This is a genomic window from Thermanaerothrix sp. (assembly GCA_026417795.1).
Lineage (GTDB): Bacteria > Synergistota > Synergistia > Synergistales > Synergistaceae > Thermanaerovibrio.
Genome location: JAOACP010000003.1, coordinates 1 through 57671 on the forward strand (window position 1 = coordinate 1; position 57671 = coordinate 57671).

Here is a 57671-nt window from a genome sequence, read left to right on the forward strand (position 1 = left end):
CAAAGGCAGACACCCCAATGGTTCCGTTGCCCACCCTCTCATGCCGGTCCTTCCTAGAACCCTTAGGGTCCTTGGAGTCGTTAAGATGCCAACACCCAACGATGGATGTCCCCTGGTCCCCAAGGGCCCCCAAAGTCCGTCGGTATCCCCCGGGGGTTCTTATGTCATACCCAGCGGCAAAAAGATGACAGGTGTCAAGACACAGTCCAAGCCTCTTCACCCCGATGCGCACACAGATATCCACGCAGTCCTTCAGCACATACCCAACGGCGGTGCCCTGCCCTGCTGAGGGCTCCATAAGAAGCCTCACGGAACTGGGGGCCCTCTCCAACACCGCCTCTATACCCCTCTCAAGGTTAGCCATCCCAGCCTCATATCCAGCGCCCCCGTGATGGCCGGGATGGAATACAAGGGACTCTATGCCAAGGGCATCGCAACGCTCCATCTCCATGGCAAGGGCTTCTACGCTCCTCTCCCACATGGTCAGATCGCTGGACGCCAGGTTAATTAAGTACGAACCATGGGCCACCACGGGGATAAAACCAAACTCCCTCCAAGCCCTGTGGAACCTTTGACACTGGTCAAGAGATACGGGGGAGGCAAACCACTGCAGCTGGCTTTTTGTGAAGATCTGAATGCACTCGCACCCCAAGGCCGCCCCCCTCTCAAAGGCCCTCCAAAGGCCGCCTTCAACCGACACGTGGGCCCCTAGAAAAGCCATCGGATCTCCTCCAAACTAAGGATAACGTTCAATAAAACCCTGGCGGTGAGGCCAAACACCCGACCCAATCGGGGCAATACAAGCTCCGGCCCTCCCATTGGGTCCAAGGAAAAATCTTCCACCCCCGGTAGAGGTATCACCCCTAGGTCGTCCACCTCGTGGGGAGAGGGTACGAAAACAGGCGCCCTCTCGGAGCCGGCAAACACCACCGGCACCACGTTGAACGAGCTGGTAAGAGCCCTCTGGGGAGCCATGAGCGCCACCGGGCGCCAACTCCCAGAGGGGGATACCTCCTCCACAGCCTCCCGGCTGGCAGTCTCAGCGGGCGTCCTGTCCTCAGGATCCCTGACTCCACCAGGGAAGGCCACCTGCCCCGGATGCCGCCTAAGGGTCAACGGACGTCTGGTCAGCAAAGTACATCTCCCTTCGGGTGAAAGCCACAAAGGGACCCAGATAGCACCCCACAAACCTTCCGAACCATAGGATTCCCATGAGGGGATCTCATCCTCATTTTTGATAGGTCGCAAGGGAACCCTATAAAGAAAGGGATCTAAATAAAAAAGGGGGGCCGAAGCCCCTTTATCGTTCAGCGAAGCTTAACCCTCCCCTGGTAGACCACCCCTCTGGTGCCATCTACGGTAACCAGCATCCCATCCTGAAGGAGTTTCATGGAATCCTTGGCGCTCACCACACAGGGGATACCCAGTTCCAACGCCACTATGGCGGCGTGGCTGGTTAGCCCCCCTTCCTCCGCTATTATCGCAGCGGCCTTCCTCATGGCAGGCACATAGTCCCTGTCGGTCTGCTCCACCACAAGCACATCCCCGGGACGCATCTTATCCAAGGCTTCCTTGGCATTCTTGCAGCGACACACAAACCCTGAGGCCTCCCTCTTTATCAGCGACAGTCCCTTAACCAATATCTGGCCTATGGTGTAAACCTGAACCATATTGGTGGTACCCGGTATCCCCACGGGGACCCCGGCGGTTATGACCACCAGATCTCCCTCGCAGACAAAACCCTCTTCCAACGCGGCGGACATGGCGGCCTCCACCGCCTCCTCCGCATTGCTGGCCTCCTCCCTAATGACCGGGTATACCCCCCAAAGAAGGGCCAACTCACGCCAGGTGTTCTTCGATGGCGTGGCCGCCACTATGGGGCATTGGGGACGGTACTTGCTCACCATCCTGGCGGTACTGCCGCTTCTGGTAAGGGATATTATGGCCGCAGCCTTCATGTCCTCAGCTATCGTCATGGCGGCGTGGCTCACCGCATCGGCCACGTGGTTGGCCACCTGAACCTGCTGGTACCGCTGCCAAAGACGCATCTCACCCTCGGCACGGTTCACAATGCGGCTCATGGTCTCCACCGCCTGGATCGGGTACTTACCCTTTGCTGTCTCCCCCGAAAGCATCACGGCATCGGCTCCATCCAACACTGCATTGGCCACGTCGTTCGCCTCCGCCCTGGTGGGACGGGGGTTCCTTATCATGGAGTCCAGCATCTGAGTGGCCACGATGACCGGCTTGCCCTGCATGCGGCAGATATCAACTATCCTCTTCTGCGCCAGCGGCACATCCTCGGTGGGCATCTCCACTCCCAGGTCGCCACGAGCCACCATCATGCCGTCTACCACCTGGGCAATGTCCTCCAGGTTCTGGAAGGCCTGCCTGGTCTCTATCTTGGCGATGATCTTCATGGTGCCCCCCAGCTCCTCGAGGACACGCCTCACCTGGATTATGTCATCCCGAGTCCTCACGAAGGAGACCGCTATGTAGTCCATCCCCTTCTCAACGCCCCACTTGATGTCCTCTATGTCCTTGGAAGTAAGGGTGGGAACCGAAAGCGCCGCCTCCGGGACGTTAACACCCTTTCGCTCCCCAAGCTCTCCCCCCACCAATACCTTGCAGGATATGCGGTCCTCGTAAACCCTCTCGACCCTTAGGTGTATGGTGCCATCATCGATGAATACGTCCATACCCGGAGAGACCTCTGAGGTGAGGTTGGGGTAGCTTATGGACACTCCCCTCTCGTCTCCCTCTATCTCAGGGATCACCAGGTCAAAGTTCTTCCCCTGCTGCAACATCACCGGAGAATGGCCCTTCAAAAGACCAGTCCTTATCTCCGGGCCCTTGGTATCCAAAAGGGTGGCTATGGGACGTCTTATCTCCTGCTCAACCTGCCTCACAAGCTTCAGGTTGAGCTCGTGGGTCTCATACTCCCCGTGGCTGAAATTAAAACGGGCAACGTTCATCCCCGCCTCCGCCATGGCCCTCAAAACGTCGTAATCGCTGCACGCGGGCCCCAATGTGCAAACTATCTTTACCCTTCTCAACTGGGTTCACCTCCCGCTGTCTATCTTACCGTGCTTGGTGTATATCTCGCTGGCGCCCCTCACCTTTATGGCGGAGGTATGTTCAGTAAACTGAGCTATCCAGACCTCACCCTTGTCAAGCTTCTCCGTGTGGGAGAATTTGGTCTCCTGCCCTCTGGTCAATCCTATGACCGTAACCCCGTCCTCCAACGCCTTGACCACCACGTAATCGCTCATAACAGACATACGCTGGACACCATCCACTTCTCTCATCCCCTCCGCTTCGCCCCTCTCCAGGAACCTAGAAGTCCAGGGCCACCTGCCCCCCGAACATCTCCTCAAGGCTCCTCCTCAAGGATTCATCCAACCTCACCTTTATGGAACGGGACCAGAGAGCCACAAGGTTGCCCCTATCCTCAACGTAAACCACAAGAGGACTGGTGCCGGAATGCCCCTTTAATTCTCTCGCAAGATCTCTAAAAAGGCCAGCCCTGGGCCCCAAAACCCTTATCTTAGCTATGGGAGACTTGGTCTTCAACCATTCTCCGGCTTCCATTATCTCATCCACCAAAACCGACAGTCTCCCGTCGTCCTTAACAGCCCCGGAGAAAACGTATATGCCACCGTTCCTAAGCATGGGCTTCACCTTCTGCCAAACCTTGGGGAAGCACACCACCTCAACCTTGTCCTCCCCATCCTCCATCTCAAGGATCCCCATGGGATCCCCACGCTTAGTATACCTTTCCCTCAATCCCACCAGCAAACCGGCGGTCACCGGCACCACGTTGGAGGATTTCCAAGACGAAAGGTCCCCTATGCGGCAGACAAGGTACGGGGCAAGATCCCGCTCCACCTGCTCAAAGGGATGCCCCGATATGTACAACCCCAACACCTCTCGCTCCCACTCCAGCCTCTGGTGGAGCTCCGCGTCTTCCACCGCCTCCATCGCAGGCTCCTCTTCCTCAACGTCATCCTCGCAGAAGAGGCTCACCTGCTTAGTGGGATCACACCTGCGCTGGGCCATCTCCAAGAGGTTGCCGAGGTTCTCCAACAGCATCCTGCGATTAGGGCAGAGGGCGTCAAAGGCCCCGGCCTTTATAAGGTTCTCCACCACCGCCCTGTTAACCGATCTTAGGTCAACCCGGCACAGAAAGTCCCAAAAGGATTTGAACGGACCGTCAGACCTGGCTTTTATTATGGCCTCCACCGCAGAATCACCCACCTTGGCCACCGCTGAAAGCCCAAGCCTTATGACGTCCTTTACCGCCACGAAGTCGCTCTGGGACTCGTTTATGTCCGGCGGAAGGACTTGATAACCCAGGTTCCTAACGTCCCGTATGTACTTACCCAACACGTCCATACGGGCCCCCACTATGCTGGACAGGTAAGCCGCCAGGAACTCCGGGCCGTAATGGGCCTTAAGGTAGGCGGTCTGGTAGCTTATAAGGGCATATGCGGCACTGTGGGACTTGTTGAACCCGTACTCGGCGAACTTCTCTATGCTGTTGAAGATGTCCTCCGCCATCTTGGGGTCCACGCCCCTTTGTCTCGCCCCCTCCACGAACTTGGACCTCTGCTTCTCCATCACGTCCGCCTTCTTCTTCCCCATGGCCCTTCTTAAGAGGTCCGCCTCGCCAAGGGTATAACCCGCTAACTCAGCGGCGCACTGCATGACCTGCTCCTGGTACAAAATAACCCCGTAGGTCTCCTTCAACGCCTTCTCAAGGCTCGGATGAGGGTAGGTAACCGGAGATCTGCCGTGCTTTCTCTCTATATAGTCATCCACCATCCCGCTCCCCAAGGGGCCGGGCCTGTAGAGGGCCAAAACCGCTATCAGGTCCTCAAAACAGTCAGGCCTAAGGCGGCGCAAGAGATCCTGCATTCCCGAGGATTCAAGCTGAAACACCCCAAGGGTATCAGCCCGCTGGAGCATCCTAAACGTGGCTTCGTCATCCATCGGTATGGCACCCAAGTCCAGCTTGATACCCCGGTTAGACTCTATATTCTTGAGGGCGCCCTCTATTACCGAAAGGGTTTTAAGACCCAAAAAGTCCATCTTAACCAGCCCCAGGTGTTCCAACGGCTCCATTGAATACTGGGTAACCACCTGGTTCTCCCCTATCTTCTTGACCGGAACCATCTCAACCAAAGGCACGGGAGTTATCACAACCCCAGCGGCATGCTGAGAACAGTGCCTTGCTATTCCCTCTATGTGCGAAGCGGTATCCACCAGGCGGCGCACCTTGGGATCCGAGCCGTGGACTTCCTTAAGCTCCGGCGACTTCTCCAGCGCCTCCTTCAGGGATTTGACCCCATCGGGGATCAGCTTGGCCACCCTGTCAACCTCCGGATACGACATGGCAAGGGCCCTTCCCACGTCCCTTACGGCAGCCTTGCTCTTCATCCTATCGAAGGTGATTATCTGGGAAACCCGGTCTACGCCGTACTTTTCAACTATGTAAGCAAGCACCTCATCCCTCCGCTTGTCCGACACATCGGTATCGATATCGGGCATGCTGATCCTCTCGGGATTGAGGAACCGCTCAAAAAGAAGGTTGTACTTCAGCGGATCAAGCTCCGTGATACCCAACGACCAAGCCACCAGAGAACCCGCCGCGGAACCCCTGCCGGGCCCTATGGGTATACCCCTAGCCTTGGCGGCGGTTATTATGTCCGCCACTATGCAGAAGTACCCGGGGAAACCCATCTGCTTTATTACACCAAGCTCATAGTGAAGGCGGTCCTCATACTCCTTGGGCACCGTACCACCCATCCTGCGCTTAAGGCCCTCCTCCGCAAGCCTCTCCAGATGGCTGTCCAAGGTCTCTCCGGGCGGTATCGGGAACTCCGGCAGCATGTACTGCCCAAGGGTCAGTTTGACATCACACCGCTCCGCTATCAAAAGGGTGTTGTTAAGCGCCTCCGGCACTTCGGTCCCCAAAAGGGACCACATCTCCTCGGGACTCCTCAGGTAGAAATCGTCGGATCCGAACCTGTATCTATCCTTCGTCTCCACCGTGCTGTTGGTCTGGACGCAAAGAAGCACGTCATGCCAAGAGGCGTCGTCACGCCTTAAATAGTGAGCATCGTTGGTTGCCACAAGGGGCAGGGAACAGCTCTTGGCCAACCTTATTAGCTCCCGGTTGGCAAGGGCCTGTTCAGGAAGCTGGTTGTACATGACCTCTATGAAGAAGTTGCCTTCCCCAAATATGTCCCGATAAAGCATCGCCCTTGCCACGGCCCCATCGAAGTCCCCATCCATCAAAAGCTGAGGGATCTCCCCCGCAAGGCACGCAGAGGAGGCGATGAGCCCCTTGGAGTGTTCCGCAAGAACCCTGTGGTCTACCCTGGGTTTATAGTAAAAACCATCGGTGTTAGCTATGGATACCAATTTCATGAGGTTCTTGTACCCCACCATATCTTGAGCCCAAAGCACCAGATGGTTGTTCCTTCCCTTGCCATCCCGGGAGTCCATGCCGTTGGGGTCTACGTATACCTCACAGCCCATTATGGGTTTGACTCCCTTGGCCTCGCACTTCTCGTAAAACTCCTCGCACCCATACATCACCCCGTGGTCCGTAAGGGCCACCGCCCCCATGCCCATGGAGAGCACCGACTCCACAAGGTCTACGCACCGTATGGCCCCGTCGAGGAGGCTGTACTCGCTGTGCACGTGAAGATGTACGAACTGGCCGCTCATTCAGCCTCTTCCTCCTGCTGATCGTCTTCCCCAGAAGCCTCTTTGGCCATCCTGACGTAGAGTACCTCTCCGTCAAGCCACGAAAGGGCATCCCTTATACCGTCCACTTGGGAACCAACATCGGCCTTCCGCGTCTCAGAGGTCTCATCGGCGTATGCCTTGACTGGTAGATCCCCCTGCTGGAAGGATATCGTTTGCTCCCATGACATCTCATCTTCTTGGTCATCCAGCGTCTTAGGGGAATGGCGCAGGGCCCCATCCTCCATGGACCCCTCGGGGTCAACCCCATCCAAAGGAACCCCTAGCACCTCCAAGAAGACCTTTGAAACCACCGTCTTTCCCCGAAAACCCTTTACGTAGCTGGACACCAGAGGGTCATCGGGGATATCCAGATATCCAGCGCTGCCATCCGCATATATGCCGCAATGCATAAGCGCACAGCCAAGGGCCGGATCTTCGCCAAGTAGGCGTCTAAAAATGGAAAGCCTAAGATCCTGGGAAACACGGGACCCCTTAAGGCGCACATCTCCTTCCTCACCGTGGGTTACCCCCACAGGACGCGTAACTTCGGAAGAGAGAGAAGAAGCCCCGGACTGCAACGACCTCGACGGCGGGCCCTCTTCGCTCAAGGGCTTGACTCCGAAACGGGTGACGCCCACACCTTCTCCTCCCACGGGCGACCGCCCCGTTGCATCATCAACACACAGTTTCAATTTAGCCGGTTCTCCTTGAGGGACACCCCCCAGGAGGGCTTCGTCCATGCCCCTCTGCAAAAGCCCCGCAAACACGTCGGCCCTCATTCCCTGCCTTGCCCTTGGCATCAAGTCCGCCAACATGGAGCAGGCGCTCCTCAAAACCCCCTGATCCCACAACGGGGCCTCCCTACACAGGAATTCACCCTCCTGGGGCGACACGCCAAGGGCCCCCACCACCTGCGACCCCCAACGGTTCACAAGCATCATATCCCTGAAGATCAAGAAAAGGCCTTCAACAAACCTCTCCAGGTTACTGCCACTGCGCATCATGTCCATGAGGGTCAAAAACGCATCCTTAGGGCTCGTACGGACCCTTTCAACCCATCCCTGAAGAGCCTCCCTGCCACAACCGCCAAGGATCCCGGATACCGCCTCTAAGGTTATTCTGCCGGCCCCCACTGACATGGCCTGTTCCATCATGGAGAGCGCGTCCCGCAGCGCCCCGTCGGCATTCCTGGCCAGTTCCCACAGGGCCTCCTCTTCCGCCTCTATCCCTTCCAGTGATGCCACCTCAGCCAATCTATTCTTTATGTCCTCCGTAGAAATACGCTGGAAGGGGAAGTGGACACACCTGGACCTTATGGTAACCGGCACCTTTTGGGGCTCCGTGGTGGCCAACACGAAGTAAACCCTGCCTGGGGGCTCCTCCAGGGTCTTCAGCAGGGCATTAAAAGCCGCCTCCGTAAGCATATGAACCTCGTCTATTATGTAGACCTTGTTAGGAGCCTGAAAGGGAGCCAAAGCGACCTGATCCTTAAGTGCCCTGATCTCCTCAATCCCACGATTGGAAGCCCCGTCTATTTCCACCACGTCAAGATGATCCCCCCGCTGGATGGCCTCGCAGCTGGGGCACTGGCCGCAGCTCTCCCCTCCATCGATGGGAGATGAACAGTTAAGCCGCTTGGCCAAAAGCCTAGCGGCGCTGGTCTTGCCACATCCCCTTGGGCCTGAGAAAAGGAATGCATGGGGAACCTTACTGCTCTCCAAAGCACCCACGAGGGCCTCCACCACCCGCCTCTGGCCGGATATTTCAGAGAACCGCCCGGGCCGGTACTTCCTATAAAGAGAAAGGTACATTACCTCGCCTCCAGCAAACGCCTTAAGAACCGCAAAAATCAATAACTCTTGCTGATAGGATGCATAGCCTTGGCATCCAGAAGAAATTTTACAAGAGCCGCCCGGAGTGAGTCGAGGTCCACCCCAGGCAGCTCATCCCTGGACAGTATCCTTTGTCCCCTAACAGACAAGACCCCATCCTTAGAGACCCCTATCTCTTGAGGCATGGTCTCGAAAAGCAACGCCCGGCCCAGCCTATTAGCCGCTTCCTTGAGTATTTGCGCTTTGGACTGGTTCGCCTCAATCCATGTCTTGTTGTCCACCGTAATGTTAAAACGGTCATCCTTCCTACCAAACCTCACGATGAGAAGTCCCAGCGGCTCCTTCCTGGACACCCTAAGACCCTTGGATGTCATCGCCTTCAGTATGTATGCTATGCGGTCCTCCAGTTCCGGATGATCCATGTATATACCAGGATCCACATAGGGCCTTCTGATCTGGTAGTCCCAAAGCTTTTCCAGGGCAGTAACCATCCCGGATGGATGGTAACCTCCCCCTGCTAAAAGATCCAACCCCTTAAGGTCCGCTTCCCTCTCCAGATCCTTGCTGTATGAATTCATTATGGCTATCTGCGCCAGGTTGGAAAACACCATGGCGGCAACCTGCCCCTTCGTGGCAAGCGCCACCCCAAGGGCAACCAAGGACAAACGCTGGTTCCTTGCCGCCTGTATCATCCCGTGACACCGGTCCACGTGGACCATTTCATGGGCCATCACCGCAGCAAGCTCAGAATCGGAACCAAGCAGCTTTACAAGCCCGGTGGTGACGTAACAGAAGCCGCCGGGCAACGCAAAGGCGTTCGGAGAAGGGTCCTCAATGACACTGAATCGGTACTGCAGATCCCTCTCAAGCCCCCCCTCAAGGCGGGACTTTATGGCCTCCAACCTTGATAGGACCACTGGATCCGCCACCAGCCTAAAACGGGACTCCACCTCTTTTGCCAGCTCTTCGCCCAGCTTTACCTCCCTTCGAACATCCCCAGGACAAGCGTGGTCCGCCCCAAATGCCCGAGGAGGGACAACACCGAGCATGGGAAGTGGGAGGACGAGGAGTAGGAGGGCTAAGACAAGCAAAAGCAGATAAAACACAACCCCCCTGCTGGAGGGGGGCCTCCTATAAATCCCTGACAAACACCGCAAAAGGGACCTAGCCTCCATATCCTCGCAACACCTGTCTATTCGTCCTCATCTGCATGAGCTTGGATCTTATTTCCTCCATGTGGGCCTCCAGCTCCCGCTGGACATCCCGCTCCCTGTCCAAGAGGGATCCCGCCATCCTCCTTATCTCGTTTACCTTAGAAACCAAGTCGTCGTACCCCTTGCGCCCCACCCTATCCGCTATGGCTGCCCAAAAGGCGGCACTTTCCCTGCCTCCATCCACCCCAAGGGAAGACGCAACATTCCTCCAGCAGTCCAAAAGGGCCTCCTGACGGGAGATGTAGGTCTGCTTCTCAGACAGAACCCCCATAAGGCCGTCCATGTCCCTCCTCGAAACACAGTCCGCCTCCTGGTCTACCAGTTTGCCCAAGGCCGCATAGATGGCCATCTCCTGATCTATGAGGCCTTCTATCTCCCCCTTCAATCGGTCCCCGAGATCAGCCCGCAATGTTGACACCCCCAGCGGCACCGGCATAGGATCCCACCTTATGATCAACCTTCTGGCGGGAGGCGGCGTCAGCGCCTTGGGCGGGCGGCGATTGTTCGGACCTCAGTTTATCGATGGCCTCAACCCAGGTTTTACGAAGCTCCTCCAACATGCCTAGAACCTCCCGAACCAGGGACGGGTCCTTCTTTACGTTAGCCTCCACCAAACGATTGTAGAAGAAGTCGTAAAGCCCCATCAGGGAACGGGCCACTTCCCCTCCCTGCTCCACGTTAAGGGTAACCATGAGCTCCCTCACAACCGCCTGGGCCCTCTTAAGGTTATCGTTGGCCCCTTCGATATCGGACCTCTCCATGGCGTCAATCGCCCCGTGACAGGCCCTTATGCCTATATCGTAGGTGAGCAGCAAAAGCTGCTCCCTGGTGGCGGTTTGTACCTGATTGGCCCTATACATATCCTGGGCCTTGCGGGCCAGGTTAGAATCCATGCGTCATCACCCCTCCACAGGGTTTATCGACCCAAAGCGACCAAATCCTTAAGTCCCAAGGGCCTCCCAAGGCCTGCTAAGACTCAACAAGGTACTCCAGTCCCATAAAATAGCCGCCACCTTCCTATACTCCTCCACACCAAACCCGAAGGGATCCGGCACTTCAACCCCCGGATGACCTACCAGATCTCCGAAGAGGCTTATCAAGCCGCACATATCCCCGCAGCCGGACCTTAGGAGCACCTCCACGTGGGACCTAGCCATGCAGACCACCACGGTATCCATGGTGAGAGCCTCCAGACGAAGGGGGGTTGACCGATGATCCGACAGGTCAACCCCAAACTCCCTTGCGGCATCCATCGCAAGCGGGCTGGCTCGAAGACCCCTAGTGGTGAAAAGGCCAGCGGACGAAACCTCAACAACGCCTCCCGCAACAACCCTCAAGAACGCCTCCGCCATGGGACTTCGACAGGTGTTACCGGTACATACGAAGAGAACCCTCCCCATGGTCAGGAAGACGCCTCCTCCATGAGCTTGCTTATCAGGTCCGCCCGGTTGATCGACCCCACCAGAACTTGTTTATCCACCACCGGGGCACGTTTTATGTTGTGCCTTATCATGGTCATGGCCACATAAAAATCGCTGTCATCCTCCTGAAAGGCTATCACCTTCCTGGCCATGTACTTGGAGACCTTCTCCTTCCCTATGCGCCTTAAGCGCACCTGAAACTGTCCAAAGTCAGGTATCACCAAGGAGTCCTGAAGGTAATCCACATAACCGGGCAATGCGGCTCTAACTATGTCCTTCTCGCTTATGAAGCCCACCAAGCGATACTCATCATCCACCACCGGCACCCCCGAAAGGCCGTGGCTTGAGAGGACCTCCACCGCTTCAAAAACCGTGGAATCCTCCCACAGGGCGGTAAGGTCCCTCTCCATAACGTCAGAAACCTTCATGGCAAGCCCCCCTAACCCACACGGTTCAGCTTTATCTGATCCAGATGGGATTCCACGGCACTCCTGGAGCTAACCCCCTTCTCCAGGTGCAGGGAGTCCTCCATGGCACAGGCCATGGCGAACCTTATGGAGTCCTCCTCGTCCATCCCTTCCTCAAAAGCCAAGATAAGCCCCGCCATCAACGCATCTCCGGCGCCAAAGAGGGACACTATGCCCCTTCGCGGAACCTCCGCCACAAAGACCCCCCTGGGGGTTGAGAACATGTCCCCGTACCCCCTGTAGGAGGTTATCACCCACGGGACCCCCTGGTCATGGAACCTGGAGGCCACGGTCCTCAGGTTGTCCAAGGAGGACAAAGGCACGTCCATCATCATGGAAACAAACCTATGGTCCACCTTGACAACCTTAGGTCCTCCATCCACCGCCGCAAGCAAAGCCCCTCCCGACGCATCCACGAAGACATCCAACCCCCTCGCGGAGGCCATGTGAACCAACTCCCGGTATACGTCCTGGGGTACCCCAGGGGGTAGGGATCCTCCCAACATGACGGAGCTGCAGCGGCCAAGCATCCTTTCATAGGCCCTTATAAAACGCCCGAGGGCCTCCTCGGATACGTAGGGGCCGTTCTCGGCTATGCCGGTCTCCAGCTTCCCAATCTCGTCGACCACGTAGGTGTTAGTCCGCGTCTCACCCCTCACGTGGACGAAACTAGTGGCTATCCTAAGCTTTGACAGGGTATCCCTTATATACTCCCCGTTGTAACCAGCCAGGAAACCCATGGCCACGGAATCAGAACCCATCTGCTTCAAAAGGATGGACACGTTTATACCCTTGCCGCCGGGAGATCTATTTACGTTGGAAGCCCTAAACCAGCCACCGGGGCGAAACTCAGGGACAACGTACTCTTCGTCCACCGCCGGGTTTAACGTAACGGTGAGTATCACCGGCATCACCCCCTGGGGATAAAAGATCCCGCTAAGTACGGACAGCAGATCGCGCCTGGATCAAAGGAATATCTTAAGGTCCTCCACCGACGAAACTTTGGCCCTAGAAGCCTCCTTGCCCCCCTGAAGCACCATGGCGGTAGGCAGCTCCTTTACCCCCAGTTTCTCCATCATCCTAAGGCTCCTATAGCCATCGACCACGGTAAGGCTGATCCCATTGGACTCCGCCCATTCTTCCGCCCGGGCAACCAAACCCACCTGGCCCTCATCTATGCTGGAGTAGAACAGGGCGTTCACCCGCTCGGGCTCCAAAAGCACCTTCTGCAGGTGCAGCTGCTCCGTTATGTAGGAATAGGCGGACATGGCGGCAACCGCCCCATCCCCAGCGGCGGTCACCACCTGGCGGAGGAACGTGTCCCGAACGTCGCCGGCGGCAAATATGCCCTCCACAGAGGTCTCCATCTTGGGGCTGGTCTTTATCCAACCCCCGGGAGCTGTTTCCACCAGGGAAGAGGCAAAGCCGCTGTTGGGGGCAGTTCCTACGAATATGAAGACCCCCGCCACCGGCAGATGGCTAACCTCCTGGGTCTTAACGTTCTTCAACACCAACCGCTCAACCATGTCCCCTCCCTCTATGGCCTCCACCACGGAGTTGAAGACCGGAACTATCTTGGGGTTGGCCATGGCCCTTTCCACAGGGACCTTGTCCGCCCGGAAGGAGTCCCTCCGGTGCACTATGTAAACCTTGCTGGCAAACTGAGTGAGGTAACATGCCTCTTCCACGGCGGTATTGCCGCCGCCTATCACTGCCACCTCTTCTCCCTCGAAGAAGGCTCCGTCGCACACGGCGCAGTAACTGACCCCCCGCCCGGTATACTCCGCCTCACCGGGACACCCCAGGCGCTTGAAGTTGGCACCGGTGGCTATTATGACCGCCTCCGCCTCAACCTCTCCCTTATCGGTCACAACCACCTTGCGTCCGTTGCGGATCTCCAGGGAGGTAACCGTAGCATCCCGAAACTCCGGAGAGAACTTCTCCGCGTGGCGCCGGAAGCTGTCCGCCAGCTCCTGACCGGAAGCGTGCTGTACGCCGGGCCAGTTTTCGATCTCATCGGTTATGGTTATCTGCCCTCCCGGCATGCCACGCTCCAGGATCAGGACGTCAAGCCCTGCCCTCCTGCCGTATATGGCTGCGGTAAGTCCAGCAGGCCCAGCGCCAAGTATCACCAGTTCCCTCTTTTCCATCGGAAAGAACACCTCCATGCGGATGCCGATGTGCCAAACATATGTGCTTATTTTACCCCAATCGCCCTACCACGTCCCCGTCGTACCCCAAGGAACGCCACCAGGCAAACCGGCCCACCCCGTACTGATCCTCAAAGCACCCCAGGTACTCAAATCCTTCCAAACTAAGCCTTCCCAGCTCCTCCACCTGGTGGGGCCCAGCGGTTTCCATCAACACGTACCCACCGGGTTTAAGGATTCTGCCACATTCGGAAAGCCAATTTAAGGGAACCTCCAGGCCCCTTGGACCGCCATCAAGGGCAACGTGTGGTTCGAAACATCGGACAGAAACGTCCAAGGCGGCCAGGTGATCCGATGGTATATAGGGCGGATTTGCCACCACCAGGTCAAAGGATTTAAAAGAAGAAGGCAGATCCAAGGGCCCCCCGCCATGAAGGGCGAACACTCTGCCAAGCAGCTGGTGCTCTCTAAGGTTGCGCCAGGCCCACTTGAGGGCGCCGGGGCTTAGATCCATGGCAACGCCTAGGCTGTCTTGAACCATCATGGCAATGGAGCAGGCTATGCAGCCACTCCCGGTACCCCAATCAAGAAAGGTCCCTCCCCTTGGAAGAACCTCCGCCGCCTTAAGCGCCAACACCTCCGTCTCAGGCCGAGGAATAAGGCATCCCGGCCCCACAAGAAACCTCCAGCGCAAAAAGTCCATGGAGCCCAAAACGTAAGCCAACGGCTCCCCTTTAGCTCTTCTTCGAGCCATCTCCAACGACGGAGATGGTTCGTAACGATCCTCCACGGACGTCAACACGGCCTCCCTGGAAACGTTGTGGGAGGCGGCCACTATCATGGCCGCCTCCCACATGGGACGGCTTACGTGAGACGACGCCTCCAAAACCTCCGCCACCATCCGCCTTATTTCACAGAGCCTCAAAACAACCCTCTCCAAGACGATAACATGAAAGCTAGAGGGCTAAGGTCTTCAGCTTCTCCGCTTGATCCGCCATACGCAAAGCCTCTATGAGCTCGTAAAGATCCCCATCAAGCACCTGGTCAAGCTTGTAAAGGGTGAACCCTATACGATGGTCCGTCAAACGGTTTTGGGGATAGTTGTAGGTCCTTATCCTTTCAGACCTGTCGCCGGTTCCAACCTGCCCCTTGCGTTCCGCCGCCATATGGGCCTGCTGGCGCTGAAGCTCCTGGTCGTAGAGCCTGGCCCGCAGCAGCTGCATGGCCTTGGCCCGATTCTTCAGCTGGGACCTCTCATCCTGACAGGTCACCACAAGACCGGTGGGGATATGGGTTATACGAACCGCCGAGTCGGTCATGTTCACGTACTGCCCACCCGCGCCGCTGGCCCGGTAGGTGTCTATCTTAAGATCCTCTGGCCTAATCTGAACGTCCACATCTTCCGCCTCCGGCAGAACCGCCACCGTGGCGGTGGAGGTGTGGATCCTGCCGCTCGCCTCCGTGGCAGGAATCCTCTGCACCCGGTGAACGCCACTCTCGAACTTGAGCTTGCTATAGGCCCCTTCACCCTTCACCAGGAACACCACTTCCTTGTATCCGCCTATGCCGGTTTCGTTCATCTCCATTATCTCGTAACGCCACCCCTGGCGTTCCGTGTAACGGGTGTACATGCGAAAGAGGTCCGCTGCGAAAAGCGCCGCCTCGTCGCCCCCCGCCCCGGCTCTGATCTCTATTATGACGTCCTTGTGGTCGTTAGGATCCCTGGGAAGCAGCAACACCTTAAGCTCCTGCTCCAGCTGCGGAAGCCGCTCGGAAAGCCGCTGGACCTCCTCCTTTGCAAGGGCCCTCATCTCCTCGTCCTCTTGGGACATCAGCTCCTTGGCTTCCTCCAACGCTTGAGACGCCTTCTGGTACTCCCTAAAGGCCTGAACCACCGGATAAAGCTCCGAGTGCCTCTTGCTCAAAGACTGCATCTCCTGCACGTTGTTGGAGACCTCAGGGTCCGCCATGCGGGCCTCTATATCCGCCAAGGCCGCCTCTATCTCCTTAAGCTTGCCTATAAAATCCAAAACAGCTCACCCCTGATCAACTTGGGTTTCACCGCCCGCCGTGGAGGGCGAAAGGTGCACATCGGGCCCCAGGGCAACCCTGAGGGCATCCAAGGCCACCTCGATCTGGTCATCGGAGGGCTCCCGAGTGGTCAGAAACTGCAACCCCAGGGCAGGAAAGACCAACGCCCTGCCCACAACGCTTCCACGGGATGCCCATTTTATTATCTCATACGATATTCCCACCACCAGGGGCAACAGGATAACCCGGCTGGAAATCCTCCAAAGAAGCCCTCCCCGCCCCATCAACCCGAAAACCACCACGCTAACCAGGATGACCACCACCAAGAAGGACGTACCACAGCGGGGATGTATCCTGGAGAAGGACTTTATGGAATCTACATCCATAGGAGCTCCGGACTCATAGGCGTTTATGGTCTTGTGCTCCGCCCCATGATAAGCGAAGACCCTCCGCATATCCCCCCAAAGGCCAACCAATCCCAGGTAGGCCACAAAAACAGCTCCCCTGATGATGCCCTCAAGAAGCCTCAAAGAGACGCCTTTAACGTGAACTCGTCCACCAAGCGTCTCAGACAACCACAGGGGCAGCAAGAGAAATAGGCCCACCACCGCCGTCACGGCGATGAGGATGGACAGAAGCGACTCCAGCTTAGAGGGCTCCTCCTGGGATGAAACGGAGGCCGAAATGCTAAGCCCTTTGTAGCCCTCCCTAACCATGTCAACCATGGAGCAGAAGCCCCTTAAGACCGGCCAGTTCCAAGGAGACCGGGCAGTCCAAGAGGATATACCCCACCGTTCCCTCCACAGGGAACCCTCCGGGGTCCTGATTGAAATACCCCAGGAGGAGTATCCACGCATTAGAACGCCCTCTATCACCGCCTGCCCACCCACCGGCAGGGGGACCTCAGGGGACTTCAAAACCCCCACGGTCAACCCCGCCATCCACTTAAGGAACGACCACAACACTACCGATCCCCGCAAAGCAGTTCCTCCATTGAGGCGAAGGGCCTGTTACAGGACATCTCCTCGGAACACCTCCCGGCGGTAAGACATGAAGGTCCCGCCAGCTCAAACAGTTCCGGGGCCGCAGCCCTTACCAAACCCAACATCTTGACCGCAAGGAGCCTTATCTCCCACTGGGCCCTCCTGCAAAGCCGGAGGGAAAAGAAGTGGTGAAGCTCCCGGGCATTCATGGTGAAGACCAAACGAGTAGAGAAGCCGTGGGGCAACAGGAACCTGGCATCCTCCTTGGGAACCCCCATGGAACAAAGCTGCCGGTAGGCTTCAACGGCCACCTGAACCGTCCGCTGGAACAGATCCAAAGCCTCCTGCGACTCCATCACCGAGGGAGGCACCACACAGCTCCCGCCGGAGGAGTCCACGTAGCGCTGACTCTGCTGGGAAAAGCTAGCGATGCGATGCCTCACCAGCTGGTGGGATGCCACCCGGCTTAACCCGTCCACCGCAAATGTAAAGGAGGCGTGCTCGAAGGGAGACATGTGGCCGCTGCGGGTAAGTTTGCCTATTAGATCCCTGGCCTTGGCCTGATCAAACCTGTCAAGGATCTCAACGGCGCCCACGGGGCTGTAACAGAGCCTGGCTGCGGCGGCCACAATCCTGACCGGATCCTCCGTATGGGATATCAGTTTAACCTCTAACGACAACTCGACACCTCCGGGTTTACCGGTTCATCCCAGGCGGGACGTACCCCATATGCTTCAGGGGGAGCCGGGCTCCCCCTGATACTTTCGCCTTAAGCGCCGCCGGTGATGACGTAAGGTACCGCAAGCCCCGAAGGCTACTCGGACACCTTCCTCTGGCCGTAATCAACGCCGGCATACTTCTGGCGGAACTTCTCAAGACGGCCGGCCTCCACCACCCTTCCACCCTTCTTGCCGGTGTAGAATGGATGACAGGCGTTGCAGACCGCAACCTTTATGTCGCCGGTGGTGGAGCGGGTCTCAAAGGAGTTCCCGCAAGCGCAAGTTACCCTGCAAACCTCGTACTTGGGATGGATGTCCTTCTTCATATATTCAGCACCTCCGAAAAGATTTCATATCCGCGCATACCGACTGAATTTACCACACTTCTGCCACCCGCGCAATCGCAATTTACAGCGTCGGGGCATGGCGGACGATTTTGAGCCACCGGATTAATATTGAGCATTCCCAAAATGGGAAATATAATGTCAGGTGTATGATTGCGAAGGAAGGGGGGGCGGGAAAAGGCCACATTAGACCTAGAGAAGGCGTAGAAGCACACAAAAATTAAGGGGGAATGAGAATGAAGAGGTTTTCGAAGCTTATGCTTGCGGCGTTATTGGTGGCAGCCATGGGCGGGGCCGCCCACGCTAAGACCTTCCTGTCCATAGCCACCGGCGGTACCTCCGGAACCTATTATCCGATAGGCGGGGCCATAGCCCAGGCGGTCAACAAGGGGGCCCCTGATCTTCAGGTCACCGCAGAGACTGGAAACGCCTCGGTGGCCAACCTCAACCTCATCGGAGCCCACGACATCGAGATAGCCTTTGCGCAGAACGACGCCACCTACTGGGCTTACAACGGCAAGATGATGTTCAAGACCCCCATCAAGAACGTACGGGTGATAGCGGCCCTCTATCCGGAGCACGTGCACCTCATAACCCTCAAGAATTCAAACGTCAAGGGCGTTCTGGACCTCAAGGGCAAGAGGGTTTCCGTGGGAGCTCCCGGCTCCGGCGTGGAGGCGGACGTCCGGGCCATATTCCAGACCGTTGGCCTCAAGTACTCGGACATGAAGACCGACTTCCTTGATTTCGGCGCCACCACCCAGCGTTTCAAGGACAACCAGATCGACGCCGGGTTCGTGGTGGCGGGTTACCCGGTGTCCTCCATAATGGACCTGGCCACCACCAAGGACATAACCCTGGTCAACTTCGACAACGCTACCATGGCCAAGCTCACCAAGGAGTTCCCCTACTTCGTCAAGAGCACCATCCCCGCCAACACCTACAAAGGCGTGACCCAGGCGACCCAGACCCCGGCGGTCATGGCCCTTCTGGTGGTGGACGAGAAGGTACCCGAGGACGTGGTCTACAAGTTTACCAAGGCCCTCTGGGAGAACATCGACATAGTCCACAAGGCCCACGCCAAGGGCAAGGAGATAAACCTCAAGAGCGCCCTTGATGGCGTAACGGTACCCCTCCATCCCGGTGCGGCTAAGTACTACAAGGAGAAGGGCTTGAAGCTTCCCAAGTAGGCATCAGCCTCTCTAAAGACGCAAAAAAACCGGGGCTCCGAAAGGAGCCCCGGTTTTTTATCCCTTACCGTCCCTAGAAAAGCCCGGTTATCCTGCCATGATCGTCTATGTCTATCCTCTCCGCCGCAGGAACCTTTGGAAGTCCCGGCATGGTCATTATAGAACCGCATATGGCCACCACAAACCCAGCCCCTGCGGACAGGCGCACCTCCCGCACGTTTATCCTGAACCCCTTAGGACGACCCTTAAGTTCCGGCTGATCCGAAAGGGACATCTGGGTCTTTGCCATGCACACCGGAAGCCCACCGTATCCCATCTCCTCAAGCTCCGCCAAGGCCTTAGAGGCCGCAGGGCTGAAATCAACTCCATCGGCACCGTAAACCTTGGTGGCAATGACGTTTATCTTCTCCTTGAGGGGAAGGTTCCAGTCGTAGAGCCTCTTGTAATTAGACCCTCCTTCAATGGCCTTGAGGACCAGATCCGCCAATTCCAGACCTCCCTCACCCCCCTTGGCCCAAACCTCCGCAAGGGCTACGGGGGCTCCTTTGGCGGCAGCGGCGGAACGAACCATCTCTATCTCCGCGTCGGTGTCCGCCACAAAACGGTTAAGGGCCACAACCACCGGGACGCCAAACTGGGACATGTTGTCTATGTGGGCCTCCAGGTTTGCTATACCGGCCTTGAGGGCCTCCAGGTTCTCCTCCGAGAGCCTTTCCTTCGGGACTCCGCCGTGCAGCTTAAGGGCCCTTACGGTGGTAACTACCACCACCGCCTGGGGGTTGAAGCCACCATAGGGAGACACTATGTCCATGAACTTCTCCGCCCCAAGATCCGACGCAAAGCCGGCTTCCACGACCACGTAGTCCCGAAGCTTAAGGGCCATCTTAGTGGCCACGATGGAGTTGGTACCATGGGCTATGTTAGCGAAAGGCCCACCGTGCACAAAAGCCGGAACGTGCTCTATGGTCTGAACCAGGTTGGGCTGGATGGCCTCCTTCAAGAGTGCCGCCATGGCACCGTGGGCCTTTAACTGGCCGGCGGTAACAGGCTTGCCGTCGTAGGTCCTGGCCACCACCACCCGGCTGAGCCTCTCCTTGAGGTCCGAGATGCTCTCCGCAAGACACAGTATGGCCATGACCTCCGAGGCCACGGTTATGTCGAAACCGGTCTCCCTGGGAACCCCGTCTGCCTTTCCGCCAAGGCCTATCACCACATGCCGCAAGGCCCTGTCGTTCATGTCCACCACCCGACGCCAGCTGACGGTCCTTGGATCTATGTTAAGCTGGTTTCCCTGCTGAAGGTGGTTGTCTATCATGGCGGCAAGCAGGTTGTGGGCCACGCCCACCGCATGGATGTCTCCGGTGAAGTGCAGGTTTATCTCCTCCATGGGAAGCACCTGGGAGTACCCTCCCCCCGCGGCCCCGCCCTTCACGCCAAAGCACGGCCCCAAGGAGGGCTCCCTAAGACAAAGCATGGCCTTCTTGCCCCGCTTAACAAGCCCCTGGGTAAGCCCTATGGTAACCGTGGTCTTACCCTCCCCCGCCGCAGTGGGGGTAGTGGCGGTGACCAGTATAAGCTTCCCATCCTTCCTGTCCGAAAGGGTACGATAAAAGTTAAGATCCACCTTGGCCTTGTTCTTGCCATAGGGTATCAAAGCATCATCCGGTATTCCCAACTCGGCGGCTATCTCACCTATGGGCTTACACTTGGCAGACTGGGCTATCTCAATGTCCGAAAGCACCTCTGTATCCCTCCCTGGCTCTGATCTATGGCGTCTATTATACATAAACAAAACGTCTAAAAACATACGACCTTACGGAAATTTGTGAGTCTGCTATAATCCCAAAGTCCCTCCGGCCTTGCTGGGATGCTAGGTCATTAAAGCCGCCAAGGACACTGATAAAAATAAAACAAAAGTCCGGATCCAGGAGGAGATATCAATTGGGCCAGTGGAAGAACACCAGCCTCTTGAGGAAGTTCATGTACTCTTGCAACGGTCTTAAGGTAGCGTTCATCATGGAAAGGGCTGTGGCCTATGAGACCGCAGCGTCCCTCTTGGTGCTTGGCGTAGGGCTTTCCTTGAGGCGCCCTCCATCGATCGTCATACCATCGTTCCTCTTATCCCTGCTGCCACTTTCTTTAGAGCTGGTCAACTCGGCGGTTGAGATAATGATAGACTGCCACATAGGCCAGACCTACCGGGAGGACATCAAGCGAACAAAGGACATGCTTTCCGCCTCTGTGTTCGTAAGCCTGGTGGCTTGCTATGGCGGCGCCATCTGGCTGCTGTTTTGCAAATAGTGAGTCCCAGCGTTAACTCAAGACGGGAAGGACAAAGGGAGGCATCAATCCTCCTCTTTGCCTTCCCCTTCCGCTGCCATCTTGAGGGGAACTCGAAGCAATCCCTCCACGTAGTAGTTGGTCTTAAGCACCTTTAAGGACCCCTCCTTCACCCGCTGCTCCTTGATCTCGCTCAGCAGCTTGGTGGAATCCTCCCTTTCCCTATCCTTGCTTCTCCGGCATAGGACCTCCACCAGTATCTCGTTGTTGGCCTCCTCTGCGGACAGTTCCCGGAGCAATCCCTCAAGGCTTTCGATGCTGCGCCGACCCTCCTTGATGGACTCCTGCTCCATCTCAGCCACGCCTCCGCCCCGCACAAGCACCTCCACATCACCCCTGGCGTCCGCGGGGATCTTAACGGAAAAGGTTCGTTTCTCCGCCTTGCCCCTCCAGGGACGAAGCCACACGTCCACCCCGATAATCTCTCCGGGACTGAAGGACCTGTCCTTTGGGACCTCAACCTTTTCTATGTAAAGCACCTTTGGGGTCTGGGTCACCTTTACATCCAACCGGAAGGAAAGGGGCTCAAGGGGCATAAAGGGGTTTAAGGGCAGCATGGAGTGGATCAAGCTGAACTCCTGGAAGATCTTATCCGGCAGGTCTGAGTCGGAAAGGAAGAAGTTGGTCCTGCTCCATCCACCGGGGACGCCGGCTCCCTCAACGGTGACCGTAACCTCACCGGTACCCTGTCCGGTCCTGCCCCAAAGATCCTCCACACAACCCGCAACCGCCGGTGGGACCACCAGGGACGAAACGAAGGGGTCCGCCACGGCCTTGAAACGCCTGACCGCCCTCGTGCCGCTATCCAGATCATGGAAACGGATCTCGTAATCATTGCCCTGGGGCATAACCCCGATCCTCCCGTATACCCCCTGGGGCCTGTCCTGAAGCACGGTGCCTATCACACCACCCAGGGTTCCCAGTTTAAAGGGGGTCTCAAGGCTTGGGATCACCCTTACCACCGAAGCCTCGGTGGCAAAGAACTTGACGGCCCCCCTGCCCATAAACGGGTGCCCAAAGGCAAGGAACTTATCCCTGTCAACAGCGGTTACGGTTCCAATGGTCCCCACGGAGACATCCCCCACCACCAGGGCAACCCCAATGGAGGACCCGGGGGACAAGGAGGGCCTGCCGGATGCCGTAAGCCCCGTCCCAGCAGGAGCCGATACCCTGGAAGAGACCCTCTCCCCTATGAGCCTACCGTACCTGGGACTCACGCCTCCGATCAGAAGGGGACTGGAAAGCCCCTGATCCCGGCTTAGCGTCTCAGGCAACAGGTCGCGGCTTGCCACGTCCCGGGATTCCACATCGCCGGAAACTACCGAAACGGCCTGGCCAACCTCGCTGTGAGGCTTCTTACGGTCAATCTCCGCACCTTGCATGGGCGGTATCTTAAGCATCTCCTCCGCTGGGGTAACCAACGCCATGGAGTGATCTGCGAACTCCCAGCCAAAGCCAATGGCCCCAAGAAGCTTGCCGTTGACGTAAACCGGCGACCCGCTCATCCCTGCGGCAACACCACCAGCCTTGATGATCCTGTCCCCTATGGCTTTTATCAAGACCAGCCGATTTGGGGCGGATCTTTGGGCAACCACGCCCAAGATCTCCACCGGGAACTGCTCCACCTTGTCCCCATGGAAAACCGTAAAAGCCACACCCCTCATGTGGGGCTTCAGGGATTTAACGGGGAAAACCCCCTCTTTGACCGAGAACTGATCTCCACATGAAACGCCGGGGAGGAGCATCAGGAAGCACAGGGCTAGAAACAGTCCAATTCTGGCCCGCAAGGGAGAGGTACTTCCGGGGAGTCTCACTGTTCCGAATCCCTCCAAACCCGTCCAGTCTTGTAAAACCTAAGGTACACCATGATGAGCTCGTCCAGCTGGCCATCCAGCACCGCCTGGACGTTGCCTATCTCACAACCGCTTCGGTGGTCCTTAACCAATTGGAAGGGCTGGAGCGTATAAGACCTTATCTGGCTCCCCCAAGAGATGGCGCGCTTTTCCCCCTGAAGGGCCTCGATCTGCTCCTGCCTTTCCCTAAGCTGCCTCTCAAAAAGCTTGGCTCTTAACATCTGCATGGCGGTGGCCCTGTTCATGTGCTGGGACCTTTCAATCTGGCAGCTAACCACTATGCCGGTTGGTATGTGGGTTATCCTCACCGCGGAGTCCGTCATGTTAACGTACTGGCCCCCGGCACCGCTGGAACGGAAGGTGTCCATCTTAAGGTCCTCCGGCCTTATCTCTATCTCCACGTCATCGGGCAACACCGGCATGACCTCCACGGAGGCAAAACTGGTATGCCGTCTCTTGGCAGCGTCAAAGGGGGAGATCCTGACCAGCCGATGAACGCCGCTCTCTCCCTTAAGATATCCATAGGCATACTCACCGCTAACCTGAATGGTGACGCTTTTTATACCAGCCTCCTGGTCCGGCAGCTCGTCCAGGAGCTTGACCTTGAAATCGTTCCGCTCCGCCCATCTGACGTACATCCTATAGAGCATCTCCGCCCAGTCCTGGGAATCCAAACCGCCGGCACCGGCATGTATCGACAGTATGGCGTCCGATGGGTCGTACTCCTCGTCCAGCAGGGTCAGCACCTGGCTTCTCTCAAGCCTCTCCTCCAAGGCCTCCGCCCTTTGGTAGAACTCCAAGGAAAGCTCCTCGTCCTCTTCCTCCTGGAGCATCTCCGCCAGAACCTCAACGTCCTGAAACTCCCTCTCCAGGGCAGAAAAGGATTCCCTCCTCTGCTGAAGCTGGGCAAGCTCTCTGGCCAGCTCCTTGGAGTCCGGCCTTTCCCAGAACCCCTCCTCGGAGGCCTTGTTCAACAAATCCGCTATCTTGGCATCCATTCCCTCCAGGTCAAAGGCTATCACGCAGCTCGCGCATGCGCGAACGCAAGTTGCCCATGACCGTGCTGACCGGCAGAACGACCATGTACACCCCTCCCAAGAATTGTTATATTGAACAAGAAAGGATTATATCACCATCGGGACAAGAGCCGCGGAGGAAGGAGATCGGGTTATACATGGATCAACGCCATGGGGTGGACAACCGGGTAAGGGTGCTCTGGGTGCTGGCCCAAAACCCGGGGCAGCTGACCCCGAGCTCAGCGCTGGTAAGGGAGCTTAAAATCACAAGGCAGGGAATATCGAAGATAATAAGCACCCTAAAGGATGAGGGTATAAGGATTTCATCGGTGCCTCAAAGGGGGTACATCCTGGAGGGGGGCCCCGAAGGCGACGGTTTTTCTCCCTCCTGGGCAGAGATGCTTCTCATGGATTCTCCGCTGGGGCATCCCATATTTCATTACGCCTCCATCGGATCCACCCAGGCCCCGCTCAAGGAGATGGCGGCCCAAGGACGCCGGGAGGGGGCCGTTGTTGTGGCAGACGAGCAGACATCGGGAAGGGGAAGGCAAAGCCGGCGCTGGGAATCCCCCAAGGGGGGACTCTATGGGTCCGTTCTTCTGCGCCCCAAGCTGCTTCCACGAATGGTTCAGGCGGTAAACCTGGCCTGTGCCATGGCCATGGGGGATGCGCTTGAAGACCTTTGCCTCATAAGATGCGAGATCAAGTGGCCCAACGACATACTGGTACGGGGAAGGAAGATCTGCGGGATGCTTAGCGAAGGGGTCGTGGAGGTGGATCAGATCCACCACGTGGTGTCCGGCTTTGGAGTTAACCTCAAGACAACTCCCATGCTGGAGGATCCCCTCACAGAAGCCACCTCGGTGGCCCAGGAGGGAGGCAGCGTTCCAAGCCGCCACGACCTTCTGGCCCATTTTTTAAAAAGGCTTGGATTTTACCTTGACATCCTGGGCATGGACCCTAAAAAATTCATGGAAATGTACGTTTCCAGATGTTGCACCATAGGCATGCGCATAAGGGGGACATGGAAAGAGGACGTCATCGAGGGGACCGCGGAGGGCTTGGACCAGGACGGTTCCTTGTTAATCCGGCTGGAGAGCGGCGAAGTATCAGCCTTCTCCGCCGGGGACGTCAAACACATAAGACCCGCGGAAGGGAGGTGAAGGTCATGAGGCTTACGGAACGGGCCAAGACCAGCGGGTGAGCCGCCAAGATAGGTCCAGCGGAGCTGGACCAACTGCTAAGGGGGCTCCCTTCCATTAAAGATCCAAGGCTTCTGTCCGGGTGGGACAACGGAGAGGACGCGGCCCTGTGGAGCTTAGGCGATGGGAGGCTTGCCATACTTACGCTGGACTTCATAACTCCCATAGTGGATGATCCCGTGCTTTTCGGGGAGATAGCAGCGGCAAACGCATTAAGCGACGTGTTCGCCATGGGGGGACTGCCAAAGGTGGCGCTTAACGTGGTGGCGTTTCCCACCTCCTGCGAACCCTTGGAGGTACTCAAGGGCATACTCATAGGGGGAGCCAATAAGGTCCAAGAGGCGGGAGCATGCCTTGCGGGAGGACACAGCGTTCAGGACAACGAACCCAAGTACGGGCTATCGGTTTATGGCGAGGTTCGAGAGGACAGGCTCTGGAGGGTCACCGGAGCAAAACCCGGGGACGGGCTGGTGCTAACTAAGCCCTTGGGCAGCGGGATACTTACCACGGCGCTCAAAGCTGGAATGGCGGGGGAAGATGCGCTTGCAGAGGCAGTTAAGTGGATGGCCATGCTCAACGACCTTCCAAGGAAGCTCCCGGAGGATCTTATCGCCTCCATAAGAGCCGCAACGGACGTCACCGGGTTCGGCTTTATCGGGCACTGCCTGGACATGGTGAGCGCAGGAGATATGGACGCGGAGATAATGTCCTCAAGGATCCCTCCGATGAAGGGGGCCCTTGAGATGGCTTCCATGGGCATGGTTCCCGCCGGGGCTTACTCTAACAGGGAGCATTTTTCATCAAGGGTCCAGCTGGGAGAACAGGTTCCGCTTGAGGTTCAGGATCTTCTCTTTGACCCACAAACGTCCGGAGGCCTTCTTTTGGCAGTGGATCCAAGCATGGAGGACGAGTTGCTGAGAGCCCTTTGTGAAGTCGGATTTACCCAATCGGCTCTGGTTGGCAGGTTTAAGGAAGGGGCGGGGAACGCAAGGGTTGTTTAAAGGCCTCGCAAATCCCCGCCCCGGGGTTTATATCCTGACCAGAGAGCTGCCGTGGAGCCTCTGCCAGGTGTCGTTGTACACCTGCCCCGGGGGAACCGGGAGAGATGCCATACCCTCCTCCACGGCCTTTTGCGCCACCGCCTCCGCAACCCGGGGGGCAGACTCATCGCAAAAGGGATCCGCCAGGATGTTCTGGGGGGAGAGCTCGTGTTCCTCGGTGACCGACGCTAGGGCATCGGCGGCGGCCAACAGCATGGAGTCGGTTATGGTGTTGGCCCTGACGTCCAAGGCACCCCTCATTATCCCGGGGAAGGCCTGGAGGTTGAGAAGGGGGTTAGGATGTTCGGCGGTGCCCGTGGCCACCACCGCGGCCCCCGCGGCCACCGCCTCTTCGTAAGGTATCTCAGGCTCCGGGAGCGCCAGGGCGAAAACTATGGCCCTTGAGGCCATGGATTTAACGTGGTCGCCGGTCACCAGGTTCCCCTTGGAAAGCCCTATCATCACGTCCGCCCCTCTCAAGGCCTCATCAATTCCTCCCGAAATGCCCTCGGGGTTTATCCTCAAGGACAGGTCCCTTTGAACGTGGTCCATCTTGGGGTTGTCCTCCCCCAAAATCCCGGCGCTGTTAAGACACACTATGTTTCTGGCCCCCGCGGCCAACAAAAGCTCCGACGTGGCGACTCCGGCGGCGCCGGCACCTATTACCGCTATCCGCACATCCGGCAAATTCTTCTGCACAACCTTAAGGGCGTTTTTGAGGGCCGCCAACACCAGGACAGCGGTACCATGCTGGTCATCGCACAAGACCGGTATATCCAGGACGGATCTCAATTTCCGCACCACCGTGAAAGTATTGGGGCTTGATATGTCCTCTATGTTCACGCCTCCAAGGGTGGGGGCCATGAGTCTTACGTGGTGGATGATCTCCTCCGGGTCCGAGGTGTCAAGGCATACCGGTATGGCGTTTATGTCGCCGAAAAGCTTGAACAAGAGGCACTTACCCTCCATTACGGGAAGCGCCGCCTCCGGCCCTACGTTGCCTATGCCAAGGACCGCAGAACCATCGGTAACCACCGCGATACGGTTGCCCCTGCCTGTATAGTCAAAGCTCAACGCCGGATCTTCGGTTATGGCCAAGGATGGATAAACGCTCCCAGGGACGTAGGCCAGCCCCAGGTCCTCCTCGTTTCTGACGTTTATGGTGGGGTATATCTTTATCTTCCCCCTCGCCTTCCTATGAAGCTCCAAAGCCCTAAGCCTGTCGATGGTCATCTTAAATCCCCTCCCCGGCAAGTCATGGACGGTTTTTACCCATTTCAACCCCTGATCCCAAAGGAAATCCCATCAGATCCTCCTTGATATGGTTCATGGAATGGCTCCCCTCCCTGGGGGACAGCCCATCCAACATCACAACCCGGCGGAGAGCCAAATCAACCACCATTCCATCATCGGCGCAGATAAGATTTGAATGGGGGAAGAGGTCGTTAAAGTACTCCTCCACCAGATGGGGCCCTCTCTTGATTATGCCCCTTCCCATATGGGTTAAAAACACCAAGGGCACCTTAGAAGCCCTAAGAATATCCTCAACGTCCTCCAAGGAAAGGTGTTCAAGGTTTTGCCTGCGTCTTTCTAACGTCACGTTGAGGATTAGAATATCGCTTGCTTGCGCCACTTGATAGATAACCGGCAGCATGGCGGTGTCGCTCACGATGCCCACGGTGGGGAGCCCTTCTCCTTTGAGGATAAAGCCAAACGTCATTACCCCGTGGTGCTTGAGTTTAAAAGGTCTCAGCGTGGCATGGCTCCCCAATGGATAGTCCGAAAGGTCCTCCAGTATGACCTTTTGCCGGACCTTTTTCGTAAGGTACCGGAAGACCACCGGCTCATCCCCAAGGGCATCGGCGGGGAGGAAAAGGCTGCCCCTGCAGCTGTATCCTCCCCCCACCATGGCTTCCACCACGGCGTTGGCGTCGCCGCAGTGATCTAGATGCCGGTGGGTTATCAGCACCCCGTCCATTTCGGTGGGATCCAACTCCGGAACTGCCCTGCATATGTGATGGAGACACCCTGGACCCGGATCTACAACCCCCTTGAAATCCCCATAGCGGAAGAAGATGCCGCCGCTGGACCGTATCTGGTGCATGGTGCAGAACCTGGCGCCTGAGGTGCCAAGAAACCTGATGAAGTTGTCTGGATACATCTCAGAGATGGACGTTTTCAACTTACCCCCTTCATAACCAGAGAGGAACGTGGTAAAAGTATATGCTCAAATCGATTGCTGTGCTATGCTCATAGGGATTAAAAGGGGTGGGAGGTGAAGAAATATGAAAAGGCTACACCCCGATGACCTTCCGGATAAGCCCATTACGGTGGGTCAAATACTCAGCGCCATGGACAGTGGCTATCCTGGATACCTGGAGAAGCTCCTTCAGCAGGTCCAACAGTGGTTGACGTACCTATCGGAGCGTAGGTACCCGGTGGAGGCGGAGGATCTCTTCTGGGGCAACGGGGAATCCGACGGGGAGGCGCTGCTTCCCCAAATAGGATGGGTTCAGGCATTTGCGGATCTCATGCCCTCCGGTGGGGAGATCCTGGGCCACAAAGACGCGGTGGTGCTGGGTGTGGGTCCCATAATGTTTGAGGACTCACTGCGAATGGCCATAGACCATGGGGCTATATTCGGCAGGGGGCGGTGCTCCAGGATATGGCTAATCACAGACAACTGGATAACCGCGGAGGCCTGCGCCTTCGGGGGGCACATAAGCGCCCTCAGGGATCAGGGGATAGACATAAGGGCAATAATCATAACCCCCTGGGGATGGACGGAGGTTCCATGGTCCGTCAAACCCGGATGTCCCGGTAAGACCGCATGGATGGACGGCAAAAGCGACGGGGTGCAATAGGAGATCTGTACACGGGAGGGGGCGCCGCCCTCTCCCGGCTTGTTATGCACAATCATCGGATCAACCGGATGGGAAATGCTTTTATGACACGGGACCACAGGTAAAGTCTTACGGCAGTGAATCCGAAAAATACGCTGAACCGTTCAGAGGAAGCATAGTCTGTGGCGGCGTTCGACTTTTAATACAATAAAGCAAAACCAGGAAAGGAGGCTCCGATCGTGGGGGATCCTCTGTTTCAGTTCACCGGCGTATCCTCCCAGATAGACTGGGGGACCATGCTGGATAAGATAATGGAGAACGCAAGAAAGCCGGAGAAGATATGGCAGGAGGAGAAGGACAAGCTGGAGCTTAAGAAAGGGCTCTACGAGGAGCTTTCCGCCGGCATGAAGCAGCTTAGGAACAGCATCACCTCCCTCAAACTATCCTCCACTTACAACAAGAAGCAGGCGGAGCTCACCAGCCTTGACTCCGGCAAGGCCGCCAACGCGATCCTCACCGCCACGGCGGACACCTCCGCCGCGATAAACCAGTGGACCATAAAGGTCAACCAGGTGGCGAAGGCGGAGAGGAGGACCTCCGACAGATTCGACAGCGTAAGCAGCGCCCTTAACCTGTCCGGGACCTTCAGGATATACGTGGGCAAACAGTGGGCGGAGGTCACCGTGGCCAACTCCGACTCGTTGCGGGACATAAACCTGAAGATACAGAAGGCGGTGGACAGCACCGGAAGCAACCTGGCCATAACCAGCAAGATAGTGGACAACCGCATAGTCATAGAGAGCGCCTCCACGGGCCTTGGCAAATCGGGGCCTAAAGCCTCCGAGACCTTCAAAATGGGGAGCTCAAACACCTTTTATCTTCCCCGTGAGGTCAACGGCTGGTATCCAAGCTCCGTCACCATCCAGTCCGGATCCGTGACGTACGCGTCCGGAACGGACTTCACCTACAACGCCTCCACCGGCACCATAACGTGGCTTAGCGCAAACAAGCCCGCTGCGGGGTCTGACTTCAAGGTAACCTACTCCCAGGACACGGAAACCATAACAAGAGGAGCTGGGGCCACGGACAACATGGCGCTCCCATCCCCTCGGCCTTCGTCCATAGTTATAACCCAAGGTGCCAACACCTACGTGGAGGGCACGCACTTCACGTATAACTCCTCCACGGGTGAGATAACCTGGACATCTCCTTCACAGCCCGCCTCGGGTACGAACTATACGGTGAAGTATCTCTACTACTCCAACGATAACGTGTTCTACCTACAGGACGTGGCCGGCACGGTGGTATCGGGTGACAAGCTCTCCGGAACCGGCCTTGGCCTTATGGGAACCTCGGGATACACGGCAGCCCAAAACGCCCTTTTTGAGGTGGACGGTCAGGCGGTGGAGCGGAACAGCAACACCGTGGAGGACCTGATAGCGGGCGTCAAGCTTAACCTTGTGGGGACAGGAACGGTGCGGTTGGACGTTACAGTGGACGCCCAGGCCGCGGTTGAGGGGCTTAACAACTTCGTCACCGCCTACAACGACGTGATGGACTGGATAAACATAAGGCTGTCAGAGGAGAGCAAGAAGGAGAAGACCTCCGAAAGCACCAAGGACGACGACTTCTACAAGAAGTTCGGTCTCCTTCATGGGGACCCGCTGCTTTGGCAGATAAAGGACCAGATGAGGCAGCTCATATCCTTCCCGCTGACCAACCTTCCAAACACATACTCCTCCAGGGGTTACATTTCCACCACCACGCCTTTGAACATCAAGGGCGACATGGTGATCGACATAGGCGGCATGCGGGCAAGGATAACGGTGTCGGAGAGCGACTCACTGGAGAACATAAAGGCAAAGCTAACGGGGCTCGCCGATGAGACCGCTGGAACCAGCGGAAACCCCAAGGGTACGAGCATGCCCGTATCCGTTTCGGTGGAAAACGGCAAGCTGGTAATAAGGTCCACGTCGAACAGCACCGACGGACGGACCACCAGATCGGACACCATAAGCAGGAACACCGCATCCAGCTGGGATCTCTTGCCCTACACCCCGAGCTTCTCACCTCCGGTGTCCGGCTCCCTGGTGGTGAAGCAGGGGTCTACGGTATACACCGAGGGCGTGGACTACATGGTGCAGACAGTGGAGAACTCCAACGGGGCCTTTGAAAGCCGCGTGGTGTGGCTCTCCGGCGGCAGACGTCCCACGGGGAACTACTCGGTTCAGTACACCTACGATCCTGGCAAGCTGTCCATAAGCACCACCGGCACTTTAAACACCATGGGCTTCTCTCAGGACGGCACCAGAAGCTCTATAACCTACGCCGGAATATCAACAGAGAAAGCAAATTACGGCAAGAGCGGTAAGCTGGAGTTCAACGTGGAGACCTTCATGACCCGGATGAGGGACGACAACAACGGGGTGGCCAACCTCATGTCCTCCATGATGAACAAGCTGGACCAATTTCTGGGCAACATGGTGGACACCACCCAGGTGCCGGTGGGCACCGAGGTGGTGGTAAAAGGCCGGATAGCCGCCAGGGTAAGCTCCATAAAGGATCAACAGAAGGCCATAGACAAGCGGATATCGGACTTTGAAAACCGGCTTAAGATAATGCAGCAGTCCTACTACAACCAGTTTGTGGCCATGGAGAAGACCATCTCCAAGATGAACCAGCAGCTGTCGTGGCTTGCGGGCATCGTATCCCAGCTGTCGGGCGTCAAACAGCAGTAGAGCTGCGCTACCAGGCAAGAGCAGTGAAACGGGGAATATACCTTAGAGGCGCCTTAAGGGAATTCAACTGAGCTCATCAAAAAGAGGAGGCCCCCTAAAAACAGGGGCCTCCTCTTTTTTGCTCCACGATTGTTAAAGCCCCAGGCGACGGCCCAAATCCATGCACCAGGCGAAGACGGTCCCATGCCGCAAGGGCGATCAAACCGCTTTAACGTCCATGCCTCTGCACTCAAAGGGTCCCCCAACACAACAGGAGAACTCCATCTGTAGGGTGACGTGAGCTATGGGGAACTGCCCTTTTATCATGGAGGTTATGCTGGAGAGAATTTCATCGGTCTGTCCATTGGCGGAGTCCCTTAAGGTGACATGGGCTTCAAGGAAGATCTCCCTGCCATCGGTGGTCCACATGTGTATGTGGTGCATATCCAACACCTCCGGCAGATCCTCCACCTGGCGGACAAGCTCCTCAACGTCCACCCCTTCCGGGGTTCCCTGCATGAGGATGTGAACCGACTCCTTAAGCAGCGGAACGGACTCTCTTAGAACGTACAAGGACACCCCAAGGGTAAGAAGAGGGTCAAGCCAGTACCATCCAAACTTCATTACCAAAATGGCAGCTATTATGACCCCTACCGACGACAGTGCGTCCATCACAACGTGAAGATAGGCGGACCTCACGTTCAAGCTCTCCTTGGAGTCCCGGTGCAGAAGCCAGGCGGTGAGCAGATTGCCCACAAGGCCCACCACCGCCACGGAGAGCATAACCCCTCCGGATATGACGTCGGGGTGCAAGAACTTTCGAATCGCCTCCACCAGGAGGAACACCCCGATGCCCATCAACGCCACGGTGTTTAGAAGGGAGGCCAGCACCTCCGCCCGCTTAAAGCCGAAGGAATGGGAAGGGGTCCTCTCCATCTTGGCTATCCTCATGGCCAGCCAGCTTACACCCAATGAAGACGCGTCGGAGAGATTGTGCACCGCGTCGGACAAAAGGGCCAGGCTGTTGGATACAAGGCCGCCAACCACTTCCGCCAGGGTGATAAGAAGGTTTAAAACAAGGGCCAGCGCAAGCCTACCCTCCGAGGCGCCAGCAGAAACGTGATGATGGTGGTGGTGATGGCCATGACCGTCATGATGATGATTAGAATTATGGTGCCCTTCGGCTCTGCAATCGCAAGACAACTATTGATACCCCCTCAAAGGCTTGAATCTCGCCGCCATATGTGGCGATAATTTCACATTCTCGGCTCCAAGTCAAGGGGCTGTCTTTCCTCAGTTGTCATCCAAGGCATCCGGTGCTTTCCCACCCAGGGCTAACATGAAACTTATAAGGCGAGCCATGAGGACTATGCCCGCAACGCTCATGGCAAGTCTTACCAACGCGAACTTGTACCCTAGGTTTGCCATTTCGAACATCAGCAGTGGAACCTTTGTGGTAGACCAGGCGCCTAAAAACACCAAGACGTTAAAGAGGCTGGCCCCCTTGGCCATCATCACCTCCGCCACGGGGAACGCGGCGTACAAGGGGCCCGCCGCGGCGGATCCCAAAAGGAACGACACCAGGACGCCCCGCAAACCAGAACCGTGGCCGGTAAATCGGATCATGGTGGATCTGTCAACCCACACGTCAAGAAGCCCCAGCAGGACAAAGATAGGAGGTATAACCGACAGCATCTCCAAGAGGTTCTGGGCGCTCAACCTCAAGGCACTTGCCCCAATGGAGGGCTTGTAAATCCATATGGCCGCCACCGCGAAAGCCACCACGAGGAAGAAGCGGTATCTTGTAAGGGCCTTTCTCATCCCATTCATCCCATAACCCATCCCAAGACCCAAGCCACGATGGCGGAGAAAGCCAGGGCAAGGCCATTGCGCCACAAGGCCGCCCTTAGGCCGATTACCCTTGCCTCCATGGGGAACGTCACGACTCCCACCATCATGAGGGACGATACGAAGGCCCCAATCTGGGCGTAGCCCGCCCCCGCCTTGAGAAGCGCCGCCGCCAAGGGGAAGGCCACGAAACCGGGCATCAGGGTTACGGATCCCACCGCCAGGGCCAAGGCCACTCCCTCTACACCGCTGCTCTTGCCAAGCAAAGCTCCTATGGCCGATGGATCCAACATGGACATGCAGATGCCTATGAGGAGCAGGACCCCCAGCAGCTGCGGCAGTATACCCTCAAAGGACCTCAAGGCCTTGAGCAAAGCGGCTTTCGTCCTCTCCCGATCCTTGGCATAGGACGCGCACAGGGCCAATCCGGCGATCCCGTAGAGAAACCACGAGAACATGGCCTCACCCTCCCATGTGTAATATACGCCACATTTTACACCGCCAAGGGGATCTACAATCCAGAGGACGCTATTTCCTTATGGCGACAATATAGGGAGGGCAAAAACCGTAAGGCCGTCAAACAACGAGGCATGATGGCCTAATCTTCGGATCTTACAGCACCCCCACCACCTCACCGTACATGATAACACCATCTGTCCGGATATGTACGGTTTCATGTACGGTGGTAACTCGCGCTAGGGGGCATTTTCCTGAGAGGATATGCAGGGGCTAAAGGCGGATAAAGCCAGTTCTGGACTATGTTTTTGCGACTTTGGAAGACTTTGTGAAAAGCCCTAAGATCTGCTATTGGTGGAGGCGGGGGGAATCGAACCCCCGTCCGACAATGGCCAGCCTAGGAGCGCTACGAGCGTAGTCCGCGTTTTAGGTTTAAAGGACCGGTCTCCCACGGACGGGATACCCCTCCTCGAGCCTCCCTAGAGTCTCGAAAACCGGCCGGGCGGCTACGCCGGTCTTCCAGCCGCCTGATTGACGCCCTTCCAGCGCACGGCGGCGAAGCGCCGGAGGACGTGGCTGCTAACTAAGCAGCCAGAGCATAGTTATCGTTGGCGTTTTTCTTTTTGGGACCTTATTTACGAGGCTGCCCCAACCTCGGCTCGCTCTCCTAAACCCTCCGCTTGCCGTCGAAACCTGTCGCCCCCTATTCTCTACATTTCGCTTCGCCAACTAAACGGGAAAACCCTGATTTCTCAATCCAAGGATACCGTACACCCAACCCGCTTGTCCACATGACCTGCCAACCTAAAAGCCTTGGACTCAAACCAAAGGTATACGGCTACCTGGACCTCACTGCCCTTTCCATCTCCCGTTTCGCCTGCTTTTCCGCAAGGGCGTCCCTCTTATCGTGCAGCGCCTTGCCCTTCGCAAGCCCAAGCTCAACCTTGGCCCACCGGTTATTCTTGATGTATATCCTAAGGGGGATCAGCGTAAGCCCCTTCTCCCGCACCTTCTGGTGGAGCCTTAAAATCTCCACCTTGGAGGCCAAAAGCTTCCTCGGCCGCTCCGGATCCACATTGTAGTAGCTTCCCTTCTCGTAGGGAGATATGTGAACCCCTATAAGCCAAAGCTCCCCGTCCTTAACTGCCGCATAACCATCCTTCAGGTTCACCCGGCCCTCCCGGAGCGACTTTATCTCAGTACCGGTGAGAACTATGCCCACCTCCAGGGTGTCCAAGATGAAGTAGTCGAACCGGGCCTTCCGGTTCTGCGCCACGATCCGATCCTTCTCCATCCCATAACACCCCCGTTCACAGCAAATCTTACAACAAAAGTCACTTATAGTCAATTGTCTGGCTTCCCGTTGCCCGCCTGACCGATAAGCCTACGGATGACCTTATGATGGACCTAAGGGAAAGGGCAAGAGGACGGCCAATTACCAGGGAAGCCGATGGAGGATAACTAAAGGTAAAGGGCAAGCACACCCTCGAAGACAAAACCGCCCGCCTACCAACCTAAGGGAGCCATAAAAAAACGGAGACCCCTTAGGGCCTCCGTACATGACATGGTCGGGGCGAGAAGATTCGAACTTCCGACCTCTTGGTCCCGAACCAAGCGCGCTAACCAGACTGCGCTACGCCCCGAACGGGAAGGATTTTAACATCCCGAAGGCGCCCCGTCAAACCTAACCACCAGGGCGCCTTCGGACGTTCAAAAACCCTACTTGGGCTGTATCCTGGTGAAGAAGTGGGCCTTGCCGTCCTTCTCCACCTTCAGGATGACCGCGGTCTTGTTGAGGGGGTTGTGATCCTTGGGATCCACGGAGAGCACGCCGTGGTGAAGCTTAAGGTTCTTGGTCTCCTCAAGGGCCTTGGCGATGGCGGTGCCGTCCGCCTTGCCGGCCCTCTTTATGGCGTCCGCAAGCCAGTAGACGGAGTCGTAGGCCAAGACGCCGTTCACGAACTCCTTGCACTCGTCCTTGTACTTGGCCTTATAAGCCTTGAAGAAGGGCTGCATGCCAGGATCCTCCAGGGAGGTGTGGTTGACCCAGTAGGTCCCCACCAGGGCGGGCCCCGCTATCTCATACATGAAGTCCGCGTAGCCGTCGCCGCCCATTATTATGAGGTCCTTCATGCCAAGCTCCCTGGCCTGCTTGATTATGAGGGCCATCTCCTTGCCCATGCCGGGAAGGAAGAGAACCTCCGCGCCGGAGTTGCGGATGTTGGTAAGCTGAGCCCTGAAGTCGGTGTCCTGGCCGCCCTTGTAAGCCTCATCGGCCACGATCTTGCCGCCCAACTTCTCGAACTCCTTGATGCAGAACTCCCTGAGCCCCTGAGAATAGTCGGAGGCCACGTCGTAAAGCATGGCGGCCTTCTTCTTGCCCAACTTGACCGCCGCCAGGTTGGCAAGCACCTTGCCCTGATAGGGGTCGGTGAAGCAGATGCGGAAGGAATAAGGACGGACCTTGCCCTTCTCATCCACGGTGACAAGGGGGTTGGTGGAGACGGTGCCTATCTGGGGCACCTTGGAACGGTTGACTATGGGGGCGGTGGCGATGTTAGCCCCCGAGGCGTTGGCCCCTATGATGGCCACCACCTTGTCCTGGTCTATCATGCGGCGCACCGCGTTAACCGCGTCCTCGGTCCTGGTCCGCCAGTCGTAGGGAACCAAAACCAACTTCTGCCCCAACACGCCGCCCTTGGCGTTGATCTCCTCCACCGCCAGCTGGGCCGCCCTGAGCTCCGTCTGGCCGTAACCCGCGTAGTCCCCCGTAAGGGCGGTGAGATAACCCACCTTGATCTCCCCCGCAAGGGCACAACCCGCCGCCATGGCAAGAACCGCCACGGCCAAACCTAAAACCCAAAACTTCCTCACTCCACAACACCTCCCGATTGAGGATGTGAAACCTGCTGAAAATTCTACCACGAGGACAGCCGATGCGCATCGGCGGGAACAAACATTAAATAAAGCTTACGGAGAGTTGGGCTTAAAAGTGGAAATTTGCGGTTTATTTTTACTCCAAGGCCTCCTTGAGGAAACTTGCATGTGGTATCATGTACACAAGAGTAGGCCCATCTGGGCCCTCAACACCCCACAGGGAGGGATGGAAGGTGAAGCTCCTAAAGTCCTACGCGGAAAAGTGCGTCCGGTGCGGCGCCTGCATGGCCGCCTGCTCCAAGGCCTATTTTAAGGAGGAGGATCCCGGTCTATCTAGGATTCGGGTCACCGACGTGGGCAGCATGCCCAACATAAACGTTTGCAACCAGTGCGGCGCCTGCATAGAGGTGTGCCCCACCCAGGCCCTGGAGAGGGATAAGAACGGCGTGGTACAGCTTAAAAAAGACAAGTGCACCTCCTGCATGATGTGCGTAGGCTACTGCCCCACCGCCAGCATGCTCTTCAACGCCGCCAAACAGAGCCAGCCCTTCAAGTGCATAGCCTGCGGCCTTTGCGCCAAAGCCTGCCCCACCGGCGCATTGGAGATAATAGGCTGAAATCCATCACCCCGTCTCAAGGGGCCTTATGAAAAACCCCCCAGGGGACCAACGGCAACTAGGGTAATTAAAATTTAAAAAGCAATGCCCTCACGAAAGGAGCGGTAAAAGATTATGGAGAAGATGAAGCTTCTCGCCCAGTGGACCTACACCCCCAAGCCCATCCACAGGGGATACACCAAGGAGGTCTGCTTCGTTGACCTGGGCAACCGGGACGGCAACTACTCCTTCAAGACCAAGTCCCTGTCCGATGAGTTCGTGGAGCGCTTCACCGGCGGCCGCGGCTTCGGGCTTGGGCTTCTCTGGGACGCGGTAAACGAGAACACCAAGTGGGACGACCCGGAGAACGAGATAATAATCTCCGGAGGCCCCCTTTGCGGTATAACCCAGTACCCGGGAGCGGGCAAGTGCTACTCCGTCTTCCTCTCCCCCGCCACCAAACAGACCTACGCCAGCAACGCCGGCGGTTACTTCGGCCCCCTCATCAAGTTCTCCGGGTTCGACTCCTTCGAGCTCAGGGGAATAGCGGACAGGAACGTGATAATATTCGTGGACGGTGACCTTGGAAAGGTGGAGATCTACGAGTCCCCCTTCGATGACAAGTCCAACTCCTACACCATAACCGACGAACTCCACGAATACTTCTCCGCCGAGGACGAGGACCGAGAAAACGGCAAGCGGGCCATTTCGGTGGTATCCACCGGGCAGGCGGCGCACCACAGCTACATATGCGGCATGAACTTCAGCTTCTATGACCTGCGCCGCAAGGTTGCAAGGCTCAAGCAGGCAGGACGCGGAGGCGGCGGCACCGTGCTGCGCCACAAGGGAGTCCACGCCATAGTGGTGAAGAAGCGCAAGGTCACGGGAGTTGAGAACGACCCGGCGGACCTCGCAACCCTCCAGAAGGTGGGCATAAAGCTCCACAAGGAGATCCACGACTACGACGACGTGCAGTGCAAGATGCGCAAGGTGGGCACCGCACACCTCAACGAGGTGATGAACGACTACCACCTGTTGCCGGTTAACAACTACAAGTTCGGCCAGCATCCGGACATAAACAACATCCACTCCGACGTCTACACAAGCCTATTCACCCAGGGGCTTCCGGACGGCTGCTGGTACGGCTGCTCCCTATCCTGCGCCAAGGCAGCGGACCACTTTGAGCTCAAGACCGGTCCCTGGAAGGGCCGCAAGGTCACCGTGGACGGCCCGGAGTACGAAACCGCCGCGTCCCTGGGCTCCGTCATAGGCATCTTCGATCCCAAGTGGACCATAGAGGCCAACTTCTACGCGGACCACTACGGCTTCGACACCATATCCCTGGGCACGATAATCGCCTTCCTGGCGGAGTGCTACGAGCTTGGACTCATAAACGAGGAGCACACCGGTGGGCTTAAGCTCAACTTCGGCAACAAAGACCACATGATGGAGCTCATCCACCGGATGGCGGAGGGCAAGGACGAGTTCGCCGTCGCCGCCAGCCGGGGCATCCGCTACCTTAAGGACTTCCTGAGCGAGAAGTACGGGGCGGACCGGAAGGTGATGGAGGACATCGGCATGGAAGGGCAGGGACTTGAAGTCTCCCAATACCGCTGCCAGGAGTCCATCGCCCAGTGGGGCGGCTACTTCCTCACCCTCAAGGGGCCCCAGCACGACGAGGCCTGGCTCATATTCATGGACATGGTTAACAAGCAGCTCCCCACCTTCGAAGACAAGGCGGAGGCCCTTTACTACTTCCCCAACTTCCGGCTGTGGTTCTCCCTGGTGGGGCTTTGCAAGCTGCCCTGGAACGACATCGAGCCCGCGGACAACCACATCAAGTACAAGGGCATCGAGGCCGCCAAGGTGCCGGAGCACGTGCAGAACTACGTGGACATCTTCAACGCCGTCACCGGCAAGAACATAACCAAGGAGGACATCATCACCCAGTCCGAAAGGGTTTACAACTTCGAGAGAGTGTTCAACCTCAGGATGGGCAAGGGGACCAGGGAGTGGCACAACATACCCGCCAGGGGTCTTGGACCGGTCTTCGAGGACGAGTACATGGCAAGGCCCGACTACTTCGACGACAAGCTGAGAGAAGCTGGGATAAACCCCGAAGGGCTCTCCGTTAAGGAGAAGATAGAGAAGCTCCAGGCCCACAGAAGGGGGCAGTGGGAGCAGTTGGTCGACGCGGTCTACAAGCGCAGGGGTTGGAACAGGAACGGCATCCCCACCCTCGAGACCGTAAAGCGCCTGGGTATAGACACCCCCGAGGTGGTGGAGGTCCTCAAGAAGCACCTCCGCCCGGAGGACGAGTGGGGTAACTGATGGACCGCTTCATCACCGTAAACGGAGACAAACACCCCTGGCGGGAGGGGATGACCGTCCAAGATCTCTTGGACGAAAAACGTTACACCTTCCGCATGTTGTCCGTGTGGATCAACGAAAAACCGGTGGAAAGGGATCGCTTCGCCTCCACCACCATACCGGAGGGGGCTAAGGTCCAAGTGGTGCACATGATAAGCGGAGGTTAGGAAGGGGCAAATACACAAATCGCAGGCTCCGACGGAAGGAAGATTGCCGCCGGAGCCTGCGATATTTTTGCTCTCTTGCGCCAAGGGCCACATATGGCCTGCCCCTTCATCCATCCAAGCAACCACAGTCCAAAAGCGCATCAAGCGGGTGTCTTACCCGCTCACAGCAGGATAAAAATCTGGCGGGCTCAATCCACCCCGGTCCCTACCAGCAAAAGGTCATCCTTGGACAGCTGCGCCAGCCCCCTCTTCCAGGCGAAAACCGCCGCCTGGGTCCGGTCAACCAGGTCGAGTTTCTTCAAGATGTGGCTCACGTGGTTCTTAACGGTCTTCTCCGACAACACCATGCGTTTGGCTATCTCGGAGTTGTTAAGCCCCTGGGCTATCCAGTAGAGCACCTCCAGCTCACGGGGGGTAAGGCGGCCCAAAAGGTCCCTCTCCTCCTTGCGGCGGTTAAAAGTGCTGAGCAGCTTACCCGCCACCTTGGGGTCCACGTAGGAGTGACCCCTGTAAACGGACCTTATGGCTGAAAGGAGCTCCGTCATCCCAGATGCTTTAAGCACGTAAGCGTCTATGCCCACCGAAGAAAGGGCGGTTATGTGGTCGTCATCGTCAAAGGCGGTTATCGCCACAAAGCGCGGCAGGTAGTCCCCCCTTTTCTTAAGGTCCTTTACCACCTGGACCCCGTCCCTCCTGGGCATGTGGATGTCGAAGAGCAGTACATCAGGGTTAAGCTCCAACACCATCTCCACCGCGCTGTCCCCATCCTCCGCCTCACCTATAACCTCCATGTCCTTCTCCATCTCCAGAAGGCGCCTTAGACCATCTCTGAAGAGACGGTGGTCATCCGCCAATACGATCCTAATCCTTTTCATCGCCCAACCTCCCAAGGGGTATGCTGAATATCACCGAGGCCCCCCGCCCCGGAGCGCTTTCTATGCGTATGGTGCCCCCTAAAAGGCGCACCCGCTCCTCCATGTTAATAAGCCCCAGGGACCCCCTGTGATAGGCCTCCACCCTGGCGCTCTGAGGATCAAAACCCTTACCGTCGTCGGACACCTTAAAGGTGGCCATGGAGTCGCCGAAGGAGCCCCGGATCTTAACGTTCCTGGCCCCTCCATGCCTTACAGCGTTGGTCACCGCCTCCTGAACAATCCTGTAGGCGTTGGCCCTGGCGGGCCCGGTCATGGCATCCCCATCCCCTCGGATCAACACCTCAACGTTGACCGAATACCTCTCGGAAACGGTCTGGGCCAGCCTCTCCAAACCCTCTTTTATACCAAAGTCCAGCCCCGAAGGCTTAAGCCTCCAGAGGAACGTACGGAAATCCCTCACCGCGTCCCCCATCTGATCCCTTAAACAGCGGATCTCGTCCCTGACCCCGTCCAAGTCCCCATTGGACAAAAGGGCCTCCAACCTGTCCAGTATGAGGAGCGCTCCAGAACAATATTGGGCGGGGCCATCGTGAACCTCCCTGGCAAGCCGGAGGTTCTCCTGTTCCACAAGCCTTAGGGTCATGGCCGCCGCCTTGTAGTCCCGCTCGTCCTTGGCGGAACACAGGTCCTGGCTGTTGTTCTTGAGGACCTCCAGCGCCAGTTTAAGCTTCCCCATGGTCTCATCGGTTCTCAAAAGCATCCTCTCAAGGCGGGCCTTCTCCCTCTCCGCCTCATCCCGCCTCTTCCTAAGGCCCCTCTCCCTCTCCTCGAAACTACCCTTTAGCTTCATGAAGTGGGATGCCTCATCGTAGGCCTCCGCCTGCATGGCCTCGTCCTTCTGTTCCGCCGCCCTCGCCAGCTTGAGGCGGGCCTTTTTATAGGCCTCGGTCAGGGAGTCCGACGCGGCTATCACATCCTCCAACTCCCTTCGGATCTCCTCGATCTCCAGCTGCTTCTCCTTTATGCCCGTCCTTATCTCGTCCTTTATGTCCAGCACGGTATCTATGCTGGAGTCAAGTGATTTAGCCGCCCTATCCAAGGCATCGTCTATCCGGTCGCTCCAAACTTCACCAACCAAAACCCACATCCCCCTCTTGCGGCAAAAGGACCTCTGCCCCATTATAATTCGGATTGGACATCCATAAGCTGAACCGCCGGGGAGGATATATATGAACCAAGAAAACGAAGACCGAACCCCCTCCAGGGGCATAAGGCACCTGGTGGGGAAAGCGGTTCACCTCTTCTCGATGATAAAAGAGGGTGACAGAATACTGATAGGCCTCTCGGGAGGGAAGGACAGCCTGTTGCTTTCCCTGTGCTTGAAGGAGCTTCAAAGACGAAGCCCAGTGAGGTTTGAGCTTTACTCCTGCTTCATCGACCCAACCAATGGGGAGTGGGACATATCCCCATTAAGGGATTTCTCCCAGCTTGCAGGCATCCAGCTAACCGTGGTTAACCACGCCACTTTCAGCATAATAGACGCCAGAGCTGAAAGCAATCCTTGCAGCCTTTGCGCCAACCTCCGAAGGGGCATACTCGCATCCCAGGCGCTGAAGATGGGATGCAACGTGGTGGCCCTAGGGCACCACCTGGACGACGCCATGGAGACCGCCCTCATGAACCTCCTGATGGCAGGGCGCTTTAAGGCCTTCGACCCTGTGATGACCATGTCCAGGACCGGGATAAGGGTCATAAGGCCCATGGTATTAGTACGAGAAAAAAGCATTGCGGCGGAAATGCGACGATTGGGGATCACACCCATGGCTCCCACCTGCCCATTTGGGGAAAGGGGCACCAAGAGGAGCGAGGTAAAGGAGCTCATAGCCCAGTTGGAGTCCCAAACGCCGGGATTTGGTGGCAATATGTTAAACGCCCTGTTGTCCATACCAAGCCCCTTCGGATGGGGCGAGCCCCAGAGGACCTAATAGAGAGGAGGGGCCAGCTTGCAGGATCAGGACGCCCTTGAGAGGTACTTCGCGTGGGATCCCAGAGAGGACCAGGACTTCCACCCCATGATAGTGGGGGAAGGTTCCATCGGCGGCAAGGGGAGGTCCCTCCTTTACGCCGCCCGCCGCCTATGGTCAAGCGGCAACGACCTTTTAGCGTCCGTAAGGATACCCCCTTCACTGTTCATAGGCACGGGAATATTCCAGGAAGTGGTTGACCAACTGGGTGGGCAGGACCGCATAAAAGAGCTGATAGGGGACGACGGCACCAGGGTGGAAAGGGCGTTTCTATCCGCCCAACTGCCACCGCAGGTCACATCATCCATAGGGGCTTTCCTTACCACGGTGGAGGATCCCGTGGTGGTAAGAAGCAGCAGCGTGCTGGAAGATTCCATAAAACACTCCTTTGCCGGCAAGTACAGGTCCACTTTTCTCATGAACAGGGGCACCATGGAAGAACGCATAAGAGCTGTTCAAGAGGAGATCCTCCGCATATACGCCCGTACGTTCTTCCCCACCGCCATAAGCTACAGGAAGAAGCACAACCTCGGAGACGACATGATGGGCATAATAGTCATGCGCATGTCCGGCCGCTGGAGGGGGCGCTATTACTACCCCACCACCGGAGGCGTTGGCTATTCAAGGAACGTACGCCGCTGGACCACAAGGATAAGGATGGAGGACGGCATACTGCGCTTCGTCTTCGGCCTTGGCACCATGAGCACCAAAAGGGGCTATGCCAGGACCTTCTCCCTTACCAACCCGGCGCTGCGGCCAGAGGGGTCCAACCCATACAAGATAATGAAGCATGCCCAGGAGCGCTTCCAGGCGATCGACGGGGACACCGGCGAGCTGGTAACGCTGGACGTGAAACAGATGTGGCGGGAACTCCTAAAATGGCATCCCAACCTCGGCACCTTCGCCCAGCTATACACCGTGGACGGAGACACCGGATACTTCTCCTCGGTGGACTACTCAACGGAGATCCCTAACGCCTACTCCAAGGTCTGTTTTACCTTCGAGGACTTTCCAAGGAAGTGCCGGGTCTTCTTCGACCGAATGAGGGACATGCTGCCCCTGTTGGAACAGAGCATGGGAGTGCCGGCGGACATAGAATACGCCTACGAGCCGGGGGAAGACCAGCTGGAGCTCCTGCAGTCCAGGCCCCTATGGATAGGCGGAAGCGCAGTAGGATCCGCCAAGATCCCGGACATAACGGGACGAAAGGTGATACTCATGGCGGACCGCATGGTCACCGACGGTATACTTGAGGATGTTAAGTATCTGGTCTACGTGGATTACCGGATATACGGCTCAGGGCCTGACTTCCACACCGTGGCCCGTGGAATAGGTTACGTAAACCAGTCCATGGGTGAAAACCGATACATACTGGTTGCACCTGGGAGGGTGGGATCCAGCAACCCGGAGCTTGGAGTGCCGGTTCAATACAACGAGCTCACCCAATGCGCCTGCATAGTGGAGCTCGGCATACCCCGATCGGGACATATGCCGGAGCTTTCATACGGAACCCACTTCTTCTCGGACTTGGAGACGGATAACGTGATGTACATGCCGGTCTACGACGGGGAGAAGGACAACCTGTTCGACCAGGAGTGGTTTGACCAAGCGACCTACGCCGAAGGGCCCCACATGGCCATACGGATATATCAAGGCAGTTTCTCAGTCTACTCGGACGGCACAGAGAACCGGGGGGTTGTGGTGGTTAATCGTGTAGATAACCCCTGCCACTGTTGACCACATGCCAGGAGGCTACATACACAAATGAATGTAGAAGGAGGCCACCTCGGCAGGGACCTCCTTCTACGTTAAGGCTCTTGAAACCAAACGGCAGCTCGCAACCCGGGCTACCGAAGAAGCCCCGCCACTATGAAGTCCACCGCCTGATCCTCCGAAAGCCCCTTGGCCATGAGACCTGCTATCTTGTCGTCCGCTATTCGGCCTATGGCGGCCTCGTGGGTTATCTCCGCTTCGGAGTGGGAGGCCCTGACAACCGGGGATGCCTCCGCCACCGCCTCCCCCTGGACGATCTCGGTGCAATCCACATGCCCCCGAGCCCCCGGGGCAGCCCCCTCTATGGTGCCGTAGAAGGTCCCAACGCTCCTGTCCTTGAGGACCACCCGGGCCTTCACCAGGGCTGAGCTGTTGCGGCCCGACAGCTTTACCACGTCCTGGACGAGGCAACGGTCGTCATACTTGCCGTAGACCTTGGACGTTATCTCCACGGAACTTCCAACACCCCTGGCATCCACGTATATGTCTATGGATAGATCCCCCACCCGGCCTTCCACCAGGGTGAAATCCCCGCGGTAGAGGGCCTTGTCCTCCAGTACCACGTTGGTCTTGGGACGCACCACGATCTTGCCCTCCTGGCCGTGAACATGCACCTCGTTGTACGTCAGGGAAGCCCCCTCCTCCAGGTATATCTCCCCTTCCATCTGGTGGAGAAACTCCTCGGCGTTGGGAAACACGCAGTGGGCCAGGAAGATGGCAGAGGAGTTGCGCTTCATCCTTATGACCGTGTCTATGGTTTGACGGCCCTTCGTCCCCAGGTGTCCAAAACATATGTGAACGGGCTTTGTCAGCCTTACCCCCTCTTCAAGGGTTATAAAAGCCCTTATGCCGTCCTCCGTCTCCTGGGCCTCCAGGGAGACCCCAGGCAACACGTGGGAAGATAGGATTCGGTTGCCATGTACCACCACCGATACGGTATCAGGGTTGCCAAAGTGGCCGCCGGAGCTCCGCTCCGCTATCTCCACCAGCGCCTTGTACTCAGAGGCCACATCAAACACCGGAGCTCACCTCCCCCGCCAAATCCGGCGACGTATCCGCACAGGGTTCGCATTGGGACATGAAGTACCGCTTCACCGCCTCGGCGCTTCCCTCCAGGATAACGTGGCCCTTGCACACCAGATAGGACCTGCTGCACTGGGCCGCCACGTCCTCTCGATGGGTTATTATGAGGACCGAGCTGCCCTCCCGCACCATGCGGCGGAAGAGCTCCATTATGTCCACCAACGCCAGAAGATCGACCCCGGAATCGGGCTCGTCCAACATGGCCAATTTAGGCTTCATAAGATAGACCGAGGCCAGCTCTATCCTCTTCCTCTCGCCGCCGGAAAGGGCCTTGTCCACCTTTCGGCCAAGATAGGACTCCTCCAGCTGAACCAGCTTCAAGGCCTCTGCCAGCTCTTCGATCCCCGCCCCGGGCTTGGAAAGCCCAAGGTACTCCTTCACCGTGATCCCCTCATAACGGGCGGGGTGCTGCCAAGCCAGGGTTATGCCCGCCCTGGCGCGGTCCGTTATGGACCAGCTGGTTATGTCCTGCCCATCGAAGGTTATGGTACCCTTTGATGGGGAATACTGGGGCAGCCCCATTATGGAGTACGCAAGGGTGGACTTGCCCGCCCCGTTTCTGCCCAGCACGCCCACCACCTCGCCGGGATATACGCTTATATCCACTCCGCTCAATATCTGATTGCCCTCACGGCAAACGTGAAGGTCCTCCACCTGAAGCAGGGGTTTCTTGGACATCATCATGGTCTCATGTCTCCTCAGTGCCAGGAAAGGATTTGCGGATACCCTAAGTAAAAGCTAAAGGACCCGAAGGGAAAGCTCCTTGGATATCCTCTCCAGCATCATTATCCCGCCAAGGGAGTTCCCCTTGGGGTCAAGGGCGGGGCCAAAGGTGCCTATGCCGTAGCGCATAGGCACCGAGGCCACGATGCCCCCTCCAACGCCGCTCTTCGCAGGCACCCCAACTCGAACCGCGAACTCTCCGGAACCATCGTAAAGTCCGCAGGTGGCCATAAGGGCCCTTATGATCCTGCAAACCTTTGGCGGCAGCACCCGCTCCCCGGAGAAGGGATTGACACCGCCGGACGCAAGGGTAACCCCCATGACCGCCAGGTCCTTTGCGGTAACCCTAAGGCTGCACTGCCGGAAGTAGCTGTCCAATATGTCCTCTATGTCCCCCTCAAGGGCGCCGACGCTCCGAAGGAAATAGGCCAACGCCCTGTTCCTGTCGCTGGTATCCCTTTCGGATACGTACACCGCTTCGTCAAGGTCCAGGTCCTTAACCCCTGTAAGCCGCCTTGCGAGATCCCTAACCGCGGCAAAGCGGGAGATGGAATCCGGATACGGGAGCAGCGAAAGGGTGACGATGGCGCCGGCGTTTATGAGGGGGTTTTGGGGCCTGTGAGGAGCCACCATCTCAAGCCTCATGATGGAGTTGAACGGGTCAGCGGTTGGGTCAACCCCCACCCTGGCGAACACCCTTTCCTCCCCCATCTCGGCTATGGCAAGCCCAAGGGACACCACCTTAGATATGGACTGCATGGAAAAGGGGCTGTCCCAGTCACCGGCCACCCACACCTCCCCCTGAACCGACGCCATGGCTATCCCCAAAAGCCCGGGGTCTTGCTTGCCAAGCTCAGGTATATAAGTAGCCACCTTCCCGCCGGAGGTCGAAGGGCGGACCTGGCCAACCACGGCCTCAAGGGCCTTGCTTATCAATTCCCCGTCTCCCTTTGGCCTGTCATGGAACGCCATCGTGTTCATCACAGCACCTCGGAGTTTATGACGTCGAAGGCTCTTCTGGCCCTATGGGCGTCTTCCTCAAAACCAGGACGCCCCATGAGTCCGTAGGTGTAACGCTTACCCTGTTCCACCCCTGGCTGGTCAAAGGGATCTATGCCCATGGCCAAGCCGGTAAGGGCGGTGGTGAACTGGTAGAAGAAGATGAGCTCCCCAAGGGACCGCGGATCCAAACGATCCATATGAATCCAAGCCACCGGACGCCCCGCGCCGGCAAGGGCGGAAGCGGTGGCCATGGCCTCGCTCCTAAGCATCTCTCCAAGCCCCTTGCCCGCCAGGTAATCCAGGGACTTAAGAGCCTCTGAGGAGGCGCCGGGGATCATGACGTCCTCCTGGAAGGCCACGTCGATGATGGTGAAGAACTTGTCATCGGGGCCTTCCATGTATAGCTGAACCTGGGAGTGCTGATCTATGGCCCCAAGGGCCCTTATGGGGGTGGTGCCACGCCCAGCCTTCCCCAAGCTCTCGCCCCACAGCTGGGCGAACCACTCGGCAAACCTCTCAAGCCTGCTGGAATAGGGCATCATCACCGCCATGGGGCGCTGGGAAACCTCGTGGTACAGATGGCATGCCGCAAGCCTCATGGCGGGGTTGCGGTCGAAATCCACGCACGAGGTTAGGCTGTCCCTCATGGCCTTGGCTCCCTTAAGAAGCTCATCCACCGGAATCCCAAGGGCCGCGGCGGACAGAAGCCCCACGGGGCTTAGCACCGAGTAACGCCCTCCCACATCGGACCTAAGCGGAAGGCTCCTGCAAAGGGTCTCGTTAACGAACTTCCTGAAGATCCCACCCTGCGGATCAGTTATCAAGAGCACCGAGTCGGAGGAACCCTTGAGCTTATCAAGGAACCACATGAACTGGGAGGTGGTCTCAGCGGTTGAGCCGGATTTGCTCACCCCCACCAGGGCAAAGCGGCGGCCCTCTATGTCCCTCCAAATCTCATCAAGTTTCATGGGGTCCGGATTATCCGCAAGGTAGAAGGAGGGCTTCACTGATTTCATCGCAATATCACCGATGAGAGCCTGATGCAGCATCAGGTTCCCCAGGGCGGAACCCCCTATGCCCACCTGGATAAAGGCGTCAAACCCCTTGAGCCAACTGGCGGCCTCCATTACCTCGCCGGTATCCTGATCCGGAAGATCCATCCAGCCAAGCCAGGAGGGGTCTTTGCGGGCCACCAGGTCATGAAACGCAGAAACCACTCGGGCCCTCAGGGATGAAAGAACCTCCCCGGAAGGGAGGTCCTTTCCCCAAGCGGCCCCCAAGGCAAACTTAAGGGACGAATCCATGGCCCTATTCTCCAAGGTCCTCTCGATCTACGGTTATCTCAACCTCAGCGGACTGAACATCGCCGGGGATGAACAGCTGCCGACGCCTTATTATGACCGTCACCAGCTCCACCATACCGTAGGTCTTCATGAGCCTTCGGGCTATCTCCAAGGCCAAACCTTCCATTGCCTTGAATTTGGTGGTCATAACCACCTTCTGAACTATCTCATAAACCGATGCATCGGCCACCGGGGGCATCTTCTCACTGTTAAGATCCTTAGGCTCCACATCGTAGGACAAGCTAAGGTCTATTTCCAACACCTGCCCCAGCTCTCTTTCAACCTCCAAGGCACCATGAAACGCATGAAAATGTATGCCCTTGATCGTCATGGTGGTAAGCATGGCTCTCGCCTCCCGAGATATAAGCTGTGTTGCCACCGCTTAAATCATACCAAATAAGGGCTGCAACATACAGCACGAGCCCGGTAAGACCCTCCATCCAGGACGGTCTTAAACTTAAAGAAAAGACCCGCCCTGCTCCGGACGGGTCCTTGTGACTACAGAAGCCCTGCCTCCCGGAGGGCCTTGTCAATGGCCCCCTGGTCAAACCCCACGATGTACTTGTCTCCAACCTGTATCACCGGAACGCCCATCTGCTTGGTGGCCTTAACCATCTCCATCGCAGCCTCCCGGTTGGCGCTTACGTCCACATCCTCAAAGGCCACGTTGATGGACTTGAGGTAATCCTTAGCCTTGACACACCACGGACAAGTCTTGGTGGAGAAAACCTTAACACCCATAAGCGAACTCCTCCTCTCCTATCGATCCAGCGAACCTCGCCGCTATCTTACCACCTAGCAAGGGCCAGTTCCACATACCCCAACGGGGTATATTTTAACACCTTCCCAACCCCAGTCAACCTCAAAGTTATTGAGAAAAAAATAACTAATGCTTGAACCTTTAGATAACAATGCGCACCCCCGGAAATACTGCTAAAATTAGCCCCGTAAGCGGCCAGCTAACCGGGGTTAACAACCCCAAAAACCGTAGGGAGGGTCGATAATGTTCGCCATCGTATCCAAAAGGCGCATAGCCCCAAAGGAGTACGACGTTTGGGTTGAAGCGCCTATGGTGGCTCGGCACGCAAAGCCGGGCCAGTTCGTGGTGGTAAGACCCCACGAGAAGGGGGAGCGCATCCCCCTGACGATCGCAGATTACGACGAGGACAAAGGGCTTATAAGGCTCATATTTCAGGTGGTGGGCAAGTCCACCGCCTTCATGGCGTCCCTGAACGAGGGCGATCGTCTGTCGGACGTGTCTGGCCCGCTGGGGACCCCGAGCGAGATTCATAACTTCGGCACCGTCATGATGGTCGGTGGCGGAGTCGGCATAGCCGCCCTGTTCCCCATACTGCGGGCGCTTAAAAAGACAGGGAACAGGACTGTAACCATACTGGGCGGCAGGACCTCAGACCTGGTCATAATGAAGGACGAGTGCGCCCAGTGGTCCGACAGGCTGATCGTAACCACCGACGACGGCTCCGAGGGCATGAAGGGGCTGGTGACCGACGCCATGAAGCTGGTGGCGGGGGAGGAAAAGATCGACCAATGCTGGGCCATCGGCCCCTCCATAATGATGAAGTTCTGTTCCATCACCGCCAAAGATCTCAACATCCCCATATGGGTATCTCTTAACCCCCTTATGGTGGACGGCACTGGCATGTGCGGATGCTGCAGGGTCACCGTGGACGATAAGATCCGGTTCGCCTGCGTGGACGGCCCGGAGTTCGACGGCACCAAGGTGAACTGGGACGAGTTCCTGAACAGGCTCAAGCAGTACAAGGACGAGGAGAAGATATCCATGGAGAGGTACGAGCAGGAGGTAGGTGACCTGTCATGGCTCTGATGAAGCCCAAGACCAAGACCCCCATAAAGGAACAGGATCCGTTGGAGCGCTGCTCCAACTTCCAGGAGGTGTGCCTCGGGTACACCCTGGAGGAGGGCGTGGAGGAGGCCAACCGCTGCCTCCAGTGCAGAAACGCCCCTTGCATAAAGGGCTGCCCTGTGGCCATAGACATCCCTGGCTTCATAAAAGCGGTGGCTGAAAGGGACATGCCAAGGGCGGCGGAAATACTATGCAGCTACACCAACCTGCCCGCGGTATGCGGAAGGGTATGCCCCCAGGAGAACCAGTGCGAGGGTGTGTGCACCCTAGGCAAGGTTCCAGGGTTCGAGCCGGTGGCCATAGGCAAGCTGGAGCGGCTCGTGGCGGACTGGAAGTACCAAAACCAGCCATCATCCTCAAGGACCCACTCAGGCCCGTCAAAGGGACGAGTTGCGGTCATAGGCTCAGGCCCATCGGGGCTTACCGTGGCAGGAGACATGGCCAAGAGGGGGTACGATGTGGTCATCTTCGAGGCCCTGCACGCCGCCGGAGGGGTTCTGGTATACGGCATACCAGAGTTCAGGCTACCCAAGCGCATAGTTGAGATGGAGATAGGGGCCCTTAAGGACTTGGGGGTCCAGATAGTTACCAACGCGGTGGTGGGCAAGAGCGTTGAGATGAAAGAACTGCTCCAGCAGTTCGACGGGGTCTACATCGCCGTCGGAGCCGGCGCCCCTCATTTCCAGGGGATACCAGGCACCACCCTAAACGGCGTCTACTCCGCAAGCGAGTACCTTACCAGAATAAACCTGATGCACGCCTACGAATTTCCCGACTTCGACACCCCAACAAAGATGTCGAAGAAGGTGGTGGTGGTAGGGGGAGGCAACGTGGCCATGGACGCCGCCAGGTCCGCAAGGCGCCTTGGCGCCCAAGAGGTCCAGGTGGTGTACCGCAGGTCCCTTAAGGAGCTTCCCGCCAGGATCGAGGAGTACCACCATGCGGTGGAAGAGGGGATAATCTTCAACTGGCTCACCAACCCGGTGGAGTACCTGGGGGATTCCGAGGGGCGGCTCGTGGGGGTCAAGTGCATCCGGATGGAGCTCGGAGAGCCGGACGCCTCGGGCCGCAGGCGCCCAGTGCCGGTACCGGGCAGCGAGTTCGTCATAGAAGCAGACACCGCCATAGAGGCCATAGGGCAGGGAGCAAACAAGGTCTTGCTCTCGTCCTTCCCGGAGCTGAAGCTTAACAAGTGGGGCTACATCGAAGCGGATCCCAAGACCGGCGCCACCTCGGTTCCGGGCGTATATGCGGGGGGCGACATAGTAACCGGAGCCGCCACTGTCATCCTGGCCATGGGGGCCGGCAAGGAAGCCGCGGAGGCCATGGACAGATACATCTCCCAGAAGAAGGGCAATGCATAAGGATCCGGCACGGCCAAAAGAGGAAGTCACCGCCCTGGCAAGGGCCCGGGACGACGAGGATTTTATCCGCTACGTCCACGGCGTCACCGATAGGATGTGGCACCACGTGGCGGTAGAGGAAGGCCTGTCGGCTCAGGCTGTGGAAGAGAGGCTCTTCGCCTTCTACGAGGAAGACAAGCGCTTCTTCAAAGGTCAGGGGTAACCAACACATTGGCATGCAGGTGCATCCCCTGGGCGAAAACAACGTTACCCAAATACTGAGCGGGAGGAGACGCAGCGCTTCCTCCCGCTCTTCTTACCATTCTTACCCTGTCGTTCCTCAACTTATACCCCTTTTACAACATCACATCCCTTGTGACGCTTCAACAGAACTCTCGACCCAAGTCTTACTATTTCATCCCTCCTCCCCCAGTAAGGCATAAACTGCACCGGCTCATAAAATTAATTTATCCATACTCCAAAAACAATCTCGCTGATAGAATCTCTGCCACCTTGAGATTACACGGAAAGACAAGCGGTGAGATATACGTCCCGTTCACCCTAAAACAAAGTTCTCAAGGCAGACTAGAAAACCACATGAGTACGCAGACGCAACAAGTGGTCATCCCCCTCGCGCTTGCCACTTCCGCCTCCAATCCCATAATCTATATTGTCATAGACAGCCTCAAACCTTACAGCAGGATTGAGCTCGTAAATCACACCAAAGCTATAATTCTTAGTGTCCTCCAAGTCGGGAGTACTAGGATCATTAAAACTTGCTCTTACATACCTCTGGAATGTACTCCATCTGTCATTCCACCTCTGATCTGCCCTTACAAAAAACACCGTGGTATCTCCATCCCTAACATCGGGGCCCCGGTTAAACAAAACCTCTGCTCCATAGTTACTGTAAGCACTGTCTACGCGGTCTTTCGTCATTACAAACGCATCATCGATCCTGGCATACTCAAGCCACAGGCTGGTAAACTTCAGTAGATCCTGCTTGGCATCCAAGATGATCTTGTAGGCCACAGGGTTGTCGTTGTCTAACGTTGCATTACGCTGCTTCCAAAGTTTCTGCCCATAATAGGCCCCTTTCAGAGAAACTAACTGCGTTAGCTTAAATTCCGCATCAATACCATAGATATCCTGGAGACCACTCCTATCCAGCATTCCACCAAGGCCGCTTCCTCTTTGATCTTCGTTGAAGTCATAACTGCGCCAAACCCCCATGAGTCCCAGTCTGAACTGCTCGTTGAAGTTGAAGTCCAGCCTGGCGCCGTACATGAAGTACTCATCAACAGAGGCGGTGTCGTCGTCCTGGTGAGCCACGAAGGAGTCGAAGTCCACCATCCCGAAGCTCCTCTGGAACCTGAAGCCCTTGAGATCCCAGTCACCCACGAAGGCATCGTTGTCCACGTAGAGGCCCCGCTCATCCTCCCAGTCGATGTTCTGAAGACCCACGGTCATGGTGATGTCGTAGGGAAGCTTGGTGGTCACGTAGTAGTAGTCCCACTTGGTGCTGTCGTAACCCTGGCTGTCATGCTTCATTCCAAGCCGGGCGGTGAAGTTGGTGGTCTCATTGATCCGCTTCTTGATCCAGATGCGGTAACGGTTCAGGCTAAACTCGTTCTTGCCGTCGAAGCCGTACTTCGTGGAGTCCTCGTTGGCGAACTTGGCGTCAAAACGAAGCTCACCGGAGAGGCTCCAGCCGCCCAGGTCCTTCTCAAGAACCGCCACCCGGCTGTCGAGCTTGTCGACCTTAACGCCCAGGGCGTCCAGCTCGTCCTTGAACTCCACCACCAGCTTCTTCAGCATCTCCACGTCCTGCTTGCTGGCCTTGTCAAGGTCAACCTTCGCAAGAGCCCGGGCCACGATGGAAGCCATCTCGTAGCGGGTGGCGGGCTGACCGCCCTTGAAGGAACCATCGGGGTAACCGGAGATCACGCCCTTGGAAGCCAGTTGGCTCACCGCGTCGTAAGCCCAGTGGTTCATGGGAACGTCCATGAAAGGATTCGCCGCGAAAGCCGGGGCCGCAAAGGCCACCAACAGAGCGGCAGCGAGAATCGCAAAGCTCTTCTTCATCTGATTTTTACCCCCTTGAGTCTGTATTTTAGACCCGGGACCCAAGGACCAAACGGATAACCGAACGGCATACAACCGTAAGAACCCTCGTTCCCTTACGGACAACCGCCCTTAATACCCGCCGCATCCTTAAAATCCCGCGCCCCCGAAACTCCGCTCGCCCTTTTTGGCTTGGGGGCATGGCACCTCCTTTCCCGCCCTCAGGGGTCACAGCGAAATCACAGATTTGATTATTTGATGACTAACAATATATTTCCAAAACCACAACACATCAACTACGGCATAATTTAATCACAAAAGCACCAACAAGACATCAAACCTTTCTCCCCCAATGACTCACTGCCTCCAGGGAGATAGGATTTTCTCTCTAATTCATTTATTAATAACTACTTCACATACCTATAAATAATAAGATAGGACATCATTAACTGCGCCGACATAAAAGCACATGCGCATAAAAATTGATTCGGGAGACATCACTCACCAAATGTGACAATGATACTTAATAACACAAGGAAGTTAAAAATTGGGGAGGGCAGCCCCCCCCCAATCCTCGCCGCAAACGACATCATTTTATCGCCACATCAACACCCAAACGCTCCAACGAAGACCAGCGCCTACTCCTCCTCTTCCTTCCTCTCCGCCGCCGCCGCTGCTATGACCTTCTTGGCTATGTCGGAAGGAACCTCCTCGTAATGGGAGAAGTCCATGGTGAACGTGCCCCTTCCGCTGGTCATGGAACGCAGGATTATGGCGTACCGGAACATCTCCGCAAGGGGGCACTGGGCCTTGACCACCTGAAGCTTACCGTTGCTGTCGATGCCCATTATCCTTCCCCTGCGGCCGTTGAAGTCCCCCATCACATCCCCAAGGCACTCCTCCGGAACCGTGACCTCCACGTTCATTATGGGCTCCAAAAGCACCGGAGAAGCGTCCATGAAGGCCTTCTTGAACGCCATGGAGGCGGCTATCTTAAAGGCCATTTCAGATGAGTCCACGTCGTGGTAGGATCCGTCGTACAGGGCACACACGAAGTCCACCGCGGGATACCCCGCCAAAACGCCCTTGGCGGCCGCCTCCCGCAGCCCCTTCTCCGCCGCAGGTATGAAGTTCTTGGGAACCACACCACCAACTATGCGGTCCTGGAACACTATGCCGGATCCCCTCTCACCAGGGGTGAGCTCGAACCAAACATCCCCGTACTGCCCACGGCCTCCGGTCTGCTTCTTGTACTTGCCCTGGGCCTTGGCGCTCTTCTTTATGGCCTCCCGATAGGGCACCTTGGGAGTCTTCGTGTCCAGCTCCACCTTGTAACGGTCCTTTATCTTGGAAAGGACGATGTCTATGTGCAAATCCCCCATGCCGGACAGCACGGAATCCCCGGTCTCGGGATTCTTGGTGAAGCTCAAGGTCCTGTCCTCGTCAAGCATCTTATGGATGGCGTTGCCAAGCTTATCCTCGTCCGCCCTGCTCTTGGGAGTCACCGCCACGCTGTAAACCGGCTTGGGGAAGCTTATGGGAGGGAACTTCATGTCCTGGCCCTTAAGGCTCAAGGTATCCCCCACCTGGGCCTTCTCCAGCTTGGGTATGGCCACGATGTCTCCGGTCACAACCTCCTTGACGTCCTCCCCCTCCTTACCCCTCATAAGACGGAAGGCGCTGACCCGGTCCTCCTCTCCACGGTTGACGTTAAAGACCCCGTGATCGGCGGTGTTCTTACCAGAGAAAACCCTTATGAAGGACAGCTTGCCGACGTAGGGATCCACCATGACCTTGAAGCACAGGGCGTAAAACGGCCCATCCGGGTTGGGAGTCAGCAATGCCTCGGAACCATCGGGCTTCAGCATCTTCCGCGGAGCCATCTCCACAGGAGAGGGCAGCACGTCCGCCACCATATCCAGGAACTGAACGACACCCACGTTAACCACGCTGGACCCCGGTATGACCGGGAACACCATGCGCTCCCTAACCGCCTTCCTCAACGCGGGTACCAGCTCCTCGTAGGAGATCTCATCCCCGTCCAGGTAGCGCATCATTAGCTCATCGTCCGCCTCAACTATCCGCTCCACCAAGGAATCCCTCAACCCGGAAACCTTATCCTTCAGGTCCCCAGGAACGTCACCCACCTCAAAGGACTTGCTGCCATCCCCCTTGTAGGTGTACGCCTTGAGGGATAGGACGTCCACCACACCCTTAAAGGACGCCTCCTGCCCTATGGGAACAAAAAGGGGAGCTACCCGGTCCGAAAAGGACTCCCTGAGCTCCCCCACAACCTTATCGTAATCCGCGTGTTCCCGATCCATCTTGCTCACGTAGAAGACAACCGGTATGCCCTCCGCTTCAGCCCCTTCCCAACACCTCTGGGTCTGAACCTCCACCCCGTGAACCCCGCTGACCACGATTACCGCCGAGTCCACCACCTTCAGGGCGCAAATCTGTTCACCCTGGAAGTCCGAGAACCCTGGGGTGTCCAACACGTAAAGGGTCTTGCCCTTATACGGCACCGTGAGAAGAGACGTCCCTATGGATATCTGACGCTTGTGCTCCTCCGCGTCGAAGTCGGAGACCGTGTTCTTGTCCTCCACTTTCCCCATCCGGGTTATCAAGCCCGCGTCGAAGAGCACAGCCTCGGCCAGGGAGGTCTTCCCCGCACCACCATGGGATAAGAGCGCTACGGTCCGGATGTCCTCAGGTTTCCTTGTCCCCATCGCTTCTGCCTCCTAGAGGAACGGTTTTCACCCCAGACTCCGCCGGGGCACGGAACAGCACACATTCCCTATCTTAAGGCAACGATTGAGGAACAGTCAAACTTATCAGCCTTACATACCTAATCCATTCCAAGCCTATCCCTTATCAGCCGGGCCACCTCAGCGGGATCAGCCTGCCCCTTGGCCAGCCGCATGACCTGACCCTGCAAAAACCTCTCCTTGGCCCCCTTCTTGTCCTTGCCAGACAAGATCTCCTCCACAACATCGCCGTTTTCTGCGAAAACTCCCTCCACCAATTCCGCCAGGCGCTCTCCCGACAGCCTCGCCCCTATGCCGAGCCTTTGGATGGCCTCCTCAGGACCACAACGCTCCTCAAGCATGCACTTAAGTATGGA

51 protein-coding genes, 1 tRNA gene, 1 other RNA gene and 2 pseudogenes (1 of these 55 running past the window's edge) are annotated in these 57671 nt (G+C 57.1%); 14 read left to right on the forward strand and 41 right to left on the reverse strand.

Annotated features, from left to right (window positions below; genetic code table 11):
- The 18 genes and pseudogenes from N2315_01005 to rpmE all read right to left on the reverse strand — a co-directional run.
- Positions 1-721: deoxyribonuclease IV (locus N2315_01005; GenBank protein MCX7827775.1), on the reverse strand; the 721-nt coding region annotated here is incomplete at its 3' end.
- Complete coding sequence (locus N2315_01010; GenBank protein ID MCX7827776.1) at positions 709-1164, reverse strand: CoA pyrophosphatase; 456 nt, start codon at positions 1162-1164, stop codon at positions 709-711. The genes N2315_01010 and N2315_01005, both read right to left, overlap by 13 nt.
- Before the next feature lie 152 nt (positions 1165-1316).
- Positions 1317-3056: pseudogene (pyk, locus tag N2315_01015) on the reverse strand (pyruvate kinase).
- Between the two features lie 6 nt (positions 3057-3062).
- Entirely contained in the window at positions 3063-3281 is a 219-nt protein-coding gene (gene mtrB, locus N2315_01020) for a trp RNA-binding attenuation protein MtrB (protein MCX7827777.1), read from the reverse strand.
- A gap of 55 nt (positions 3282-3336) precedes the next feature.
- Positions 3337-6735, reverse strand: coding sequence for a DNA polymerase III subunit alpha (gene dnaE / locus N2315_01025; protein MCX7827778.1), 3399 nt, complete (start codon positions 6733-6735; stop codon positions 3337-3339).
- Positions 6732-8567 (reverse strand): DNA polymerase III subunit gamma/tau, encoded by a 1836-nt coding sequence (dnaX, locus tag N2315_01030; GenBank protein ID MCX7827779.1) that lies wholly within the window; start codon positions 8565-8567, stop codon positions 6732-6734. The genes dnaE and dnaX overlap by 4 nt, the downstream gene beginning before the upstream one ends.
- A 38-nt stretch (positions 8568-8605) precedes the next feature.
- Positions 8606-9637 carry a M48 family metalloprotease gene (locus tag N2315_01035; protein MCX7827780.1) on the reverse strand — a complete coding sequence of 344 codons (1032 nt, stop codon included), beginning with the start codon at positions 9635-9637 and terminating at the stop codon, positions 8606-8608.
- A gap of 115 nt (positions 9638-9752) precedes the next feature.
- The gene (locus N2315_01040) at positions 9753-10211 is read right to left on the reverse strand and encodes a flagellar protein FlgN (protein MCX7827781.1); all 459 of its coding nucleotides are present in this window, start codon (positions 10209-10211) and stop codon (positions 9753-9755) included.
- Positions 10201-10695, reverse strand: coding sequence for a flagellar export chaperone FliS (gene fliS, locus N2315_01045; GenBank protein ID MCX7827782.1), 495 nt, complete (start codon positions 10693-10695; stop codon positions 10201-10203). Before fliS ends, N2315_01040 begins: the two co-directional genes overlap by 11 nt.
- Positions 10696-10743: 48 nt before the next feature.
- Positions 10744-11202 carry a low molecular weight protein arginine phosphatase gene (locus N2315_01050; GenBank protein ID MCX7827783.1) on the reverse strand — a complete coding sequence of 153 codons (459 nt, stop codon included), beginning with the start codon at positions 11200-11202 and terminating at the stop codon, positions 10744-10746.
- A gap of 2 nt (positions 11203-11204) precedes the next feature.
- A complete protein-coding gene (locus tag N2315_01055) occupies positions 11205-11651 on the reverse strand; it encodes a CBS domain-containing protein (protein ID MCX7827784.1) in 447 nt (148 codons plus the stop codon).
- 11 nt (positions 11652-11662) lie between these two features.
- Complete coding sequence (locus N2315_01060; protein ID MCX7827785.1) at positions 11663-12601, reverse strand: 1-phosphofructokinase family hexose kinase; 939 nt, start codon at positions 12599-12601, stop codon at positions 11663-11665.
- A 54-nt stretch (positions 12602-12655) separates the two neighbouring features.
- A complete protein-coding gene (trxB, locus tag N2315_01065; GenBank protein ID MCX7827786.1) occupies positions 12656-13840 on the reverse strand; it encodes a thioredoxin-disulfide reductase in 1185 nt (394 codons plus the stop codon).
- A 52-nt stretch (positions 13841-13892) separates the two neighbouring features.
- The gene (locus N2315_01070; protein MCX7827787.1) at positions 13893-14780 is read right to left on the reverse strand and encodes a peptide chain release factor N(5)-glutamine methyltransferase; all 888 of its coding nucleotides are present in this window, start codon (positions 14778-14780) and stop codon (positions 13893-13895) included.
- Positions 14781-14796: 16 nt separating this feature from the next.
- Positions 14797-15870: a peptide chain release factor 1 gene (gene prfA, locus N2315_01075; protein MCX7827788.1), complete on the reverse strand. Its 1074-nt coding sequence runs from the start codon at positions 15868-15870 to the stop codon at positions 14797-14799.
- A gap of 6 nt (positions 15871-15876) precedes the next feature.
- Entirely contained in the window at positions 15877-16851 is a 975-nt protein-coding gene (locus N2315_01080) for a DUF1385 domain-containing protein (GenBank protein MCX7827789.1), read from the reverse strand.
- Positions 16836-17534 (reverse strand): FAD-dependent thymidylate synthase, encoded by a 699-nt coding sequence (gene thyX / locus N2315_01085; protein MCX7827790.1) that lies wholly within the window; start codon positions 17532-17534, stop codon positions 16836-16838. The genes N2315_01080 and thyX overlap by 16 nt, the downstream gene beginning before the upstream one ends.
- Before the next feature lie 134 nt (positions 17535-17668).
- Positions 17669-17899: a 50S ribosomal protein L31 gene (gene rpmE / locus N2315_01090; protein ID MCX7827791.1), complete on the reverse strand. Its 231-nt coding sequence runs from the start codon at positions 17897-17899 to the stop codon at positions 17669-17671.
- A gap of 254 nt (positions 17900-18153) precedes the next feature.
- Here rpmE and N2315_01095 point away from each other — a divergent pair, with 254 nt between their 5' ends.
- Positions 18154-19107, forward strand: a complete 954-nt coding sequence (locus N2315_01095; protein MCX7827792.1) for a TAXI family TRAP transporter solute-binding subunit — start codon at positions 18154-18156, stop codon at positions 19105-19107.
- Positions 19108-19180: 73 nt separating this feature from the next.
- On the opposite strand, the gene N2315_01100 is transcribed toward N2315_01095, so the two are convergent.
- Positions 19181-20848, reverse strand: a complete 1668-nt coding sequence (locus tag N2315_01100; GenBank protein MCX7827793.1) for a formate--tetrahydrofolate ligase — start codon at positions 20846-20848, stop codon at positions 19181-19183.
- A 200-nt stretch (positions 20849-21048) separates the two neighbouring features.
- Between N2315_01100 and N2315_01105 the strand changes: the two genes are divergently transcribed.
- Entirely contained in the window at positions 21049-21408 is a 360-nt protein-coding gene (locus tag N2315_01105; protein ID MCX7827794.1) for a diacylglycerol kinase, read from the forward strand.
- 44 nt (positions 21409-21452) lie between these two features.
- Here the strand turns inward: N2315_01105 and N2315_01110 are convergent, their stop codons facing one another.
- Both N2315_01110 and prfB read right to left on the reverse strand, forming a co-directional pair.
- Complete coding sequence (locus N2315_01110; GenBank protein ID MCX7827795.1) at positions 21453-23192, reverse strand: hypothetical protein; 1740 nt, start codon at positions 23190-23192, stop codon at positions 21453-21455.
- A 65-nt stretch (positions 23193-23257) separates the two neighbouring features.
- Positions 23258-24356, reverse strand: a pseudogene (gene prfB, locus N2315_01115) (peptide chain release factor 2).
- 118 nt (positions 24357-24474) lie between these two features.
- On the opposite strand from prfB, the gene N2315_01120 reads away from it, so the two are divergent.
- Together N2315_01120 and selD are read left to right on the forward strand one after the other, a co-directional pair.
- Positions 24475-25479, forward strand: a complete 1005-nt coding sequence (locus N2315_01120; protein ID MCX7827796.1) for a biotin--[acetyl-CoA-carboxylase] ligase — start codon at positions 24475-24477, stop codon at positions 25477-25479.
- Between the two features lie 5 nt (positions 25480-25484).
- Entirely contained in the window at positions 25485-26519 is a 1035-nt protein-coding gene (gene selD / locus N2315_01125; protein ID MCX7827797.1) for a selenide, water dikinase SelD, read from the forward strand.
- A gap of 27 nt (positions 26520-26546) precedes the next feature.
- Here selD and N2315_01130 read toward each other — a convergent pair whose 3' ends face one another.
- Together N2315_01130 and N2315_01135 are read right to left on the reverse strand one after the other, a co-directional pair.
- On the reverse strand, positions 26547-27791 hold the full coding sequence (locus tag N2315_01130) for an NAD-dependent malic enzyme (protein MCX7827798.1): 1245 nt from the start codon (positions 27789-27791) through the stop codon (positions 26547-26549).
- A gap of 22 nt (positions 27792-27813) precedes the next feature.
- Entirely contained in the window at positions 27814-28740 is a 927-nt protein-coding gene (locus N2315_01135; protein MCX7827799.1) for an MBL fold metallo-hydrolase, read from the reverse strand.
- 103 nt (positions 28741-28843) lie between these two features.
- Between N2315_01135 and N2315_01140 the strand changes: the two genes are divergently transcribed.
- Both N2315_01140 and fliD read left to right on the forward strand, forming a co-directional pair.
- Positions 28844-29422, forward strand: coding sequence for a hypothetical protein (locus N2315_01140; protein MCX7827800.1), 579 nt, complete (start codon positions 28844-28846; stop codon positions 29420-29422).
- A 218-nt stretch (positions 29423-29640) separates the two neighbouring features.
- A complete protein-coding gene (gene fliD, locus N2315_01145; protein ID MCX7827801.1) occupies positions 29641-32139 on the forward strand; it encodes a flagellar filament capping protein FliD in 2499 nt (832 codons plus the stop codon).
- 198 nt (positions 32140-32337) lie between these two features.
- Here fliD and N2315_01150 read toward each other — a convergent pair whose 3' ends face one another.
- The 7 genes from N2315_01150 to N2315_01180 form a co-directional block, all read right to left on the reverse strand.
- Positions 32338-33321, reverse strand: coding sequence for a cation diffusion facilitator family transporter (locus N2315_01150; protein MCX7827802.1), 984 nt, complete (start codon positions 33319-33321; stop codon positions 32338-32340).
- A gap of 90 nt (positions 33322-33411) precedes the next feature.
- On the reverse strand, positions 33412-33948 hold the full coding sequence (locus N2315_01155; protein MCX7827803.1) for a permease: 537 nt from the start codon (positions 33946-33948) through the stop codon (positions 33412-33414).
- Positions 33945-34424, reverse strand: coding sequence for a hypothetical protein (locus N2315_01160; GenBank protein MCX7827804.1), 480 nt, complete (start codon positions 34422-34424; stop codon positions 33945-33947). The genes N2315_01155 and N2315_01160 overlap by 4 nt, the downstream gene beginning before the upstream one ends.
- Positions 34425-34774: 350 nt before the next feature.
- Positions 34775-35126, reverse strand: a transfer-messenger RNA (tmRNA) gene (gene ssrA / locus N2315_01165).
- 134 nt (positions 35127-35260) lie between these two features.
- Positions 35261-35716 carry an SsrA-binding protein SmpB gene (gene smpB / locus N2315_01170; protein MCX7827805.1) on the reverse strand — a complete coding sequence of 152 codons (456 nt, stop codon included), beginning with the start codon at positions 35714-35716 and terminating at the stop codon, positions 35261-35263.
- Between the two features lie 271 nt (positions 35717-35987).
- Positions 35988-36065 (reverse strand) — tRNA-Pro (locus N2315_01175).
- A gap of 76 nt (positions 36066-36141) precedes the next feature.
- Complete coding sequence (locus tag N2315_01180) at positions 36142-37296, reverse strand: ABC transporter substrate-binding protein (protein ID MCX7827806.1); 1155 nt, start codon at positions 37294-37296, stop codon at positions 36142-36144.
- 236 nt (positions 37297-37532) lie between these two features.
- Here N2315_01180 and N2315_01185 point away from each other — a divergent pair, with 236 nt between their 5' ends.
- From N2315_01185 to thiS, 3 genes are all read left to right on the forward strand, one after another.
- The gene (locus N2315_01185; GenBank protein MCX7827807.1) at positions 37533-37916 is read left to right on the forward strand and encodes a 4Fe-4S binding protein; all 384 of its coding nucleotides are present in this window, start codon (positions 37533-37535) and stop codon (positions 37914-37916) included.
- Between the two features lie 114 nt (positions 37917-38030).
- The gene (locus tag N2315_01190) at positions 38031-40226 is read left to right on the forward strand and encodes an aldehyde:ferredoxin oxidoreductase (GenBank protein MCX7827808.1); all 2196 of its coding nucleotides are present in this window, start codon (positions 38031-38033) and stop codon (positions 40224-40226) included.
- On the forward strand, positions 40226-40432 hold the full coding sequence (gene thiS / locus N2315_01195) for a sulfur carrier protein ThiS (GenBank protein MCX7827809.1): 207 nt from the start codon (positions 40226-40228) through the stop codon (positions 40430-40432). Before N2315_01190 ends, thiS begins: the two co-directional genes overlap by 1 nt.
- Positions 40433-40620: 188 nt before the next feature.
- Here thiS and N2315_01200 read toward each other — a convergent pair whose 3' ends face one another.
- Positions 40621-41307 (reverse strand): response regulator transcription factor, encoded by a 687-nt coding sequence (locus N2315_01200; protein MCX7827810.1) that lies wholly within the window; start codon positions 41305-41307, stop codon positions 40621-40623.
- Positions 41294-42445, reverse strand: coding sequence for a sensor histidine kinase (locus tag N2315_01205; protein ID MCX7827811.1), 1152 nt, complete (start codon positions 42443-42445; stop codon positions 41294-41296). The genes N2315_01200 and N2315_01205 overlap by 14 nt, the downstream gene beginning before the upstream one ends.
- 91 nt (positions 42446-42536) lie before the next feature.
- Between N2315_01205 and N2315_01210 the strand changes: the two genes are divergently transcribed.
- Positions 42537-43292 (forward strand): hypothetical protein, encoded by a 756-nt coding sequence (locus tag N2315_01210; GenBank protein MCX7827812.1) that lies wholly within the window; start codon positions 42537-42539, stop codon positions 43290-43292.
- Positions 43293-43310: 18 nt separating this feature from the next.
- Positions 43311-45068 carry a PEP/pyruvate-binding domain-containing protein gene (locus tag N2315_01215; protein MCX7827813.1) on the forward strand — a complete coding sequence of 586 codons (1758 nt, stop codon included), beginning with the start codon at positions 43311-43313 and terminating at the stop codon, positions 45066-45068.
- A 110-nt stretch (positions 45069-45178) separates the two neighbouring features.
- Here the strand turns inward: N2315_01215 and N2315_01220 are convergent, their stop codons facing one another.
- From N2315_01220 to N2315_01245, 6 genes are all read right to left on the reverse strand, one after another.
- Entirely contained in the window at positions 45179-46123 is a 945-nt protein-coding gene (locus N2315_01220; protein MCX7827814.1) for a SufD family Fe-S cluster assembly protein, read from the reverse strand.
- Positions 46116-46871, reverse strand: a complete 756-nt coding sequence (locus N2315_01225) for an ABC transporter ATP-binding protein (protein MCX7827815.1) — start codon at positions 46869-46871, stop codon at positions 46116-46118. Before N2315_01225 ends, N2315_01220 begins: the two co-directional genes overlap by 8 nt.
- Before the next feature lie 54 nt (positions 46872-46925).
- The gene (gene glsA / locus N2315_01230) at positions 46926-47846 is read right to left on the reverse strand and encodes a glutaminase A (protein MCX7827816.1); all 921 of its coding nucleotides are present in this window, start codon (positions 47844-47846) and stop codon (positions 46926-46928) included.
- Between the two features lie 44 nt (positions 47847-47890).
- Entirely contained in the window at positions 47891-49216 is a 1326-nt protein-coding gene (locus tag N2315_01235) for a hypothetical protein (GenBank protein MCX7827817.1), read from the reverse strand.
- 4 nt (positions 49217-49220) lie between these two features.
- Entirely contained in the window at positions 49221-49598 is a 378-nt protein-coding gene (locus N2315_01240) for a dihydroneopterin aldolase (protein MCX7827818.1), read from the reverse strand.
- Positions 49599-49753: 155 nt separating this feature from the next.
- A complete protein-coding gene (locus N2315_01245; GenBank protein MCX7827819.1) occupies positions 49754-49996 on the reverse strand; it encodes an NrdH-redoxin in 243 nt (80 codons plus the stop codon).
- Between the two features lie 262 nt (positions 49997-50258).
- On the opposite strand from N2315_01245, the gene N2315_01250 reads away from it, so the two are divergent.
- The 3 genes from N2315_01250 to N2315_01260 are packed head-to-tail and all read left to right on the forward strand — an operon-like array spanning position 50259 to position 52706.
- Positions 50259-51101, forward strand: a complete 843-nt coding sequence (locus N2315_01250) for a sulfide/dihydroorotate dehydrogenase-like FAD/NAD-binding protein (protein MCX7827820.1) — start codon at positions 50259-50261, stop codon at positions 51099-51101.
- The gene (gene gltA / locus N2315_01255) at positions 51092-52504 is read left to right on the forward strand and encodes an NADPH-dependent glutamate synthase (GenBank protein MCX7827821.1); all 1413 of its coding nucleotides are present in this window, start codon (positions 51092-51094) and stop codon (positions 52502-52504) included. Before N2315_01250 ends, gltA begins: the two co-directional genes overlap by 10 nt.
- Positions 52497-52706: a hypothetical protein gene (locus tag N2315_01260; protein ID MCX7827822.1), complete on the forward strand. Its 210-nt coding sequence runs from the start codon at positions 52497-52499 to the stop codon at positions 52704-52706. The genes gltA and N2315_01260 overlap by 8 nt, the downstream gene beginning before the upstream one ends.
- Positions 52707-53068: 362 nt before the next feature.
- On the opposite strand, the gene N2315_01265 is transcribed toward N2315_01260, so the two are convergent.
- The 3 genes from N2315_01265 to gatB form a co-directional block, all read right to left on the reverse strand.
- On the reverse strand, positions 53069-54643 hold the full coding sequence (locus tag N2315_01265) for an S-layer homology domain-containing protein (protein ID MCX7827823.1): 1575 nt from the start codon (positions 54641-54643) through the stop codon (positions 53069-53071).
- A 542-nt stretch (positions 54644-55185) separates the two neighbouring features.
- Positions 55186-57276 carry an elongation factor G gene (fusA, locus tag N2315_01270; protein MCX7827824.1) on the reverse strand — a complete coding sequence of 697 codons (2091 nt, stop codon included), beginning with the start codon at positions 57274-57276 and terminating at the stop codon, positions 55186-55188.
- A gap of 119 nt (positions 57277-57395) precedes the next feature.
- Positions 57396-57671, reverse strand: partial view of an Asp-tRNA(Asn)/Glu-tRNA(Gln) amidotransferase subunit GatB gene (gene gatB, locus N2315_01275; protein ID MCX7827825.1) — the final stretch only. It continues 1176 nt past the right edge of the window; the window shows 276 of its 1452 coding nt (coding positions 1177-1452); its start codon lies beyond the right edge, outside the window; the stop codon is at positions 57396-57398.

What these genes read in the sequence shown, in the direction of transcription:
- mtrB (MCX7827777.1), bottom strand. Translation starts at nt 3,281, where the DNA reads ATGTCTGTTATGAGCGATTACGTGGTGGTCAAGGCGTTGGAGGACGGG.
- dnaE (MCX7827778.1), bottom strand. Translation starts at nt 6,735, where the DNA reads ATGAGCGGCCAGTTCGTACATCTTCACGTGCACAGCGAGTACAGCCTC.
- dnaX (MCX7827779.1), bottom strand. Translation starts at nt 8,567, where the DNA reads ATGTACCTTTCTCTTTATAGGAAGTACCGGCCCGGGCGGTTCTCTGAA.
- N2315_01035 (MCX7827780.1), bottom strand. Translation starts at nt 9,637, where the DNA reads ATGCTCGGTGTTGTCCCTCCTCGGGCATTTGGGGCGGACCACGCTTGT.
- fliS (MCX7827782.1), bottom strand. Translation starts at nt 10,695, where the DNA reads ATGGATTCTAACCTGGCCCGCAAGGCCCAGGATATGTATAGGGCCAAT.
- N2315_01050 (MCX7827783.1), bottom strand. Translation starts at nt 11,202, where the DNA reads ATGGGGAGGGTTCTCTTCGTATGTACCGGTAACACCTGTCGAAGTCCC.
- N2315_01055 (MCX7827784.1), bottom strand. Translation starts at nt 11,651, where the DNA reads ATGAAGGTTTCTGACGTTATGGAGAGGGACCTTACCGCCCTGTGGGAG.
- N2315_01060 (MCX7827785.1), bottom strand. Translation starts at nt 12,601, where the DNA reads ATGCCGGTGATACTCACCGTTACGTTAAACCCGGCGGTGGACGAAGAG.
- trxB (MCX7827786.1), bottom strand. Translation starts at nt 13,840, where the DNA reads ATGGAAAAGAGGGAACTGGTGATACTTGGCGCTGGGCCTGCTGGACTT.
- rpmE (MCX7827791.1), bottom strand. Translation starts at nt 17,899, where the DNA reads ATGAAGAAGGACATCCATCCCAAGTACGAGGTTTGCAGGGTAACTTGC.
- N2315_01095 (MCX7827792.1), top strand. Translation starts at nt 18,154, where the DNA reads ATGAAGAGGTTTTCGAAGCTTATGCTTGCGGCGTTATTGGTGGCAGCC.
- N2315_01110 (MCX7827795.1), bottom strand. Translation starts at nt 23,192, where the DNA reads ATGCTCCTCCCCGGCGTTTCATGTGGAGATCAGTTCTCGGTCAAAGAG.
- N2315_01120 (MCX7827796.1), top strand. Translation starts at nt 24,475, where the DNA reads ATGGATCAACGCCATGGGGTGGACAACCGGGTAAGGGTGCTCTGGGTG.
- N2315_01130 (MCX7827798.1), bottom strand. Translation starts at nt 27,791, where the DNA reads ATGACCATCGACAGGCTTAGGGCTTTGGAGCTTCATAGGAAGGCGAGG.
- N2315_01140 (MCX7827800.1), top strand. Translation starts at nt 28,844, where the DNA reads ATGAAAAGGCTACACCCCGATGACCTTCCGGATAAGCCCATTACGGTG.
- N2315_01155 (MCX7827803.1), bottom strand. Translation starts at nt 33,948, where the DNA reads ATGAATGGGATGAGAAAGGCCCTTACAAGATACCGCTTCTTCCTCGTG.
- N2315_01160 (MCX7827804.1), bottom strand. Translation starts at nt 34,424, where the DNA reads ATGTTCTCGTGGTTTCTCTACGGGATCGCCGGATTGGCCCTGTGCGCG.
- smpB (MCX7827805.1), bottom strand. Translation starts at nt 35,716, where the DNA reads ATGGAGAAGGATCGGATCGTGGCGCAGAACCGGAAGGCCCGGTTCGAC.
- N2315_01190 (MCX7827808.1), top strand. Translation starts at nt 38,031, where the DNA reads ATGGAGAAGATGAAGCTTCTCGCCCAGTGGACCTACACCCCCAAGCCC.
- thiS (MCX7827809.1), top strand. Translation starts at nt 40,226, where the DNA reads ATGGACCGCTTCATCACCGTAAACGGAGACAAACACCCCTGGCGGGAG.
- N2315_01200 (MCX7827810.1), bottom strand. Translation starts at nt 41,307, where the DNA reads ATGAAAAGGATTAGGATCGTATTGGCGGATGACCACCGTCTCTTCAGA.
- N2315_01210 (MCX7827812.1), top strand. Translation starts at nt 42,537, where the DNA reads ATGAACCAAGAAAACGAAGACCGAACCCCCTCCAGGGGCATAAGGCAC.
- N2315_01225 (MCX7827815.1), bottom strand. Translation starts at nt 46,871, where the DNA reads ATGATGATGTCCAAGAAACCCCTGCTTCAGGTGGAGGACCTTCACGTT.
- N2315_01235 (MCX7827817.1), bottom strand. Translation starts at nt 49,216, where the DNA reads ATGGATTCGTCCCTTAAGTTTGCCTTGGGGGCCGCTTGGGGAAAGGAC.
- N2315_01240 (MCX7827818.1), bottom strand. Translation starts at nt 49,598, where the DNA reads ATGCTTACCACCATGACGATCAAGGGCATACATTTTCATGCGTTTCAT.
- N2315_01245 (MCX7827819.1), bottom strand. Translation starts at nt 49,996, where the DNA reads ATGGGTGTTAAGGTTTTCTCCACCAAGACTTGTCCGTGGTGTGTCAAG.
- N2315_01250 (MCX7827820.1), top strand. Translation starts at nt 50,259, where the DNA reads ATGTTCGCCATCGTATCCAAAAGGCGCATAGCCCCAAAGGAGTACGAC.
- gltA (MCX7827821.1), top strand. Translation starts at nt 51,092, where the DNA reads ATGGCTCTGATGAAGCCCAAGACCAAGACCCCCATAAAGGAACAGGAT.
- N2315_01260 (MCX7827822.1), top strand. Translation starts at nt 52,497, where the DNA reads ATGCATAAGGATCCGGCACGGCCAAAAGAGGAAGTCACCGCCCTGGCA.
- fusA (MCX7827824.1), bottom strand. Translation starts at nt 57,276, where the DNA reads ATGGGGACAAGGAAACCTGAGGACATCCGGACCGTAGCGCTCTTATCC.